Annotated in this window: 39 protein-coding genes (1 of these 39 running past the window's edge); 13 read left to right on the top strand and 26 right to left on the bottom strand. The window is 64.1% G+C overall.

Features of this window, described 5'->3' with window-relative positions:
• Both NCR37_RS21775 and NCR37_RS21780 read left to right on the top strand, forming a co-directional pair.
• Nucleotides 1–1,180: the 3' portion of a circularly permuted type 2 ATP-grasp protein gene (locus NCR37_RS21775; RefSeq protein WP_250474895.1), read on the top strand. The gene continues 293 nt to the left of window position 1, outside the view; 1,180 of the gene's 1,473 nt are visible here — the last part of the coding sequence; its start codon lies beyond the left edge, outside the window; it ends in the stop codon at nt 1,178–1,180.
• 43 nt (nt 1,181–1,223) lie between these two features.
• Complete coding sequence (locus NCR37_RS21780; RefSeq protein WP_250474896.1) at nt 1,224–2,294, top strand: alpha-E domain-containing protein; 1,071 nt, start codon at nt 1,224–1,226, stop codon at nt 2,292–2,294.
• A gap of 9 nt (nt 2,295–2,303) precedes the next feature.
• Here the strand turns inward: NCR37_RS21780 and NCR37_RS21785 are convergent, their stop codons facing one another.
• Nucleotides 2,304–3,365, bottom strand: coding sequence for a zinc-binding metallopeptidase family protein (locus NCR37_RS21785; RefSeq protein ID WP_250474897.1), 1,062 nt, complete (start codon nt 3,363–3,365; stop codon nt 2,304–2,306).
• Between the two features lie 125 nt (nt 3,366–3,490).
• Here NCR37_RS21785 and NCR37_RS21790 point away from each other — a divergent pair, with 125 nt between their 5' ends.
• From NCR37_RS21790 to NCR37_RS21805, 4 genes are all read left to right on the top strand, one after another.
• Nucleotides 3,491–6,952: a transglutaminase family protein gene (locus NCR37_RS21790; protein ID WP_250474898.1), complete on the top strand. Its 3,462-nt coding sequence runs from the start codon at nt 3,491–3,493 to the stop codon at nt 6,950–6,952.
• A gap of 39 nt (nt 6,953–6,991) precedes the next feature.
• Entirely contained in the window at nt 6,992–9,574 is a 2,583-nt protein-coding gene (locus tag NCR37_RS21795) for a circularly permuted type 2 ATP-grasp protein (protein WP_250474899.1), read from the top strand.
• Nucleotides 9,574–10,482 (top strand): transglutaminase family protein, encoded by a 909-nt coding sequence (locus NCR37_RS21800; protein WP_250474900.1) that lies wholly within the window; start codon nt 9,574–9,576, stop codon nt 10,480–10,482. The genes NCR37_RS21795 and NCR37_RS21800 overlap by 1 nt, the downstream gene beginning before the upstream one ends.
• Nucleotides 10,483–10,624: 142 nt before the next feature.
• Nucleotides 10,625–11,503, top strand: a complete 879-nt coding sequence (locus tag NCR37_RS21805) for a DUF7164 domain-containing protein (protein ID WP_250474901.1) — start codon at nt 10,625–10,627, stop codon at nt 11,501–11,503.
• Nucleotides 11,504–11,530: 27 nt separating this feature from the next.
• On the opposite strand, the gene NCR37_RS21810 is transcribed toward NCR37_RS21805, so the two are convergent.
• The 3 genes from NCR37_RS21810 to NCR37_RS21820 all read right to left on the bottom strand — a co-directional run bounded on the left by NCR37_RS21810 (nt 11,531) and on the right by NCR37_RS21820 (nt 14,388).
• Complete coding sequence (locus tag NCR37_RS21810; RefSeq protein ID WP_250474902.1) at nt 11,531–12,211, bottom strand: RibD family protein; 681 nt, start codon at nt 12,209–12,211, stop codon at nt 11,531–11,533.
• A gap of 48 nt (nt 12,212–12,259) precedes the next feature.
• Nucleotides 12,260–12,487 (bottom strand): hypothetical protein, encoded by a 228-nt coding sequence (locus NCR37_RS21815; protein WP_250474903.1) that lies wholly within the window; start codon nt 12,485–12,487, stop codon nt 12,260–12,262.
• A 155-nt stretch (nt 12,488–12,642) separates the two neighbouring features.
• Nucleotides 12,643–14,388 carry a methyl-accepting chemotaxis protein gene (locus NCR37_RS21820; RefSeq protein ID WP_284506966.1) on the bottom strand — a complete coding sequence of 582 codons (1,746 nt, stop codon included), beginning with the start codon at nt 14,386–14,388 and terminating at the stop codon, nt 12,643–12,645.
• Between the two features lie 378 nt (nt 14,389–14,766).
• Between NCR37_RS21820 and NCR37_RS28555 the strand changes: the two genes are divergently transcribed.
• The gene (locus NCR37_RS28555) at nt 14,767–15,564 is read left to right on the top strand and encodes a PilZ domain-containing protein (protein WP_250474904.1); all 798 of its coding nucleotides are present in this window, start codon (nt 14,767–14,769) and stop codon (nt 15,562–15,564) included.
• 534 nt (nt 15,565–16,098) lie between these two features.
• Nucleotides 16,099–17,427: a tyrosinase family protein gene (locus NCR37_RS21830; RefSeq protein ID WP_250474905.1), complete on the top strand. Its 1,329-nt coding sequence runs from the start codon at nt 16,099–16,101 to the stop codon at nt 17,425–17,427.
• Between the two features lie 59 nt (nt 17,428–17,486).
• On the opposite strand, the gene poxB is transcribed toward NCR37_RS21830, so the two are convergent.
• Both poxB and NCR37_RS21840 read right to left on the bottom strand, forming a co-directional pair.
• Nucleotides 17,487–19,208: a ubiquinone-dependent pyruvate dehydrogenase gene (gene poxB, locus NCR37_RS21835; RefSeq protein ID WP_250474906.1), complete on the bottom strand. Its 1,722-nt coding sequence runs from the start codon at nt 19,206–19,208 to the stop codon at nt 17,487–17,489.
• Nucleotides 19,209–19,288: 80 nt separating this feature from the next.
• Complete coding sequence (locus NCR37_RS21840) at nt 19,289–20,359, bottom strand: SDR family oxidoreductase (protein WP_250474907.1); 1,071 nt, start codon at nt 20,357–20,359, stop codon at nt 19,289–19,291.
• 259 nt (nt 20,360–20,618) lie between these two features.
• Between NCR37_RS21840 and NCR37_RS21845 the strand changes: the two genes are divergently transcribed.
• Entirely contained in the window at nt 20,619–23,612 is a 2,994-nt protein-coding gene (locus NCR37_RS21845) for a hybrid sensor histidine kinase/response regulator (protein ID WP_250474908.1), read from the top strand.
• Between the two features lie 17 nt (nt 23,613–23,629).
• Here the strand turns inward: NCR37_RS21845 and otnC are convergent, their stop codons facing one another.
• From otnC to NCR37_RS21865, 4 genes are all read right to left on the bottom strand, one after another.
• The gene (gene otnC, locus NCR37_RS21850; protein WP_250474909.1) at nt 23,630–24,289 is read right to left on the bottom strand and encodes a 3-oxo-tetronate 4-phosphate decarboxylase; all 660 of its coding nucleotides are present in this window, start codon (nt 24,287–24,289) and stop codon (nt 23,630–23,632) included.
• Nucleotides 24,286–25,587, bottom strand: a complete 1,302-nt coding sequence (gene otnK, locus NCR37_RS21855) for a 3-oxo-tetronate kinase (protein WP_250474910.1) — start codon at nt 25,585–25,587, stop codon at nt 24,286–24,288. The genes otnC and otnK overlap by 4 nt, the downstream gene beginning before the upstream one ends.
• A gap of 132 nt (nt 25,588–25,719) precedes the next feature.
• Nucleotides 25,720–26,781, bottom strand: coding sequence for a sugar-transfer associated ATP-grasp domain-containing protein (locus NCR37_RS21860; RefSeq protein ID WP_250474911.1), 1,062 nt, complete (start codon nt 26,779–26,781; stop codon nt 25,720–25,722).
• Nucleotides 26,782–26,971: 190 nt separating this feature from the next.
• Nucleotides 26,972–28,729: a hypothetical protein gene (locus tag NCR37_RS21865; protein ID WP_250474912.1), complete on the bottom strand. Its 1,758-nt coding sequence runs from the start codon at nt 28,727–28,729 to the stop codon at nt 26,972–26,974.
• Nucleotides 28,730–29,395: 666 nt separating this feature from the next.
• Here NCR37_RS21865 and NCR37_RS21870 point away from each other — a divergent pair.
• Nucleotides 29,396–29,587 carry a hypothetical protein gene (locus NCR37_RS21870; RefSeq protein ID WP_250474913.1) on the top strand — a complete coding sequence of 64 codons (192 nt, stop codon included), beginning with the start codon at nt 29,396–29,398 and terminating at the stop codon, nt 29,585–29,587.
• 105 nt (nt 29,588–29,692) lie between these two features.
• On the opposite strand, the gene NCR37_RS21875 is transcribed toward NCR37_RS21870, so the two are convergent.
• The 3 genes from NCR37_RS21875 to NCR37_RS21885 form a co-directional block, all read right to left on the bottom strand.
• The gene (locus NCR37_RS21875; protein ID WP_502800572.1) at nt 29,693–30,979 is read right to left on the bottom strand and encodes a PQQ-dependent sugar dehydrogenase; all 1,287 of its coding nucleotides are present in this window, start codon (nt 30,977–30,979) and stop codon (nt 29,693–29,695) included.
• A gap of 25 nt (nt 30,980–31,004) precedes the next feature.
• Entirely contained in the window at nt 31,005–31,457 is a 453-nt protein-coding gene (locus NCR37_RS21880; protein WP_250474914.1) for a DUF2231 domain-containing protein, read from the bottom strand.
• A gap of 195 nt (nt 31,458–31,652) precedes the next feature.
• The gene (locus NCR37_RS21885; protein WP_250474915.1) at nt 31,653–32,396 is read right to left on the bottom strand and encodes an SDR family oxidoreductase; all 744 of its coding nucleotides are present in this window, start codon (nt 32,394–32,396) and stop codon (nt 31,653–31,655) included.
• 116 nt (nt 32,397–32,512) lie between these two features.
• On the opposite strand from NCR37_RS21885, the gene NCR37_RS21890 reads away from it, so the two are divergent.
• Nucleotides 32,513–33,436 (top strand): LysR family transcriptional regulator, encoded by a 924-nt coding sequence (locus NCR37_RS21890; RefSeq protein ID WP_250474916.1) that lies wholly within the window; start codon nt 32,513–32,515, stop codon nt 33,434–33,436.
• Between the two features lie 6 nt (nt 33,437–33,442).
• Here the strand turns inward: NCR37_RS21890 and pelG are convergent, their stop codons facing one another.
• The 13 genes from pelG to NCR37_RS21955 all read right to left on the bottom strand — a co-directional run bounded on the left by pelG (nt 33,443) and on the right by NCR37_RS21955 (nt 53,456).
• Nucleotides 33,443–34,813, bottom strand: a complete 1,371-nt coding sequence (gene pelG, locus NCR37_RS21895; RefSeq protein ID WP_250474917.1) for an exopolysaccharide Pel transporter PelG — start codon at nt 34,811–34,813, stop codon at nt 33,443–33,445.
• 16 nt (nt 34,814–34,829) lie between these two features.
• Nucleotides 34,830–36,410, bottom strand: coding sequence for a GT4 family glycosyltransferase PelF (pelF, locus tag NCR37_RS21900; protein ID WP_250474918.1), 1,581 nt, complete (start codon nt 36,408–36,410; stop codon nt 34,830–34,832).
• Complete coding sequence (locus tag NCR37_RS21905) at nt 36,407–37,462, bottom strand: tetratricopeptide repeat protein (RefSeq protein WP_250474919.1); 1,056 nt, start codon at nt 37,460–37,462, stop codon at nt 36,407–36,409. The genes pelF and NCR37_RS21905 overlap by 4 nt, the downstream gene beginning before the upstream one ends.
• On the bottom strand, nt 37,449–38,906 hold the full coding sequence (locus tag NCR37_RS21910) for a PelD GGDEF domain-containing protein (RefSeq protein ID WP_250474920.1): 1,458 nt from the start codon (nt 38,904–38,906) through the stop codon (nt 37,449–37,451). The genes NCR37_RS21905 and NCR37_RS21910 overlap by 14 nt, the downstream gene beginning before the upstream one ends.
• 4 nt (nt 38,907–38,910) lie before the next feature.
• Complete coding sequence (locus NCR37_RS21915; protein ID WP_250474921.1) at nt 38,911–39,456, bottom strand: penicillin-binding protein activator LpoB; 546 nt, start codon at nt 39,454–39,456, stop codon at nt 38,911–38,913.
• Nucleotides 39,457–39,505: 49 nt separating this feature from the next.
• Nucleotides 39,506–43,915, bottom strand: coding sequence for a tetratricopeptide repeat protein (locus tag NCR37_RS21920; protein ID WP_250474922.1), 4,410 nt, complete (start codon nt 43,913–43,915; stop codon nt 39,506–39,508).
• Nucleotides 43,890–46,859, bottom strand: coding sequence for a bifunctional glycoside hydrolase/polysaccharide deacetylase family protein (locus tag NCR37_RS21925; protein WP_250474923.1), 2,970 nt, complete (start codon nt 46,857–46,859; stop codon nt 43,890–43,892). The genes NCR37_RS21920 and NCR37_RS21925 overlap by 26 nt, the downstream gene beginning before the upstream one ends.
• A gap of 169 nt (nt 46,860–47,028) precedes the next feature.
• Nucleotides 47,029–47,487, bottom strand: a complete 459-nt coding sequence (locus NCR37_RS21930; RefSeq protein ID WP_250474924.1) for a response regulator — start codon at nt 47,485–47,487, stop codon at nt 47,029–47,031.
• An 83-nt stretch (nt 47,488–47,570) separates the two neighbouring features.
• On the bottom strand, nt 47,571–47,750 hold the full coding sequence (locus NCR37_RS21935; RefSeq protein ID WP_159834173.1) for a CsbD family protein: 180 nt from the start codon (nt 47,748–47,750) through the stop codon (nt 47,571–47,573).
• A 199-nt stretch (nt 47,751–47,949) separates the two neighbouring features.
• Nucleotides 47,950–50,133, bottom strand: a complete 2,184-nt coding sequence (locus NCR37_RS21940) for a chemotaxis protein CheB (RefSeq protein ID WP_250474925.1) — start codon at nt 50,131–50,133, stop codon at nt 47,950–47,952.
• A 495-nt stretch (nt 50,134–50,628) separates the two neighbouring features.
• Complete coding sequence (locus NCR37_RS21945) at nt 50,629–50,913, bottom strand: hypothetical protein (protein WP_250474926.1); 285 nt, start codon at nt 50,911–50,913, stop codon at nt 50,629–50,631.
• Nucleotides 50,914–51,036: 123 nt separating this feature from the next.
• Complete coding sequence (locus tag NCR37_RS21950; protein ID WP_250474927.1) at nt 51,037–51,915, bottom strand: SDR family oxidoreductase; 879 nt, start codon at nt 51,913–51,915, stop codon at nt 51,037–51,039.
• Nucleotides 51,916–52,211: 296 nt separating this feature from the next.
• Nucleotides 52,212–53,456: an SGNH/GDSL hydrolase family protein gene (locus NCR37_RS21955; RefSeq protein ID WP_250474966.1), complete on the bottom strand. Its 1,245-nt coding sequence runs from the start codon at nt 53,454–53,456 to the stop codon at nt 52,212–52,214.
• A gap of 1,176 nt (nt 53,457–54,632) precedes the next feature.
• Here NCR37_RS21955 and NCR37_RS21960 point away from each other — a divergent pair.
• Nucleotides 54,633–56,732, top strand: coding sequence for an alkaline phosphatase family protein (locus tag NCR37_RS21960; RefSeq protein WP_250474928.1), 2,100 nt, complete (start codon nt 54,633–54,635; stop codon nt 56,730–56,732).
• A gap of 16 nt (nt 56,733–56,748) precedes the next feature.
• Nucleotides 56,749–57,402 (top strand): hypothetical protein, encoded by a 654-nt coding sequence (locus NCR37_RS21965; protein ID WP_250474929.1) that lies wholly within the window; start codon nt 56,749–56,751, stop codon nt 57,400–57,402.
• Nucleotides 57,403–57,671: the final 269 nt, after the last annotated feature.

Below are 57,671 nucleotides of genomic sequence, written 5' to 3' on the forward strand. Positions count from 1 at the left end.
ATGGAAGGCGCTGGAGCGCGGTCTCAGGCAACGCGTGAACGCGCTCAACCGCTTCATCCACGACATCTATCACGATCAGGACATCATTCGCGCGGGCATTATTCCGGAAGCGCAGATCGTGGGCAATGCGCAGTATCGGCCGCAAATGCGCGGCGTCGATGTGACGCGCAATATCTACGCGCACATTGCCGGCATCGACATCGTGCGTGCCGGTCAGGGCGAGTTCTACGTCCTCGAAGACAACCTGCGCGTGCCGTCCGGCGTCTCGTACATGCTGGAAAACCGCAAGATGATGATGCGGCTCTTTCCCGATCTCTTCGCGCGCAACCGCGTCGCGCCGGTCGCGCATTATCCCGACTTGCTGCTCGATACGTTGCGCGCGGCTGCGCCCGCCGGCGCGGACAATCCGACCATCGTCGTGATGACGCCCGGCATGTACAACTCCGCCTATTTCGAGCACGCTTTCCTTGCGCAGCAGATGGGCGTGGAACTGGTGGAAGGGCAAGACCTTTTCGTCGACGGCGGCTATGTCTATATGCGCACCACGCAAGGGCCGCAGCGAGTGGATGTCATTTATAGGCGCGTCGACGATGACTTTCTCGACCCGCACGTCTTCCGCCCGGATTCGGCATTGGGTGTAGCCGGGCTGATATCGGCTTATCGCGCGGGGCGCGTTTCATTGTGCAATGCGGTGGGCACGGGTATCGCTGACGACAAGTCCATTTATCCCTATGTGCCGGACATGGTGCGCTTCTATCTCGGTCAGGAGCCGATACTGAATAACGTACCGACATGGATGTGCCGCAAGCCCGATGATCTGAAGTATGTGCTGGATCATTTGCCGGAACTGGTCGTCAAGGAAACGCATGGCGCGGGCGGCTACGGCATGCTGGTCGGGCCGTCGTCCACGGCCGCGCAGATCGCCGAGTTTCGCGCGGTGCTGGAAGCGAATCCCGAGAAATACATCGCGCAGCCGACACTTGCGTTGTCCACCTGTCCGACATACGTGGAAGCGGGCATCGCGCCACGTCATATCGACCTGCGTCCGTTCGTGCTGTCGGGCACGGACGTGCGGATGGTGCCGGGAGGACTGACGCGCGTTGCGCTGCGCGAAGGGTCTCTCGTCGTGAATTCGTCGCAAGGCGGCGGAACCAAGGATACGTGGGTACTGGAACGCTAGAACACGCACTCGAGACCATCACAATACATACGCGAGACTACCCATGCTGAGCCGTACCGCGGATCATCTCTTCTGGATGGCGCGCTATACCGAGCGTGCCGAAAACACCGCGCGGATGCTCGACGCGAACTATCAACTCTCGCTCTTGCCCCAATCCGACGAATACGCAGAACTCGGCTGGCGGGCGATGCTCTCTATCTCCGAGTTAAGCGGCATCTATTCCGCCGCGCATCGCAGCATGAAAAGCCGCGACGTGATCGACTTCATGGCGCGCGATATCTCGAATCCGTCGTCCATCGTCAGCTGTCTGCGTGCGGCGCGCGAGAATGCGCGGGCCGTGCGCAGTTCGACCAACAGCGAGCTATGGGAGACGCTCAATACGACATGGCTCGACTGTCAGCGCATGCTGCACGACGGCATCCTGGAGCGCGAGCCATACACGTTCTTCGAGTGGGTGAAGTTTCGCTCGCACTTGTCGCGCGGCGTTCAGCTCGGCACGCTCGTCAAGGACGACGCGTTTTACTTCATGCGTCTAGGCACTTTCGTTGAGCGTGCCGATAACACGGCGCGCATTCTCGACGTCAAGTTTGAGATGATGGAGCAGCGCGCCGACACGTCCGCGCAGCCGTTCGACTATCACCACTGGACAGCGGTGCTCGGTTCTGTCTCCGGTTTCGAGGTGTATCGCAAGGTCTATCGCGATGTCATCACGCCGGAGCGCGTTGCGGATCTGCTCATTCTCTATCGCGACTGGCCGCGCTCGCTTGCGGCGAGTCTCGCGGAAGTCGAGCAGCTCATCATTCACGTGACGCAAGGGCGCGATACCGAAGCGGTGCGGCTTGCGGCGCAACTCAGCGCGGAGTTGAGGAACGGCAATATCGGCGAGATTCTGGAAGGCGGCTTGCACGCGTACCTCGTCAGTTTTCTTGCACGCGTAAATGAACTTGCGAGCAGCATCAGCCGCGAGTTTCTATTGCCTATCGCGGCTGAGTTACCTCCGCAAGGTCAGAGTCAGAGTCAGATCCAGACACAGACGCAGACGCAGACGAACGGCGGATCGCAAGCTCAGTCACAAGCGGAATCGCCGGTGCAGTCACAGAGTTCGTCGAGCTGAACCGTGCGCTCAACGCTTGGCCGCTGCGGCGACGACACGATGAACGAAGCGCAGCTTGTCGATGACGGGCGGGGCGAGCGTGAACGGATAGCCATCCGGCATGCCGAGACTGCGGTTCAGGCTGTTAAGCGCATACGTGAGCGGAAACCAGCGTTTCATCAGGTCATCGAACGTGCTTTCCTCGATGGGCGTGGTGTCCGTGAGCGTCGGTTCATGCGGGCTGTCGGGCACGAGAACCAGACCGCACGATACAGCCGTATCCATCGTATCGACGATATGCAGGTAGTGCGCCCACGTCTCGGCCCAGTCTTCCCACGGATGCATGGTCGCATACGCGCTGATGTAATTCTCCGCCCAGTTCGGCGGCGGACCTTCCTTGTAATGACGATCGAGCGCGGCTGCATAGTCCTGCTGTTCATCGCCGAACGCGGTTCGGAACGGCGCGACGCGCGGCGTATCCGCAATCAGGCGGTCGAAGAAATAGTGCCCTGTTTCGTGGCGGAAATGGCCGAGCAAGGTGCGGTACGGCTCATGCATCGCGGAGCGCACTTTCTCGCGATGCGCGTCATCGGCTTCAGCGATGTTGAGCGTGATGATCCCGTTGTTGTGTCCGGTCATGACGCCGCGACCTTCCGCGTCCCCTTCGAGGAACTGGAATTCGAGGCCATGTTCAGGGTCTTGCTGACGCGACTGCACGGTAAGACCCAGATCGGCGAGCGTAAAGAGCAGGCGGCGTTTGGCTGTCTCCAGCCGATACCAGTAAAGGCGGTTGCCGGGGGTCTCCAGATTGGGGATCGTGCTCGTCAACTGGCACGACGAACAAAGGGGCTCCTCGGAGTCGGCAGTAACCATCCAGTTACAGACATTCTCGACCGCATAGTTGTGGCAAGGGCGATACAGCTGATCTTTGGCGAGCGGATGAAGACTCTTCCAGGTGCCGTCCTCCGTCTCGTCGAATGCACTGATCTGACTCAGTTCGGGGACATAGCCAAGCTTCGCGCCGCAGTTTTCGCAGTGCGTGTTCTCGAAGAACACAAGCTGATCGCAGCGGTTGCAGTGAAAGGTCTTCATTGTGTGAGCCGGAAGGAGGGATGGGTCCGGGTGCTGCCCGGAAGTCAGCGCCATGCTGCAAACAACGTGCCTCTTGCTAAGGTTCAGGGTCCAGTCGTCAGCTGCAAATCGAAAAAGGAGTCGGTGTGTCCATACGTGTCGCGTTGAACCATGTTACGCATTATCGCTATGACCGGCTCGTCGGTCTCTCGCCGCAAGTCGTTCGCCTGCGGCCCGCTCCGCATTGCCGCACCCCGATCCTGTCTTACTCGATGCGCGTCGAACCCGTGCATCACTTCATCAACTGGCAGCAGGACGCATTCGCCAATTACCAGGCGCGGCTCGTTTTTCCCGAGAAAACGCGCGAATTCAAGGTGACGGTCGATCTGGTGGCCGAGATGGCCGTCTACAACCCGTTCGACTTTTTTCTTGAACCGTCTGCGGAATCGTTTCCCTTCCGCTACGCGCCCGAGCTGCTGCACGACCTCGCGCCGTACATGATCAAGCGCGAACTGACGCCGCGATTCGCCGCATTCGTCGAGAGCATCGACCGTTCGGCGCAACCGACGGTGGATTTTCTCGTGGCATTGAATCAGCGCCTGTCGCGTGAGGTTCGTTATCTGATTCGCATGGAGCCCGGTGTGCAAACGCCGGAAGAAACGCTTGTAAGCGGGGCGGGTTCTTGCCGCGATTCGGGCTGGCTGCTCGTCGAGACGTTGCGGCATCTCGGGCTCGCAGCGCGCTTCGTATCGGGCTACCTGCTGCAGCTCGCACCGGATGTAAAGTCGCTCGAAGGTCCCAGTGGCACCGACGTCGATTTCACCGATCTTCACGCGTGGTGCGAGGTCTTCCTGCCGGGCGCAGGCTGGATCGGTTTCGACCCGACGTCCGGCTTGCTCGCGGGCGAAGGTCACATACCGGTCGCGTGCACGCCCGAGCCGGATAGCGCGGCGCCTGTCTCCGGCGCAGTGGACGAATGCGAAGTCGAGTTCGGGCATTCCATGTCGATCGCGCGCGTGCGTGAAACGCCGCGCGTGACGAAACCCTATAGCGAGGACGACTGGGGGGCCGTGCTGCGCATGGGCGAACAGGTCGATGCGCAACTCGACGCATCGGACGTGCGTCTGACAATGGGCGGCGAGCCGACCTACGTCTGCGTGCGCGATCGCGATGCACCGGAGTGGAACACGGACGCGCTCGGGCCGACGAAGCGCGCTTACGCGGTAGCGCTAATGGACAAGCTGCGCGCGCAATATGGCGCGGGCGGTTTCCTGCATATCGGGCAGGGCAAGTGGTATCCGGGCGAGCAGTTGCCGCGCTGGGCGTTGTCCCTGTTCTGGCGCGCGGACGGCGAGCCTTGCTGGCACGATCCCGCGCTTTTCGCCGACGAACGGCGGCCCGCGAACTACACCGCCGACGACGCCGCCCGCTTTATTCGTCACCTCGCGGGCAAGCTGTCTTTGAATGCAGAATACATTCAGCCCGGTTACGAGGACACGTGGTACTACTTGTGGCGCGAACGCCGTCTGCCTGTCAATGTCGACCCGTTCGACTCCCGCCTCGACGACGAACTCGAGCGCGTGCGCTTGCGCCGGGTATTCGATGCGGGGCTGCCGTCGGTCACGGGTTATGCGTTGCCGATCGCGCGCGAGGAAAGCGCGGCGGGCCGGCCGGGCCGCTGGACGACCGGCCCGTGGTTTTTCCGCGATGAGCGGATGTACCTCGTTCCGGGCGATTCGCCGATGGGCTATCGCTTGCCGTTAAATTCCCTGCCTTGGGTTGCGGAAGCGGACTATCCGTGGCAGCACGAACACGATCCGTTCGCGCCTTCCGTCCCGCTGCGTCGCGCAGCCGAACTGCGCATGCAGTACGCCGACCGTGATGATGCATTTGGCATGCAGCATGCAGAACGCAAAATTCCAAGCGACGCGACTGAGGACGCCGGCGAAGTAACGCAAGCCGCCACTGCCGCCAGCAAGAGCCGAATGCCCCAGCGCGGCGAGTCTGCCGGCTGGATCGCGCGTACCGCGATTTGCGTCGAAGCACGCGACCCGGCGCGCGCGGCCGGTCCGAAGGTGGAAGCCGCAACGCTCGAAAAGTCGGGCCAAGGCAACAAGCTGATGCATGTGTTCATGCCGCCGCTCGTTGCGCTCGACGACTATCTCGACATGCTCGCGGCCGTGGAAGCGACCGCCGCCGAGCTCGGCATTCCGGTCATCATCGAGGGCTATCCGCCGCCGCGCGACGCGCGCCTGAAGGTGCTTCAGGTGACGCCCGACCCTGGCGTGATCGAAGTGAACATTCATCCGGCGTCGAACTGGGCCGAACTGGTCGAGCACACCGAATACCTCTACAACGCCGCGCATGAGTCGTATCTGACTCCGGAGAAGTTCATGCTCGATGGCCGGCATACCGGCACCGGCGGCGGCAACCACTTCGTGCTCGGCGGGGCGACGCCGCCCGATAGCCCGTTTCTGCGGCGACCCGATCTGCTGGCGAGCCTGATCGCGTACTGGCACAACCATCCGTCGCTGTCGATGCTGTTCTCGGGGTTGTTCATCGGCCCGACGAGCCAGGCGCCGCGCATCGACGAAGCGCGCAACGATCAGGTGTACGAGCTCGAGATCGCGTTCGCGGAACTGCAGCGGCAAGTCGACCTCCTTGGCGGACGCGGCAGTGCGAAAGTGCCGCCCTGGCTTATCGACCGCATTTTGCGCAACATTCTGATCGACGTGACCGGCAATACGCATCGGGCGGAATTCTGCATCGACAAATTGTATTCACCCGACGGTCCGACCGGCCGGCTTGGCCTGCTCGAACTGCGCGGATTCGAAATGCCGCCGCACGCGCGCATGAGTCTCGTGCAGCAATTGCTGCTGCGCGCGCTCGTCGCCCGCTTCTGGGAGAAGCCTTATACGGCGCGGCTCACGCGCTGGGGCACGGAGTTGCATGATCGCTTCATGCTCGGCACTTTCGTGCAGATGGACTTCGACGATGTGATCGCCGAACTGCGTGACGCGGGCTTCGCCTTCGACAAGCGTTGGTTCGCTCCGCATTTTGAATTCCGTTTCCCGGTCGTCGGTGCGTACGAAACAGGCGGCATCGCGATGACGATTCGCCACGCGCTGGAACCGTGGCACGTGATGGGCGAGGAGGGCATGATCGGCGGCACCGTGCGCTATGTCGATTCGTCGGTCGAAAGACTCGAGGTACGCGTGCTCGGTCTCAACGGGAGTCGACATGTCGTGACTGTCAACGGCGAGCCTGTGCCGCTGCAACCGACCGGGCGCGTCAGCGAGTACGTCGCGGGCGTGCGGTTTCGCGCGTGGTCGCATGCAACTTCGTTGCATCCGACCATCGGAGTGCATGCGCCGCTGACTTTCGATATCGTGGATACATGGACCGGTCGCGCCATCGGCGGCTGTCAGTATCACGTCGCGCATCCGGGTGGCCGCAACTATCAGACGTTCCCCGTGAACGCGTATGAAGCGGAGAGTCGCCGGCGTGCGCGCTTTTTCGCGAGCGGTCATACGCCGGGCGCGATGCATGTGGAAACGCGCGAGCCCAGCCTCGAATTTCCGTTCACGCTCGACTTGCGCCGCTCATGAAAATGGGTGTCACGCGCAAGCATGACAAGTGAGGCCATCTTGGCGTTCCAATCGACATTGCCTTTCGAAACCACGGCCGCGCGTACCGACGCTTTGGCGCTCCTGCGCGCGTTGCCTGTACCCGAAGGGCATTGGGACGAGTTGCGCGACGCTTCGGGGCACTTGCGCGAGCCGTGGCGACGGTTCTTCGACTTACTCGGCGAGCAGGGCATCGCGCGTCTCGACGACGGCGTGGCGGCCGTCGCGCGACAGGTGCGCGATAACGACATTACCTACAACGTCTATGCCGATAACGGCGAGCCGCGCGCATGGTCGCTCGATCTCTTGCCGCTATTGATCGACGAGCGCGAATGGGCCGTCATCGAACGCGGCGTTGCGCAGCGCGCCCGCTTGATGGAGGCAATCGTCGCGGATGTCTACGGCGCCCAAACGCTTCTGCAACGAGGGCTGTTGCCTGCTGCGCTCGTGTTCGGGCATCCAGGCTATTTGCGCTCGGTGAAAGGCTTCGTGCCTGCGAACGGGGGCTATTTGCAGATCGTCGCGATCGATCTCGCGCGTGCGCCGTCGGGCGAATGGACCGTCATCGCGCATCGTACGGAGGCACCGTCGGGGTTGGGTTACGCGCTCGAAAACCGCATGATCGTGGCGAGTCTCTTTAGTGATGCGTTCCGGACGCTGCGCATCAACGGGCTTGCATCGACGTATTCGCAACTCGTCGCGACGCTTGCGCAGGCGGCCCGAGGCATCATGCGCAATGATGAAAGCGGCGGTGGCGACGCGCCTCATATTGCGCTGTTGAGCCCGGGTCCCTTTAGCGAGACTTACTTCGAGCACATCTTTCTTGCGCGTTATCTGGGCGTGACGCTCGTGGAAGGAAAGGATCTGACAGTACGTCACGACAAGCTGTACCTGAAAACGCTGGCGGGCCTCTCACGCGTGCATGCCGTGCTGCGCCGTCTGGACGATGCGTTCTGCGATCCGGTCGAGTTGCGCGCGGATTCGACCATCGGCGTACCGGGAATGTTGCAGGTCATGCGCGCGGGCAACGTGGCGGTCTCCAATGTGCCCGGCGCGGGCTTCACGGAATCGCCTGCGCTTCATGCGTTTTTGCCCGGCATTGCTCGTGCGATGCTGGACGAGGAATTGCATCTCCCGACCGTGCCGACGTGGTGGTGCGGCGAAGACGCCGCGCGACGCGAAGCCTTCGAGAAGCTCGATCGCGCTTTCGTGGTTCCCACCTGGCCCGGCACGCACGAGGATGGCGCGCCCGGCATCGAAGCGGGATCGCAGGCGCTTGCGGGCTGGCGTGAGCGCATCGAGCGCGCGCCCGACATGTTCACCGTGCACGAAGACGTGCCGTTCTCGAGCGCGCCGCGTTTTCACGATGGCGCACTCGGCTCTCGCTCGTGTGTCTTGCGTGCCTATGCGATAGCGCGTCCGGACGGAAGCTGGAGCGTGATGCCCGGCGGCTTCACGCGCCTTGCAGCGGACAAGCGCGCCACGGTGTCGATGCAATTCGGCGGCAGCAGCGTGGATACGTGGGTGCTAGCCACTCATCCTGGTCCTGCAGTGCCGCTGCGTCCATCGCCGATGCAGCCCAGTGATCTGCGCAAGCATCGCGTGGTATCGAGCCGCGCGGCGGAAAATCTGTTCTGGGCCGGACGCTACGGCGAGCGCGCCGAGAACAACGTGCGTCTCTGCCGCCTGTTGCTCGGCACGCTCGAAGCCAGTGATGCCGATGAGATGTTCCCCACGCTCGTCGAACTTGCCGCGCAATGCGGACTCATTCCGTCCATCGACACGCTTGCGCGAAGCTCGCCACATGCATTCGAGCGCGTGCTCGTCGCGGGACTGGCGGAGACGGCATCGGCCACGAGCATCGGCGGCAATCTCGCGAATCAGGCGCATGCTTGCGGCGAGATTCGCGACCGGCTTTCCACCGATCACTGGCGCACGATTCTCGCGGCGCGCAACGACTTTCGCGATGCGCTCGCGCGCCTCGGACTCATCACGCCCGACGTGCCGAGGGATTATGACCGCGTGATGTTGAGCGGCGCGCTCGAACATCTTGCGACTCAACTGCTCGCGATCAGCGGCGCGCAAGGCGATCGCATGACACGCGATGAAGCGTGGCGCATGATTTTCATCGGCAGGATGATCGAGCGCGTGTCGACGATGGCTACGTTTCTGCGAGTGTTCGCGGCGCAAGGCACGTTGACGCATCCGGCCGGCTTCGACTTGCTGTTGCAGCTTTTCGATACCACGCTCACGTATCGCTCGCTCTATCCTGGCCGGCTCGAAGCGGCCGCGTTGATCGACCTGATCGTCGTGGACCCGACGAATCCGCGCGGACTCTATGGCGTGCTGGTCCGCTTGCGCGCAAAGCTCGATGAGATGGTGAAGACCGCGGGCGCAGCGCGGCGCGCGCAATACATCGGTATTTCGCTCGACCTCGATAGCTTGCCGCCCCTCGATGCCCTGTGCAAAGCCGACGGAAGCGGGCGGTTCGGCACGCTCGTCCTGCTTTGCGATCGGCTGCTTGCATCGGTGAGCGCGGCATCGAATGAAGTCAGCGCGCACTACTTCAGTCATGCCAATCCCATTGCTGCACAGGTGTCCTAATGAATGCGACGATCGACAAAGCGCCCCGATCGACGACGCTCGCAGTCACGCACCGCACGACATATCGCTATTCAACGCCCGTCGAAATCGCTCAGCACCTCGCGACCATCCGTCCGCTGCATACCCCGTGGCAGCAGGTCATCGCTCATTCGGAGCGCATCGATCCGGCTCCATCGTATGTACATAGCCGCGTCGATGCATTCGGCAACGACCTGCTTTATTTCTCGCTGGACGCGCCGCATGAGCGTCTCTCGATGACGAGTGAAACGACGGTGCGTCTCAGTCCACGCTGGACGACGCTTGATCCTCGGGCGACGCCGCCGTGGGAAGAGGTCGCACGACGGCTGCGCTACACAGCCGGTTCGCCGTTCGTGCGTGAATCGGAGTATTGCTATGCGTCGCCCAACATTCAGTTGACTCAGGCGTTTCGCGAATACGCGTTGCCGAGCTTTGCGCCGGCCACGGCGGTCATCGCGGGCGCGATCGACCTCATGCACCGCATCCATGCCGACTTCACGTACCGGCCTTCATCGACCGCGTTCGATACGCCCGCTACACGCGCGTTCGAACTGCGCCAGGGCGTCTGTCAGGACTTCGCGCAAGTGATGATCGGCTGTCTTCGCACGTTGGGCTTGCCGGCGCGTTACGTGAGCGGCTATCTGCGTAATGACCCGCCGCCGGGTCAACCGCGACTCATCGGCGCCGATGCCTCGCATGCGTGGGTGTCGGTGCATTGCCCGCAAAGCGGATGGATCGACCTCGATCCGACCAACGACGTGCTCGCCGATCTCGACCACGTGACGCTTGCAACCGGCCGCGACTACAGCGACGTATCGTTATTGCGCGGCATGATCCTCGGCGGCGGATCGCATCATGTCGACGTTGCCGTGAACGTCCTCGCGCTATAAAAGCCGGCATAGTTGTGCATTTATGCGTTACGGCGGCGGCACTTCAACGTTTTTCTATAGCATGGCGTGCTGCTGTCGCCGTTTCGCATAGTCGACTCTTTACCTTCGGCCGCGGCGCAGCAAGCCTGAGAAAGAGGACGTCATGCAACTTGGAATACTCGTCTATATCGACAACAGCGGGCAGATGCTCGAGGAATTCGGCTGGCTCTATAAGAGCCTTATTTATTCGGGCGTAATCGAGAGTGGGGGGATCGTTGCGGTATGTCACCCGGCAATTGCAAACCGGTTGCCCGAGGACGCTCGTATCGAGATCATCCCGAGCGTGCCTTATGCCGAACGCAATCCGCAATGGCACGGTTACGGCTACATCAATTCCGTCGCGAATCTCGCGGAGCCTGCGGTGAGCGAGGCGTGCGCCCGCTTCGACTACATTCTGAAGACGGATTGCGATACGTTCGTCACTCCGGCGTTGAAAGACTTCCGTCCTTCTGGCCTTTGTGCAGGATTCGGCGCCTACGCCTACGATGCTTCGGTGCGCGCACGGCTTTCTGAAATCTCGGCGCGCTGGGGTTATCCGCACACCGGGCTTCACAACGTCGGCGCTTCGTTGCTCGGGCCTTCGGAATGGCTGCGAATCTATCTCGCCGCGCAGACCGAAGCCTGCAACAGGCTGCTCGAAGAAGAGTTCCGCGATTTCGAAGGCGCGTGGCCCGGCTGGTGCAAGCAGGTTTTGACCATGTATGCGGGCGAACTCGCTCTGCGATTGACGTACCCGCAAGCCTGCTCGCTCGGTTTGCTCGACCACTTCTCCTTCGCGGATCGCACGCTGGGTAGCGACGTCTTGCACATCCATGCGTGGCATACGGACACGTATTGGTCGAAGCATCGCTATCGCAAAGGCGAGTACGCGCATATGGCCCTCGAAGATATCGATAGCGGCAAGGTCGGCGGCTATTGTCACTGGCTTGCCGAGGCGCCGCTCGAAGAAGTGAGGCGTCGCGCGTCAGAGCGTGTCTCTTAGAGGTCGTTCATGAGGCGGACTCGACTCTCACGTCTTGCGCTTGTAGCGGACCCAAACGACATCGTTATCCAGCTTCTCGACTGACTCCAGCTTCAGATATGCGGGCTTTTGCCACTTATCCATTGCCACTTCAAATGATGACGGGTGCGCGTCACGGCCATCGACCAGCGGCATCAGTAACACGCTGACTTCGTCCGCCAGTTGCGCGTTGACGAATGCCCCGGACACGTGACCGCCTCCCTCGACGATGAGCTTGTCGATCTTCAGTTCGCGGCCAAGCGTTTCCACGACGCGGTGAAGATCGATGTCGTCCTTTCCGCCGAAAAGATACGACGCGCCGATCGATTGAAGGTGCGCGAGATAATCGTCCTCCACGCTTTCCGCCACGACTTCGACGATATGCGAGTCGAGCGCGGTGCTGGTTTTCCAGCCTACGCGGCCTTTGGGGTCGATCGATACAGCGTACTGGCTCGCGTCGCGCTTGGCGAAATGATCCGTGCGTGGCAACGGGCTCTTGGCGAGACCGCGTGGGTACTCACGATCTTTGGCGTGCGAGATCTCCTGCATCGTGACGCGGCCGCATACCCAGGCATCCGCGTTGAAGCTGGCGGCCGTCTCCTCATAGCAGGGGCTGGCGAAGTCGAGATGCCAGCCGTCCGTGAGGCTTCGGCCATCTACTGAAGACATCATGTGGCAGACAATGTACATCGGTTCCTCCCTGTCGGTCTTGCGCTGAACTCGCGTGGCGTCGGCGTCTCAAGCGCCGGGCTTTTCATCCGGCGGCACAGGACCTTCCTCGTCGATCGTGCTGCCCTGACGCCAGACATCCTTTCCCGCTTCCGAGAGTTTGCCGCTGCTCGAGTCCTTGCCCGCTTCAGTGCCTTCAACGGCCATCTTGCCTCCTGCCTGTTCCTGCGCGGGCAGTTTCTCCCCTTTCTCCGCCTGAATGCGGTCTTCCTGCGATCGTCCGGCATGCGTCGTCATCGTATCCTCCGATTGGTTCAATTGGACACGTCAGACTCGTAGCAAGCGGCAAGCCAACCCTCCGGCGCGGCTCGACGACGCAGACACGCGTGGTATCGGGTCCGGATCACATGCGCGTGGCCGGCCTAACTGTATAGGATGGCTAACTAGCAGTTCTAGAACGTCTCCCAGTCGCCGCCATCCGTCGCCGTTGCCACGGACTTCTGCACCGGGGCTTCGACGCGTTTTCCCGTCGGCGTCGGCTTTGCTCGCTGCAGTGCCTGAGCACCAGGGCGTTGCACTCTCGGAGCCGTCGCCAGGATCGGGCGGCCTTCGCCCGACGTGGACGTCACCGCGTGAGCGGCAACCACGGCTGCGCTCGGGCTCGTGCGGAAGACGCTGACTGCTTTGCGAAGCGCTTCGGCCTGGTCTTCCAGCGATCCGGCCGCTGCGGCCGCTTCTTCGACGAGCGCGGCGTTCTGCTGCGTGACTTCGTCCATCTGCGAGATAGCCAGATTGACCTGCTCGATGCCGCGGCTCTGCTCGTGCGATGCGGACGCAATCTCGCCCATGATGTCGGTCACGCGCTGAATCGCGGACTGCACGCTGCGCATGGTTTCGCCTGCTTTCGCGACCAGTTCGGTGCCTGCGCCGACGCGGCTGCCCGAGGTCTCGATCAGCGCCTTGATTTCCCTCGCCGCGCTGGACGAACGCTGCGCGAGGCTGCGCACTTCACCTGCCACGACCGCGAAGCCACGGCCTTGTTCGCCGGCGCGCGCAGCTTCCACTGCGGCATTGAGCGCGAGAATGTTCGTCTGGAACGCGATGCCCTCGATCATGCCGATGATCTCCGCGATCTTTCCCGAGCTTTCTTCGATGCCGGCCATCGTCTCGACGACCTGTCCGACGATCGCAGTGCCTTGGTTCGCGACGGCGCTCGCGTTCTCGGCGAGACCGCTGGCTTGACGCGCGTTGTCGGCGTTCTGCTTCACCGTCGAGGTCAGTTCTTCCATGCTGGCCGCCGTCTCCTGCAGCGATGCAGCCTGCTCCTCCGTGCGCGACGAAAGATCCGTGTTGCCGGCGGCGATCTCCTTCGTTGCGCCCGCGATCGCGTTGGCGGACGACGTCACCGCCCCCATCGTTTGCAACAGCCGGTCCTGCATAGCCCGCACCGATGCCATCAGACTTGCATGGTCGCCCGCCGCGACAGGCACGGCCTCCGTGAGATTGCCCGCCGCGATGCGTTTGCACGCGTCTGCGACGTCCTTGGGATCGCCGCCGAGCTTGCGCAGCACATTGCGGATGATCCAGCCCATTGCCACGGTCAACGCAAGGCCGACCATGCCGACGATCGCAAGCATCGCAAGGAGGCGCTGGCCGAATTCACGATTGATGTCGTCGACGTAAGCGCCCGTATAGACGTGCCAGTCCCACGCGCGAACATACTCGCCGTAAGCGATCTTCGGCAGCGCCTCCGTTTGCCCCGGCTTCGGATAGAGGTAACCGGTCACGTGCGTGCCGTCGAGTCCGTGTTTGACGATCGCCGCGGTGAAGTGCTTGCCGGTCTTGTCGACGAGATCGTTGATCTTGTTCTCGGTCTCGGGGCGCACCGGGTTGAGCAATTGCAACATCGTCGAGTCGACGACGAGTAGATAGCCGCTCTGCCCATAACGCACCGGCCGCAAGTGCGCGATGGCCGCGCGCTTGGCCTCTTCTGCCGGCATCGCGCCACTTTGCGCCTGCTGCACATAGAAGTTCACCACGCTCACCGCAGACTGGACCTGCTCGGCCAGCGCCTCCTGGCGGTCCTTCATCATCAACGTGCGCGTCATGGTCGCGCTCAACAGCGAGAGCACGATCAGACTTAGCCACACGAATCCCACGGTGCTCCACAGCGTCGCCTTAAAGCTCATTCTCTGCATTTGTCTCGCCCTTGCGTTCAACGTTGAATTATTTGCCGACAGGGTAGATATCGGCTCGTTTGTCGGAAAGTTGAACGTTTGCTTTCGTGCCGGCCAAACGCAACGACTTCGGCCTGTTTCGTCGATCAACACAAAGCGGCACGACGTGCCTCATATCGTCTGATGAATGCGCGTTACCGTACTTAAATGGGATCGCCTGCGCGCTAACGTATGCCGGCAGATACGAATCATCCCCGCGTAGAGGGATGGCATTGGCCCCATCAAGGTACGAACATGGTATTGGTCAAACTGAGCGCACAGGAACTCCAAGTCGGCACGCCTCTTCCTTTCGCCGTCTACTCGGCGAGCGGAAAACTTCTTTTGACGAGGGGTTACTGCGTGCGATCCGAAGGCCAGCGCGACAGAATTCTCGCAGCAGGCGGGTTCCGCGACGAAGACGCGCCGATCGAACGGCCGCACGGGCAAGGCGTCATGTCGAGCGAGCTGCTGATATCGACCGCGAAGCACGGCGCGCCCATCAACCGTCCCAAGCTCGATCGCGCGGCCGCCGTCACTGGCACCCTGCCGAAAACGCTGGAAAGCATGCAGCTTACGCTTATCGGCTGCGATCACCCGCCGGTGCAGGCCGAATTCGTCGGTTCCGTGGCGGGCAGCGCGCTGGTCGTGACCGCAGGCTGCGTGCATGAGTTGCTGGACGCGGGCATGTCCGTCGAATGCAAGGGGCTGCTCGGGCGCAAGATCTATCGTTTCTCCAGCACGGTGATCGGACGAAGCGAGTCGCCTGTGAAAGTCGCTTATCTCGCCTATCCGCAAACCGTACAGACGCAGGTCGTGCGCAAAGACGTTCGAGTGTCGACCGAGCTGGCGGGTCGCCTTATCAGGAACGATTGTGTCGCGGCGGGCTTCGATGTCGCCGTGGTCAACGTTAGCCTGGGCGGTGTGGCGTTGCGTCTGGCGGACGCGCTCGTCGATGTGGGCGAGCACTTCAAGCTCGCGTTGCGCCTGCGCGCCGACGGCAAGGTTCATGCGGTGGTGTTCAACTGCGTCGTGCGCAATCTGCGTCGAGCGGCGGGCGCCGTGCTTGTCGGCGCGGAGTTCAGTAACCGGTCCGTCGATACGACTGCACTGCTCAGGATTCACATGTTCGAGACGGCGACGGGCAGCGCGTTGGAATGATTTGCCGCGACGAGACCCGAGGCATCGGGGATCGACAAGAAACCGAACTCATTTGCATTACTAAGGAAAGACCGCATCGCCAGTGGGCCGACTAGAAGACCGCGCTAGGTCCTACTTCCAGGTAAACATGCGCCTTACTTAAATGCTACAGGCAAATACCCGCTCACATTCGAACGATCGAGCTTATACGCCGCGCGTCTCAATCGCCGAACCCATGCACACATGCGTAGCCGGCTCTGTGGCCTACCGCACACTCTATAGTTCGGAATGCAAATAACGCATTGAACGTTGCTTGCAGTGGTCCATACTCTAAGCGCCGGTGCAGCTAGAAAACCGGCCGTCCGTTCTTGCTGCAACGCACCCGCTCCGGCCCGCGTTGCAGGTCCTCTTTGTGCGCTCCCTGGGGGGTGTATGGTCTCCAATTCCACTAAGCGACGCGCGTTTCTGAAGGGAACGGCGTCCGCACTCGCTGTTGCATCGCTTCCACGGTGGGGCATTGCAGCCACTGCTCCGTTCATCAGACTCGAATGGCAAGTGTTCAAGACCACGCCGCACTACGCGTCGTATCTCAACGCAGTGCGCACGATGAAAGCCGCCACCGACAGAACCAGTCCCGCATCGTGGCAGTACTGGGTCGATGTTCACAACAATTATTGCCCGCACAGCACGGCGTACTTCCTGACGTGGCATCGCGGTTACCTGTACTACCTCGAACAGCAGTTGCGCACCGTATCCGGCGATGCAACCCTCACGTTGCCTTACTGGGATTACTACACGTATCCGGTGATTCCGGCGGAATTCACCGACACTGCGCGTAGCAATCCGCTCTATGTCTCGCGAATCAACACCAACGTCTATCAGGCGCTCGATCTCGGTCCGTTCGGGTCGAGCGTGTACAACTTCCAGCGCGGCACGAGCAACGCATTCGAGCCCAAGCTCGAGAACGCGCCGCACAATCCGGTTCATGACATCATCGGTAATAACATGGCCGATATCGCCACGGCGCCGATCGATCCGATCTTCTACCTGCATCACTGCAACATCGACCGTCTCTGGAACGCATGGTCGCTGCGCTCGACGAGCCGCGTGCCGACGGCCACCAGCAGCTACTGGAACGGCAGCTTCACCTACGCGAGAGGCTTGACGATCTCGAAGTCGAAAACGCGCACGACCACGGGGCTGAGTTATGACTACGCCAACGACACCATGCCCGCTGTGCTGCCGCCCCAGGCGCAACAAGGGAGGATTATTCGCGTGCAAGCACAGATCGGCGCCATTCAGGCGCGGCCGAAGACCGGCGCATTCACGCCGAGTCCCGGGCGCACGGTGTCATCGACTCGGCGTTCCCTGGGAGGCGTGAAGGGCGTCGAACTGAACGAGTTCTCGATCAGCGCGAGCATCCCGCTTCAGGCCGCGAACGCCACTGCATTGAAGGATGTGCTGGCGACTTCGCCGGCTGTCGCACTGAGCCAATCCTCGGATGCAACGCAGGCCACGCCGCAGGCAAAGAGCGGCTTCCAATACGTGAAGGTCGTGCTCGACGGCGTCACGATGCCCGCGGCAGCCCGAAAAGGCGGCTTCTTCTATAACGTCTATCTGAATCTGCCTGCGAGCGGCGATGTCGACGCCGTGAAGTCGCAGCACTTCATCGGTACATTGGGCGCGTTCCAGATTGGCACCGCTGCGCATCACGGCATGAACGCCGTCGACTATGACGTCACCGACGTGCTCGCGCGTCTCGGCATTTCAAATGTGAGCGACGTCGTGCTTTCATTCGTGCGCGTGAGCGGGGCGAACTCGCCGAAGGGAATCGCCGTTTCGATCAACGAAGCGCGCATCGAACTCGGCACGGACGGGCCGTAGTCGGAGATGATCGCAACGCGGCGAACCGCTCGCCGCGTCGTGATCCATTCCTCGGCATGTCAGCGCAGATTGGTTCGCGCCAGTTCGATCAGTTCATCGCCGCGACCGCTGAACACCGCGCGCAGCATGTAGAGGCTGAAGCCTTTCATCTGCGCATAGTTGATGGTCGGCGGAATCGCGAGTTCGTGCTTCGCCGTCACGACGTCCACGACCGCCGGACCCGGATGCGCCAACGCATCCTTGAGCGCGCCTTCCAGTTGCTCCGACTGCTCCACGCGCACCGACCAGATGCCCGCGCCTTTCGCGATCTGCGAGAAGTCCGTCCTGGATAGATCGACGTTGGTGTCGAGATACCCCGCGGCCTTCAACTCCATCGAGACGAAGCCCAGCAGGCTGTTGTTGTAGACGATGACCTTGATCGGCAACTCATGCTGCACGGCGGTGAGCAGATCGCCGAGCAGCATGGAAAGTCCGCCGTCCCCTGACAGCGACACCACCTGGCGTCCCGGATTCGCCGCCTGCGCGCCGAGCGCCTGCGGCATGGCGTTCGCCATCGACCCATGATTGAACGATCCGTGCAACTGACGCTTGCCGTTCATCGACAGATATCGCGCGGCCCATAGCGTGGGCGTGCCGACATCGACGGTGAAGATGGCGTCGTCCGCTGCGGCCTCGTCGACGAGTTTGGTCAGATATTGCGGATGGATGGGACGGCCAGGCGCGGACGGCGTGGCGAGATGGTCGAGCTCCTTGCGCGCATCGGCATAGTGTTTCAGCGCGTTTTCGAGGAAGCGCCGCTCTGTCTTGCGTTGCAGCCGCGGCATGAGCGCCGTGACCGTTTCCTTCACCGTGCCGATGAGGCCCAGCGCGAGCGGCGCGCGCCGGCCCAATTGCGAACCGCGGTTGTCGACCTGCACGACCTGCGCATTCGGCGGATAGAACGGCCGATATGGGAAGTCGCAGCCGAGCAACAGTAGCATGTCGCACGACATCATGGCGTGATAGCCCGAGCTGAAGCCGATGAGTCCCGTCATGCCGACATCGAAAGGATTGTCGTATTCGATGAACGGTTTGCCGCGCAACGCATGAACAATCGGCGCGCCCAGCGTATCCGCGAGCGCGACCACTTCGTCATGCGCGCCCGCGACGCCGCTGCCGCACATGATGGTCACCGCGTCGCAGCCATTCAGCATGTGCGCAAGCTTGTCGAGCTCGGCGTCGGCGGGCACCATGGTATGCGGGGCCGTCGGTGTCCAGCGAGCGGGGGCATCGGGGCCTTCGGACAGGGCGACATCGCCCGGCAGCACGATCACGGCGACCCCGCGCTCTTCCAGCGCGGTGCGCATGGCGCGCTCCAGCACGCGCGGAAACTGCGAAGCGTTCGATACCAGTTCGACGAAGTGACTGCATTCGCTGAAGTATGTCTGCGGATGCGTTTCCTGAAAGTACCCGAGCCCGATCTCTGTCGACGGTATATGCGCCGCGATGGCAAGCACGGGCTGACGATTGCGATGACAGTCGTAAAGCCCGTTGATGAGATGCAGATTGCCCGGTCCGCAGCTGCCGGCGCATACGGCAAGCCGGCCGGTGGTCGCCGCATCCGCGCCTGCGGCGAATGCAGCCGCTTCCTCATGCCGCGTATGCATCCAGCGAATGGTGCCCAGTTCGTCCAGACTGTGCGCGAGCCCGTTGAGGCTATCGCCCGTCACGCCCCAGATGCGCTCGACGCCCGCCGCCGCGAGCGTCTTTGCCAGATAGTCCGCGATTGATTGCTTGGCCATGCTTTCCTCGGGAGAAAAACGCGCACCATGCGCGATGTGATCGACTCAGAAGGCGTCGCTAGAAAGCCAACATGACAAACTCACTCGGGGATGATGCGCTCGCGCTTCAGGCGGTCGAACAGCGCGAAAAACGCATCAGGCGTGCTCTGATAATCGAGGAAGCCGGCCTTGCGGCTCTTCGTCATGTCCGTGAGTACTTCCATCGGGCGTCCGAGGTCCGCATCCGTGTGCCACCAGGAGACGAGCTTGTCTACCTCCGGCTCCGCCAGTGCGTGCCGTGCCGCGATCTCGGCCCACGTCTTGCCCGCATGCTGCATGCGGCCTTCCAGCGGTCTCGTTTCGCCATCGAAAGGCGCGGGCTCGATACCGAAGTAATTGGCGATGCGCTCCCACATCCACTTCCAGCGGAACACGTCGCCATTCACGACGTTGAAGTCTTCGTTGCGCGCTTCGGGCCACGTGGCGGCCCATTCCAGATGGCGCGCGAGAAGACGCGCGTCCGTCATGTCGGTCAGGCCGTTCCATTGCGCCGCCGAACCGGGAAACACGAACGGTTCGCCGGTCGCCTTGCACAAGTTCGCATAGACGGCGAGGGTGACGCCCATGTTCATTGCATTGCCGATGGCGAAACCGATGATGCTATGCGGCCGATGCACGCTCCATCCGAAGCCGAACTGCCGCGCTGCATCGAACAAGCGGTCTTCCTGCTCGTAGTAGAAGTTGTCGACGGGCTGCCGGCCTTGTTCCTCGCGGAAGGGCGTCGCCGGAATCTCGCCTTTGGCGTAGGCCTCGAAGGGCCCGAGATAGTGCTTGAGGCCCGTCACGAGCGCCGCATGTTCGAGCGCGCCCGACGGTCCCAATGCCGCGAGGACATTGGCGACCATTGCGCCGTTGACGCGGATGTTCTCGGCTTCGGTTGCTTGCCGCGACCATGCGGTGAAGAAGACGTGAGTGAAGTCGCGTCCGCTCAATGCCTGCGCGACCGACGACGCCGACGTAAGATCCGCAATGATCGATTCGACGCCGGCGGGCGCAGGCGTGCGGCCGCGCGAGACGCCGGTGATAGACCAGTCCCCATGCGTCTGAAGATGCTCGGCGAGATTACGTCCGATGACGCCGGTCGCGCCGATGATGAGTGCTTGTTTGTTCATTGCAGCCTTGCAAGTCGATTGATCGATGTGCCAGTGTGACGGAATGCGATGATCCTTGCTGAACGCTGCGCTTTTCGCCGGGGATACGACACGCGGGCGGCAAAACCGCCCTCTTGCTGCATCGGCGATGTAAGAACTACCCGGCGCGCGGCGCCGGAACGCCATCGTCTCGCGCAACGCCGTCAGCCATGCGCGATCGCTCCCCAGGCGCAGTAAAATGCTGCACTCGAAAAACGCCGAAGTGCCAGGGTATCGCCAAATGGATGTCAAGGATCAAGGTCTCGTCGGTTCTGCCGGTTCGGGCAGTGGACATTTCGAGCGCATGATCGCGGGGGTCAGGGACTACGCGATCTATCTTCTTTCTCCGACCGGTCTGGTCACGAGCTGGAACGTCGGTGCCGAGCGCATCAAAGGCTATGCACCCGAGGAAATCATTGGTCAGCACTTCTCACGGTTTTATACCGAGGAAGACCGCGCGACCGACTTGCCCTTACGTGCGCTGGACATTGCGGTCCGCGAAGGCAAGTTCGAATCGGAAGGCTGGCGCGTGCGCAAGGACGGTTCGCGTTTCTGGGCGCACGTCGTGCTCGATTCCCTGTTCGACGATTCGGGGCACCACGTCGGCTACGCCAAGATCACGCGCGACATTACTGCACAGCACGAAGCGAGACAGATCGCCGAGCGTCAGAAAGCCTTGGCGCTCGATGCCCGCACGCGCGAATATCACGAGTTGCTGCGGCTCTTCGAGCAGGCGCCGGGCTTCGTGTGCTTCTTTCGGGGTACGAATCATGTGTATCAGCTACAGAACGGCGCGCATCACCGGCTCGCGGGATTCAGGCCGATCATCGGCAAGCCTGTGAGAGAGGCGCTGCCCGAGCTTGCCGGGCAAGGTTTCTTCGAACTGCTCGACGAGGTGTATCAAACAGGCCGCCCGTATGTCGGCCGGGCCGTGCCGTTGCGTGTGGACCCTCTCGCGGGCGGCGATAGCGAAGTGCGCTTCATCGACTTCGTGTACCAGCCTATCGTCGATGACGCGGGCGTGGTCGTCGGTATCTTCTCGCAAGGCAACGACGTTACCGATCAGGTCGCGGCGCAAGAGGCGCTCAGGCGCAAGCAAGGGGAACTGGAACAGGTCATCGTTGAGCGCACCGAGGCGCTGGAAAGCACGAGCCGGGCGCTGGAGCTGGCGAAGGAACTGCACGTCGACAACGCCCGCCTTCTGCGGCTTTTCGAGCAGGCGCCGGGTTTCGTCTGCGTATTGCGCACGCGCGAGCACATATTCGAACTGGCGAACGCGGCGTATCGCAGCTTGACGGGCGATCGCGATCTCGTCGGAAAGCGCGTGCGGGATGCGTTGCCTGAAGTGGTCGAACAAGGCTTCATCGAAGTGCTGTCGCGCGTCTTCGACACGGGCGAGCCTTTCGTCGGCAAGGCCGTGCCCGTCATGATCCGGCCGCGCGACGGGGCGCCGCTCGAAACGCGCTTCCTCGACTTCGTGTATCAGCCCATTGCGGGCAACGACGGCGAAGTGGCCGGCATCTTCGTTCAGGGTCAGGACGTCACGGTGCAAAAGCTCGCGCAGGACGAAGTGGAGCGCTATCAAACGAGCCTCGAAGCGCTGGTCGAAGAGCGCACGCGAGAACTCGAACAGACTCAAGCCGCGTTGCAGCGTTCGCAAAAGCTGGAGGCGATCGGCAAGCTCACCGGCGGCATCGCGCATGACTTCAACAACATCCTGCAAGTGATCGGCGGCAATCTGCAACTGCTGTCGGCTTCCGTTGCCGGCAACGAGACGGCGATCAAGCGCGTGGACACTGCGGCGAGCGCCGTGGAGCGCGGCGCGAAACTGTCGTCGCAACTGCTGGCGTTCGCGCGGCGTCAGCCGTTGCAGCCGGTCGTCACGAACCTCGCGCCCGTGGTCGCGGGCATGGACGACATGCTCCGGCGCGCGCTGGGCGAGTCGGTCGTCATGGAGACGGTGCTCGCGGGAGGGTTATGGAACGTGCAGGTCGACCCGCATCAGCTCGAAAACGTCGTGCTGAATCTGGCGATCAACGCCCGCGACGCCATGCCCGACGGCGGCAAGCTCACCATCGAACTGAGCAATTCGATGCTGGACGACGACTACGTCGCATTGGACGCCGATCTCGAACCGGGCCAGTACGTGATGCTCGCCATCTCCGATACCGGCACAGGCATGACGCGCGAAGTGATGGAACGCGCATGCGATCCGTTCTTCACGACGAAACCGGAAGGCGTCGGCACGGGGCTCGGTCTCTCGATGGCGTATGGCTTCGTCAAGCAAAGCGGCGGACACTTCAAGATTTACAGCGAGATAGGGCACGGCACCACGATCAAGGTCTATCTGCCGCGCTCGCATGAAGCCGTGGTGCAGACCGCGTCGTTCGCAGCGGCGCCGGTCGTCGGCGGCACGGAGACGATTCTCGTCGTGGAAGACGATCGGGCCGTGCAGACCACCGTCGTCGAGATGCTGCGCGAGCTCGGGTACCAGGTGCTCAAGGCCGACAACGCCGAGAGCGCGCTCGGCATTTTGCAGAGCGGCTTGGCCATTGACTTGTTGTTCACCGATGTCGTGATGCCCGGCAAGCTGCGCAGTCCCGAGCTCGCCAGAGGCGCGAAGGCGATCTTGCCGAACATCGAGGTGCTGTTCACCTCGGGTTACACGCAGAACGCCATCCTGCATGGCGGACGGCTGGACGCAGGCGTGCAACTGCTCACGAAGCCTTATCGGCGCGAACAGCTTGCGCGCAAGATCCGGCACATGTTGTCGAACCGGAAGCAGGTCGCGCTCGCGCGTTCGCATCCGGCGAAGCAGACGGTGGCTCCGGTCGCGCCGTTGCCGCAGCGCTTCGGCGTGCTCGTCGTCGAGGATCACCCCGAGTTGCGAGAGATGGCGCTCGAACTCATTCGGGCGCTGGGGCATCGCGTGACGGCCGTGGCGAGCGCGGAGGAAGCGCTCGCGTCGTTCGCCAAGGAAGACTTCGGCATTCTCTTCACCGATGTCGGGTTGCCCGGCATGGACGGCGTCGCGCTGTCGCGAAGGCTCAAGGCAGTTCGGCCCGGCCTGCGCGTCATCTATGCGACGGGCTACGGCGAGGCGATTGAAGCGGACGCCGACAGCATCGGCACGGTGTTGGCGAAGCCTTATACGCTCGCGAGCCTGAACGCGGTGCTCGCGCAGTTTTCCGAAGCGGCGTCGGACGGACACGCCGCCTCGGACGGCCCGGTATAGGCTCTCTGAGTTGCGGCCTACCAGCGCGCGCCGAAGCTCTGCCGCAGTTCGTCGATGGCGGCATCGTCGAGCGGCGCGGGCCGCGGCGTAGTCATCAGCCAGAGGCGGGCGGTTTCTTCGAGTTCCTCGAGCGCATACGACGCATGCGAGACGCTGCGCTCCCACACCACGGGCCCGAGCCGCTCCAGCAGCACGGCACGCACGTCGGCCGCGCGCGCGGCGATCTCGGCTGCCGCCTGCGGGTCGCCGGGGCGGCGGTATCGCACGAGCGGTACGTGGCCAACCTTCATCACGTAGTACGGCGTGATCGGCGGCAGCACGTCGTCGTCGCGCCAGACGCCCGCGAGCGTCAGCGCAACCAGCGACGTCGAATGCGTATGCACGATGCCGCGCGTGTCCACGCTGCCCTCGTAGATGCGCCGATGCAACTCCAGCGTCTTCGAGGGCCGCGCGCCGGAAACGTGCCGTCCCTGCGCATCCACTTTTGCAATTTGCGCGGGATCGAGCCGTCCGAGACAGGCATCCGTCGGCGTGATGAGCCAGCCGTCGTCGCAGCGCGCGCTGATGTTGCCCGCCGTGCCCACGGTGTAGCCGCGCGCGTAGAGACTTTCGCCGACCGTGCAGATTTCCTCGCGCAGCTTCGCGTCGCTGGCCGATGCGATGACGGTGTCGCTCACGCGCGCTCTCCTTCTATGTAACGCAGCGCCTTGTCGAAGAAATCGCGCGCGCCGAAGTTGCCGGACTTCAACGCCAGCGCAAGCGGCGTGTCGCCGACGCTGACGGTCACGGGCACGCCCGGATCGATGGGCGGCCCGATCTGCAACATCTGAACGCCGAGCGCCTGCACCACCGCGCCCGATGTCTCGCCGCCCGCGACCACGAACTTGCGCACGCCGCGCTCGCGGGCTTGGCGGGCGATGGCGGCGAGCGCATCTTCGACGAGCTGGCCTGCCGCCGCGCTGCCGACTTCTTGCTGCACCGCTTTTACTTCGTCGGGCGAAGCCGTGGCGTAGATCAGCACCGGCTGCGGCGCGTGCGCGTCGATGAAGGCGAGCGCCTCGTCGACGACCGGCTCGCTTCGTGCGAGCGCGCGGGGATCGACGCGAAACGCCGGCCGCGTCGCGGTCCACTCGGCGACTTGCGCGTTGGTCGCCTTCGATGCGCTGCCCGCCAGCACCAGCGCCGCGCCTTCCACGGCGGGCAGGTCCGCTGCCTTGTCGTTCGGCTCGATGAGCCCGGCGCGCCGGATGTTGTCCGGCAAGCCGATGGCGACGCCCGAGCCGCCCGTGATGAGCGCGAGATCGGCGCAGGCCGCGCCGAGCGTGCGCAGGTCGGCGTCGGTGAGCGCGTCGGCAATGGCAAGACGCACGCCGTCGGCACGCAGGCTGGCAATCGCGCCGCGCACGGCATCGGCGCCCGCGGCGACCGTATCGCTCGCGATCAGGCCGACTTTCGCTTTGCTCTGCCGTTGCAGGACGCGAACGAGGTTAGGGTCGCGCATCGGCGTGAGCGGATGGTGTTCCATGCCCGATTCGCTAAGAAGCGCGTCACCGACGAAAAGGTGGCCGCGATAGACCGTGCGCTTGTTCTCGGGGAACGCAGGGCAGGCTATCGTGAAGTCCGCGCCGCTTTGCCCGGCGAGCGCATCGAGCAGCGCCTCGGCGACCGGGCCGATGTTGCCCGCATCGGTGGAATCGAACGTCGAACAGTATTTGAAGAAGAACTGGCGGCAACCCTGCGCGCGCAGCCAGTCGAGCGCCGCGAGCGATTGGTTGACGGCATCGGCCGCTTCGATCGTGCGCGATTTCAGCGCGACGACCACGGCGTCCGCGTCGAGCGGCGTATTCGAGGCGGGCACGCCGATCGTCTGAACCGTGCGCATGCCGCCGCGCACCAGCATGCTCGCGAGATCGGTGGCGCCGGTGAAGTCGTCGGCGATGCATCCCAGGACGGGATGCCGGGTGGATGTGTGCATGTGCGACCTCCGTTGCGACGATTGTACGGGCGATCGGTGCGAAAGCGGTGTGAATCAGTCGGCTAGAGAGAGAAGCAGTCGTGCAAGCGGTGAGAAGCCACGCGTTCGCTCAGACCATTACGCAAAAGACGCTTACGCCATCGGCCGCAACGTTTCCCACTTCAGATCGGTGAAGCACGGTCCTTGCGTGGCCTCGCTGAACTTCACGTCGTTATGCTCGGCGTTCCACTCCATCACGAGCACGTTTTCGTCGATATCGACGGTGAGGTCCCAGCCGACGCAGCGCGCGAACGGCGCCTTCGCGTGCAGCGCGATGACTTTCTCCACGCACTTCGAAAACGCAGGCAAGGTCACGCCGTCGAAGCGGATCTTCGAATCGGGATGCGCGTCGACGCGGGTCCAGTCGCTCAGATAGCCCGTGCTGAAAAGCCGCCCGCTCTCCAGATGCACCGGCACGCACACTTCGCTGTCGGGGCGAATGTACGTGTCCGCGGACCGGCCGAGGCGCAGAAAACAGGCGCGCAGCGAGATAGTGCCGGCGTCGTCGACGACCGTCGTCAGGCGCACCGTCGCGACCGCCTTCGACGCGAACTGGTCGAACAACGCGTGCTGGACGATGAAGCGTTGCAGCACGCCGTTGCCGAGCTGGCTGATGCGCTCGGCATCGAAGCCCTTGCGGTCCATCAGAAAGACGCCTTTGCCCTGCATCGAGTGATCGAGCTTGAAGGCAATCCTGTCCGTCGTGCTGAAAACGAAGTCCGCGACCTGAGACTTGTGGATCGCGGTGTGATCCGCCGTGTAGAAGATGCCGTTCACGTAGTAGCCGAGATCGGGGAACGCGTCGTCCTGAAAGAGCAGCCGCGACACGGGCTTCAGATGCGACATCTGCCCGTACAGGCCTTTCATCTTCGGAACGACGATCCAGCCGTAGTAGTTGTCCGGAATCCAGCCTTCCTTGAACTGGCCGTTCAACGCCGTGTAGACGTGGAGCCACGGCGCATAGCACGCGTCGCCGAGCACGTCGCGCGCGTACGTATCCGCGAGCCGCAGTTGCGCGGCATTCGTCCTGCCCTGCCTGCTCTCGATGCTGCGCAGCACCTCGCGCGCCTCCCGCGCATGCTTCCGATGAAAGCGATGCTGCGAAAGGTTCTTCCACGAGATCTTGACGAGGCTTTCGACGTACGGTGCGGGCATGGTGGTTCCGCTCTGATTGAGCTTTGTTGTTTGACTTTATCGAGCAACAGAGCCTACCGGCCGTAACTGACGAAACCCTTAAGGAAAGGGATCGTGGCGATAAACGGCTGAGTTTTGGCGGGCGGCGTGAGCAGACAATACGGCGGCTTTCGGCATACGAATACAGTAGTGGCGATGCGCCGCGCACGCGTCATTGCGGCCAGGGGCAAACGCCGGCAGAACCGCGCGCGATCACGAGCGCCGTTGCCGCCGCAAGCACGTAGCGCCCGTCAGGCACCACGGTGCAGTATTGGTCGTACCAGGCGCTTCCGGATGTTGCAGGCGGTATCGTGACTGCCGTCGATGCAATCCGGCATGCCGTGCCGTCGTACTGACACACCGGATTGACGTAGACCCATCCGTTCGAATATTGCCGGGCGCAGACGCCCGCATTGGCGCCGTTCACCCAGCCGCATGCGCCCGCAGGCGGCGACGCGTACGGATCGATTGAAGGCGGCGGCGCAACCGGCCGCCCAACCGGCAGCGGCGCGAAACCGCTGAACGCGAGGCTCTCGCTCGTGGCGCTTGCGGTCGCCGCGGTGTCGAGCGTGACGCTCGTCGATGAGTCCACGGTTGAGATGGTCGAACCCGGCGCGATGCCCGCACCGTTGACGTGGAGCCCCGCCGCGAGGCCGCGCGTGCTGGCGAGGCCGGTGACGGTCGCGCTGCCGCGCGTCACTGTTCCGGTCAGCGTAAGGTCGACGTAGCCGCCCATCGACGGCGGATACGTTTGCGCCGCGCGCGAAGAGATTTGCCCGGCAGAGAGGTAATTCTGCGTGCCCTGCGTGATGAGCAGCAGCCATGCGGTCGCCCACGTCTCTTCGGCGCGCGTCATGCCGCCGGTGTCGTGTCCGTCGAGATAGCTGATCGCGCCGTAGAACTTCTGGCTCGCGCGTTCGGCGTTGTAGAGATGCGCGGCGAAGAGATCGTCGATGATGAAGCCGTTGTACCACCTGTTCGCCGAAGTCGTGCCTTGATGCTGAGGAACGTTTTCTTCGACTACGCCGCTTACTGCATCGGCAATCTCAGTCCACTTGACGCCGCCTTGATAGCTCACGTTAGCCACGGTCGCAAGGCCCATTGTTTTCGCTTGCGCGCTGAGATACTTGATGTAGTCGAGGTTCGCTGCGCTCCAGCTCGCGTCGTCGGCGGATGTGTACTGCGTGACGAACGTTCCGCCACATGCCGGACGCAACGAAGCCGGACACGGCGCAACGGTGCCGCTAAAGTGCCCGGCTTGAAAGACGGCTCCGTTTCTGATGTTCGCAGTGCTGACGTTGTCGAGGGAAAGCGCCTGATAGCCGCCCGCGTGCTCTGCCATCGACTGGAACAGGTGCTGCCGGACGGCGGGATTCACGATATCGACGACCGGATAGCGCGTGTCGCCGAATTCGTAGAGCACGTTGCTGTCCGAGCCGTATTCGATCCAGTCCGGATGGTGGTAGTACAGCCAGCCGAGGTGCGTCGCGGGATAGTCGGCGCCGGCGCCCGTCCATCCGCCGGGCATGAAATAGAGGCGGTACGCGGGCGCGTAGGACATCGAGTAGATGCCGGGTTGCGCGCTGTACCCCGACGACCACATCGCGCCCACCTGGCCGACGAGACGCTCTTGCGCCGCTTGCGTCGTCGGGCCGAAGGCTTGCAGGAAGTTGATCGGATAGCTGGGGCTTTCGATCGAAACGGGAAAGTAGCCGGTATCAGCGGCGGTGGCCTGCGATGCGGGCGCGGACGATGCAACGGGCGCTGCCGTCGTTGCCGGAACGTTCGCATCGCTGCCGTTATTGCTTCCGCTGCATCCGGGCAGGAGACTGCACCAAACGATGGCGCATACGCAGCTTCCTAGCGGGTAGATCAGCTTGGAAAAGGGTGTGGCAGATGCGGGTGTGGCAGATGCAGCGTTAATGTTCATTCTTCCCCTCGTATTCTTATGCATCTGTGAAGCCGGGCTGCAAGGTCTCCTGCGGATAGCGGCAACGACGAGCTTTTGACATCGGGCGGGGTTGCAAGCGAATTGTCTCGGGCGTCTTTCCTGCTCATCGGCAATCAATCCGAAGTGTCGATGTTTCTAGCGATACAGTTGCCTAAAAGCAAGCAATAGCCCGACGCGAAATATCGGATTTATCTTAACGTGAATTCGGAATGCAGTAGGACAATTCGCATCTTCGTCTCATCGTCATCGTTCGGCGTGCGAAGGAAATGTGAGGATTCGATCGCGTTAGAAGCGGCCGCTCCTGGAAAGCCGAAGTCAGGTGCTCGAAGTGGTCGGGGAGAAACGAAGTGACAAATGTCGATAGACGAAGAAGGCGCGCGCTTCATCAAGCCGCGCGAATGCACTAGCACGGGTTTTCCAACATATGCGTGTGCTAACGCTCGTTCGACACGCAGATGCGCGCCGGTTCCCGCGCCCGACGCCGAATCGTTCGCGACCCCTCACAACTTGACAAAGAGATAACGGCGAACTTCACAACCGGGCTAGACTCGTCAGCACAAACGCACAGCCGCGCGATACATGCCATACAAAAACGAAGCACGCCGGCAAAGATGCGAAAGACCGCACGTTTCTCGGGGATCGTGAATGAAAAGGACGACGCTGATACGCCTGTTCGATGCGCTCGCATCGGGCTTCATCTGGCTGGTCGCAATGAGCACCTTGCGCATCGTGCTCGCGCGCGACTGGCTTCAGCACCGCATGGCCGCTCGGCGCGAGCGAGGTCATCCGGGCGCGGTGTCGCCTGATCGCGATATCGCGTACCCGAACAGAACCTGACGCAATAGCGGGCGATAACGGGCGAAAACGGCCGATAACGACCGCAAAACGCAGCGGGCCCTCGAAACGAAGGCCCGCCATGCTCGTTCTCGCACGAAGGACGCGCTAGCCGCCTGCCTTGGTCACGCGCCAGACGGCGTTCCCGGCGTCGTCGGCGATGAGGAGCGCGCCGTCCTTGTCCTCGGCCAGCCCGACCGGGGCGCCGCGCAACTGCTTCTCGTCGGGCGACACGAATCCGGTGACGACGGGCTTCGGCGCCCCGACCGGCTGGCCGTCCTGAAACGCGACGTACGCGACCGCATAGCCCGCGAGCGGCGAACGGTCCCAGCTGCCGTGCTCGCCGATGAACGCGCCGCCGCGATACTGTCCGGGCAAGTTGTTGCCGGTGTAGAAAAGCAGCCCGAGCGGCGCGACGTGCGAGCCGATGGCGTAGTCGGGCTTGATCGCTTTCTGGACGAGATCGGGTCTTTGCTGATGCACGCGCTCGTCCACGTGCTGTCCATAGTAGCTATATGGCCATCCGTAGAAAGCATGCTCCTTCACGGAGGTCAGATAGTCAGGAACGAGATCCGCGCCGATCTCGTCGCGTTCGTTCGCCACCGCCCAGAGCTTGCCCGTCTTCGGCTCCCATTGCAGCGAGGTCGGATTGCGGATGCCCGAGGCGAACACGCGGCTGCCGCCCGTCGCAATGTCGACTTCGAGCACGGCCGCGCGGCGGTATTCCACTTCGAGTCCGTTCTCGCCGACATTGCTGTTCGAGCCGACGCCCACATACAGCTTCTTGCCATCGGTGCTCGCGAGCAGCGCCTTCGTCCAGTGATGGTTAATGGTGCTCGGCAAATCGGTGAGCTCGACGCCCGTGCCGTCGATATGCGTCGCGCCGGTCTGATACGGGAACGCGAGAATCGCGTCGGTATCGGCGACGAAGAGCGTATTGCCGACCAGTTGCATGCCGAACGGCGAATGCAGATGGTCGATGAAGACGTGCTTCTCCCATTCGCCGTTGCCGTTCGCGGGCTTTCGCAGCAGCGTAATGCGGTTGCCGCCTTTCGCTTCCTTGCCCGAGCGTGTCTGAACCGTGCCCGCGATGAGCTGCTTCGGCGTCGTGACCGGCTCTTCGTCAGGACTGCTGGATTCCGCGACGAGGATGTCGCCGTTTGGCAGCGCGTACACCTGACGCGGATGCTCCAAGCCCGACGCGATGCCTTCGATCTTCAGGCCGTCCGCAACCTTGGGCGTCTCGCCGCTTTTCCAGCCGACGTGCTTCGGCACCTGCATCGGCGGGGCCAGGAAGTTGCGCGCGCTCGGCAGCGGCGGATTCGCGCCGGCCTGCTGCTGCGATTCGTAGGACGCGTGCTCGTCGCATCCGGCGAGGCAGGCCGCAACGGCCATCGAAACGAGGCTTGTACGCATGATGTTATTCACGGACGGCCTCCGGCAGGTTGAAGCGGTTGAACTTGTCGAAGGCCAGCATCACTTGCCCGGCGCTCAGGAGCACGACCGTGACGATCGAGAGGATGACGCTGAGCGGGACCATCGCGTAGGCATCGCGCGAGTGAACGAACGCGTTGACCACGGCCGCGATGATGCCGAGCAGATTCAGCCAGAAGTCGGTGCGTTCGAGGCTCGTGACCGTGCCTCGCCCGCCGAACCAGACATGACCGAGATTGATGAACCGCGGAATGATCGCGAAGAGGAGGCCCACGGTGACGAGCCACGCCGCGCCCTTTGCCCAGAAGATGACGGCGTTGATCGCATAGATGATGTCGAAGATCAGCGTGCCGACGAAGAGACCATACGGAATCGGATTGAGCCACTCGAAAAGCGCCGTGGCCAGGCGCGAGCGGTAGCGCGGGCGAATCGGTTTCATGAACGAGCCTCTTTGTGGTTGAACGGAACGGGCTAAAAGCGCCATGCGGCGACGCACGGCGCGTGCCCGTAAGCTGCCACTCTTGTTCCGTCCAGCCACTGCTTCGCGTGCCTTACGCAAAGATTCCGTCCGCCCGACGCAATGCCGACGATTCGCTACGTAGCCCTTACGTAACGGTGCCGGCAAAGCTCACGGTCACGCGCTGAAGCCTCCGTCGATCATCAAACTCGCGCCCGTCACGAATGACGCTTCCGGCCCCGCGACGTACGCCACCATCGCGGCGATTTCGTCGGCCTTGGCGTGCCGTTGCACGGCCATCAGCGCGTGCAGCGCGGAGCCGAACTCGCCTTGCTCCGGGTTCATGTCGGTGTCGACCGGGCCGGGCTGCACGTTGTTGACCGTGATGCCTTTCGGGCCGAGATCGCGCGCGAGACCCTTGACGAGACCTTGCAGCGCCGCCTTGCTCATCGCGTAGGCCGCTCCGCCCGGAAACGGCATGCGATCCGCGTTCGTGCTGCCGATGTTCACGATCCGTCCGCCAGCCGGCATGTACGGCAGCACTGCCTTTGTCGCGACGAACACGGCGCGCACATTTACGGCCACCGTCTTGTCGAAGTCGTCGAGCGAGAAGGCATCGACCGGGCCGAGATACAGCACGCCCGCGTTGTTGACCAGAACGTCGATCTTGCCGAAGTGGCGCGCGGCCTGATCGATCGCGCGAGTCAGCGCGTCCGCGTCGGCTGCGTCGGACTGGATCGCGAGCACGCGGCCACCGGTTTCTTCGATCTTGGCGGCGAGCGCCGATGCCTGCGCCGCCGATCCGCGATACGTGAACGCGACCGCCGCGCCTTCGGCCGCGAGCCGGCTGACGACCGCCGCGCCGATGCCGCGCGCGCCGCCCGTGACGAAAGCAATCTTGCCGCTGAGACTGTTTGCCATGATCTGCTCCTGCTGGTTGAGTGAAAGTGATGCCAGTATGGCCGTCGGATTCATCGTCCGGTAGCGCATAATGCGACCAAGCAGTTTCAACCGGCAGTATCAAGCGAGGACGCGCCGTGGAGTCGTTCAACTTTCTGGAGTCGTTCGTCGTCACGGCGCAGACCGGCAGTTTCTCGGCGGCGGCTCGCCGGCTCGGAATGACACCGGCCGGCGTCAGCAAGAACGTCGCGCGGCTGGAGCAGCAACTCGGGCTGCGGCTCTTTCATCGAAGCACGCGCAGGCTGACGCTGACCGACAGCGGCGAGAGCTTCTATCAGGAAGTGCGCGCGCCGTTCGACGCGCTGCGCGATGCCGTCTCGCACGCGGCGGAGCAAAACGGCGCGCCGTCCGGCACGCTGAAAGTGAGCGTGGGCGTCGGTTTCGGGCGCGAATATCTGGTGCCTGTCCTCGGCGAATTTCTCGACCGTTACCCGGCCATCGTCCCGGACGTGCATTTTGACAACCGGCCTGTCGATCTCATCGGCGAGGGCTACGACGCCGCGATTGGCGGCGGCATCGAACTGAACGAAGGCGTCGTGGCGCGCGAACTCGCGCCGGCGCATGTGATCGTGGTGGCATCGCCCGCCTACATGGCGGACAAGCCGATGCCCGCGCATCCGTCCGAACTCGAAACGTTCGACGGCATCGCGCGCCGTTCGGTGTCGTCAGGGCGCGTCTTCGCGTGGAAACTGCGCAACGCCGTGGGAGAACAGTGTCTCGTCCGGCATCGCACGCGCCTGATCTTCGACGACCCCGAAGCCATGGCCGCGGCCGCCATGCAGGGGCTCGGCATCGCGCTGATTCCCATGCCGCACGCCGCGCGCTGGCTCCAGCAAGGCAGCCTCATGCGTCTCTTGCCGGGCTGGTTCGCCGAACTCGGCGCGATCAGTCTGTACTATCCGAGCAAGAAGCTCTTGCCGCCGAAAACGCGCGTGTTCGTCGATTTCGTGGTGGACGCGTTTCGCTCCGGGCGGATCAACGCGCGCCCCGACTCCCGCTAGCCACGCTCATTGAATCATGAAGGTCTCGTATTCCAGCGAATCGAGCTTTCGATCCAGCCAGAAGAGACTTGCGAGCACCACGAAAAGCAACGACCCCGCGAAACCGAAGCCGTACCAGCCGGGGTTCGCCATGAGCGTCAGTCCCGTCAGCACCACATTCGACGCGACGAACAATGCGACGAGCGCCAGCACCACGCGCCGCTTGTCCAGATAGAAGAACACGTTGATGACGCCCATGAAGAGCACTTGCAGGCTCGCGGCGATCACATCGACATAGAGCAGCGGCGAGTAGAGCGTCGAAATGCGCAGCCAGCTGAGTAGCGTCGCGCTGATCGCGAAGAGCAGCAGAGCGGCCGTCGCCTGCACTTTGACGATCTCATAGAGCCCGTTGCGCAGCGCCTCGACCATTGCGTTGCGCATGCGTTCAATGTGTTGCAACGACGCGCCTTCGCGCACCGCGCCATAGAACGCGTCGTAGTACTCGACGAAGTCCGTCTCGATGCGCATCAGAAACACGGCCATGCCGGGAATGATCGCAAGGTAGGCGAGGAACACGGGAATGTCGTAGATGATCGACGCGCGCAGCGGCCCGATGACCGTCTGCCCCGTGCCCGGCGCGTACCAGAACATGTACTTGTCGACCCAGATGCCGAGGTTGTAGAGAAAGCCCGTCGCCATCAGCGTCGGATAGCGGTAACGTCGCGAGAAGAAGTCATACGCGATGAAGCGGTCGCTCGTGTAGTCGCGATAAATGAGCGTGAGCAAGCCCGCGAGCAGCACCGTCTGCCCGAACACGAAGCCGCCGAGCAGCCCTGTCAGCCCGAACACGTTCAGCGTGATCGCCGCGCCCGCCGTCAGCGTGTAGCCGATGAAAAACACCCACAGAATCGACATGTACTGCTTCATGCCGGACAGGAAGATGGTCGCGAGCCAGATGTTGCTCATCACGACGAAGCCGGCGAGCATGAGCAGCCGGTACGCCGCTGTCTGCTCACGAAACAGGAAGACGACCGCGATGCTACCGAGCAGCGTCGCGGCGACGGTCGAAACGAGCGCCGCGCCGTGATAGTTCGGCAGCACCATGTCGGCGCGTTTCTCGAAGAGGCGGTCGGAGGTAAAGCGCGTGAAGCCGAGTTGCAGCGGCCCGGTCAGCACCAATGACAGCGAAATGAGATACGTCACAGACACCTGGAACTGCGTGATGAGTCCAGTCGGCAGCACGAACGGCAGGCTCAGAATGCCGATCAGCAGCATGCCGATGATCGACAGAATCCACGGTCCAGCGCTGATGAGGCCCGCGTAGGCATAGGCCTGCATCAGCCCGACGAGCGTGTCGCGCCGAAGCATCTTGCGCAGTTCGAAGCCGATTCCCGCCATGACGTTGAGCTTTCCTTTATTGTTGTGCGCGCGCTTCGCCGCCGATGAGCCGCTCGTACAGCACGCGATACGCGCCGACCATCCGCTCCTGCGTGTAGAAGCGTTCCACTCGCGCGATGCCTGCCGCCTGCGCCGCGTGCCAGTTGTTCTCGTCGAGCAGATCGAGCGCGGCGTCGGCGAGCGCGCGCGGATCGGCGATCTGCACGACGCGGCCCGCTGCGCCGAGCACGGCGTCTTCGCCGGGCAGGCCGTAGATCAGCTGACGGCAAGAGCCGACGTCCGTCGTCACCGAAGGCACGCCCGCCGCGAAGCCTTCGAGCACCACGAGCGGCAGCGCCTCGGAAATGGAACTGAGCACCAGCACGCCGCATTTCGGCAGCAGTTCCTCGATCTTCTGGAAGCCGAGAAACTTCACCTTGCCTTCGAGCCCGAGACTTTCGACGAGGCTGCGGCATTCCTTCGCGTATTCGACGTCTTCGTCCTCCGGTCCCGCAATCCACGCCTCCGCGAGCGGTTCCTTGCGCACCACGGTCAGCATCGCGCGAATGAAGGTCTTGATGTCCTTGATCGGCACCACGCGCCCGATCAGGCACAGCGTCTTCGGCACGCCGGGCGCGCGCTTCTCGCGCAGCGGCGCGAGTCGCGGGAGGTTGACGCCGTTCGGGATGCTCGCCGTCCTTTGCGCGGGCGCGCCGTCGGCCACTTGCCGCTGGCGATTGCCTTCGTAGAGCGCGATGATGTCGTCGGCGGCGTCGTAGCACACGCGCCCGAGCGTTTCGAAGAAGCGCACCCACAGATCGCGGAAGTAGCCGACTTGCGACACGTCGCGCTCGAAGATGCTGCGGTTGTCGCGTATCCACTGGCTCTGGAACAGGTCGATCTTGCGTTCCTTCGTATAGATGCCGTGCTCCGACACGAGCAGCGGCCGGCCCGTGCGATAGTGCGCGAGCGCGCCGAGAAAGCCCGCATAGCCGGTGGATACCGTGTGATAGACGCCCGCATCCGGCAGACTCTCGGCAATGCGCGCGAGCAGCCAGAGCGGCTTGTGCATCACGCGCACGGTCCAGAAATAATCGACGAACGAAGGGTCGGTGCATCGCTCTCGATACTGCTCCGTCACGTAGTTCCACGCCTCGCGCGAGTAGAGAAATTCGCTCTCGGAAAGACGGCCGTCCGGCGCGAGGTCTTCGAGCATGTCGCGCAGCATGGAGCCGGCCGCGGCGCGCATCGCGGGATTGCGCATCGCTTCGTGCAGATCCGCCGATTGCGCGAACGCCGCGCGATCGCCGCGACGCTTCGCCACTTCGGGGTTCGCGGCGAAGTCGTAGAGAAAGTGATTCTCCTGATGCACGACGTTCTCCGGCAGCGCGTACGAAGCCTTCGGATAATCCTGCGGACGGCTGCCGAGAAAGCATAGCGCGAAGCTCAGGTCCGGAAACGCGCGGATCATCTGATTCACCCAGCTCGACACGCCGCCGCTCACATACGGGAACGTGCCTTCGAGCAGCAGCACGACGTCGGCGCGCTGCGCCTTCGGCAGCGTCGTCGTCAGCGCGGGCCACGATGTGTGCGGGATATCGGCAAGGTTTGCGTTCATGAGACGCCTTTGCGCAGCGTGGCAAGCGAGCCGCGCCAGTAATCGAGTACGGGCTTCATGACGGGCAGAACCGCGGACGGGCTCATCTGTCCGAGAAGCGTCTTGACGCGGGCGAAGTCGCCGCGCAGATACGCGGCTTCGGCCAGATAAGGCAGCATGCGGTCGCGCGCGAAGCCGTGTTGAATCGCGCGTTCGAGCAGCATGTCGGCGGCGTCGAGATCGCCGCGATCGAGCGCGAGCCGTCCGCGCATGCGCCACAGCGCCGCGTCCGCCGGTTCGATATCGAGCGCGGCGGCGGCGTAGGCATCGGCCTGTTCCGCCGCGTTGCGGTACACGTCGCCCTGCACGAGATGCGCGTAGATCAATTCGCCATAAAGCTCCGCGAGCGTCTTGTTCACTTCGTAACGCTCGCGCGGCGTGAGCGGGTCAGACAGGCGAGGGCGTTGGGCGAGGATGCGCTGCGTGAGGCGCTTCTCCTGGCTGTCGAGCATGCCGTAGGCGAGCAGGCGAATATCGTCGAGCGGATCGGCGAGCATGCCGCGCAACAGCGGACTGATGGTGTGCGCCGGCATCGACTGCATGGCGAGCAGCGCCGTCATGCGCAGCGACGTCGCCGCTTCGGCGTTCTGCAACTCGGCCTTGAGGCGCGCGCCGCGTCCGTACGACACATGCGGAATCAGATGCGTCGCGAACTCCGGCTCTTCGATATAGGCGATGCCTTTCGCCGTCACGCGGCGCGGCAACGCGAGCGCGAGCACCATCGCGCCGACGGAGACCAGCGCGCCGCCCACCGGCACCGCGAACACGAAGAGCCACAGATAGCACCACGCGCCCTTCGAACGATAGCGCGCGGGCAGCGTTCGCCAGCACGCGAACGCGAGAAGCGTGGCCGCCACGGCCTGCGCGGCGAAGCAGGCGAGCAGCACGCCGGTCGGCGGCCCGGCGCGGGAGGCGAGCACGAACATGCCGATTTGCACGGCGACGCCGAGCAGCGCGGCCAGCCACGCCAGCCACGCTGTCGCGCGATGGATCGGGCGCTCACGCGTCGGCATGACAAAGCCGCAGGAACTGATGCAGCGCGTCGATCGGCGAATCGGCGGAAAGACGCATCGAATGCGTCGCGACGCCCGCCGATTCGAAGTCCGTGCCGAACTGCGCGCGCAGGTTCTCTTCGATGCGCAACAGATAGCCCGCGACCGCGCTTTCGCCGGAGAGCGGCATCAGCGTGAGCACGACGCGCTGTGTCGGCGTGACGATGGGCCACTGCGCATCCAGCGAGCGCCGCAGCCGCAGCACGTGTTCGTGCAGCGACACGCCGAATTCGCTCGCATCGAAGACGAGCGCGACGAGCGACGACTCCACGCCCGTATCGCGCAACAGGCGCACGAGGCGCGCGTAGTCGAGCGCGAAGTCGTACGGGCAGCGCGGGAACGCCTGCAACACCGAACGGCTGATCTCGGCGTGGCGCACGCTGTCCGCGTAATAGCCGCCGAGCACGAGCAGGAACTGAAGGTTGTCGCGCGTCATCGCGAGAAACGGCATGCGCTCGACGACGAGCAACGCAACGTGCCGGCCGCCTGCATCGACGAGCGGCGCGACGGCGCGGTATCGCGTGTTGGTTTCCGCGCCCGCGGCGCCCGATGCCGTGCTCGATTCCGGATGCGTGAGCGCGAGCGTTTCGCGCGCCTCGGCGACGAGCGGATCGGCGAGATCGAGCGTGAAAGGGTCGCCGACGCTCGCGACGGGCGTCGTCTGCACCGTGTTGCCGTTCCACACGAAGAGGCTCGCGGTTTCCAGCTGACACGCCTGCGCGGCCGTCTTCAGGAAGCGCGCCGCGCCGATAAGCGGGCCCTCGTCCTCGTCGTTGAGCGCGAGCGTGCGCAGGCGGGCGAGCGAATCGCGCAGCGTGGCGGGGCGCGCGAGCACGTCCTGTTCGAGCCGTTCATGCGACAGGCGCAGCAGGAACTGGTTCTTCGTGAGAATGGAAAGACGCTCGGCGAGATAGTCGTTGGCGATGCGCGCCTGCCGCTGACGGCCGATCCAGATGTCGCCGAACTGGCCGCATAGAAGCGTCAGCACGAATCCGCCGAAGAAGAAGCTGCCGGGAAAGACAGCGTGCGCGCGCGACGGACCGGCCGCGTCCGAGACATACCACGCAAGCAGCAGCATGAGCGCGCTCGCCATGCCGGCGAGCGTGCCGTAGCGCAGCGCGAAGACGACCGGCAGGAGCCACACCCAGCCGAAGCCCGTGCGCAACAGCAGCGGATCGGCGGGATCGACGAACCAGCAGACGCCTGCCATGAGAACAGTCGCGACGGCGACTTCCATCGCGATGAACGCCGCCCGCCTGCCCGAAATGCCCGAAGGCGCGATGACCCGCGCCCACGGCATGTCGCGCGAGACCGACTGCCCGCTTTGCGCCGCGCGTTGCCGTCGCGGGCGCGCCGCGCCGCCCGGCTTGGGCGATGCCTGCGGTTTGCCGTCCACGGTACCCATGGCGTTACTTCGTCAACGCGCCGAGCAGCTCTTTTTCGAGCTTCTGCGCGACGCCCGAGAGCGCGTCGCGGCTCCAGCCGGTGCGGCTGCCCGCCGCGCTCCAGACGACCTTGCCGCTTGCGACATCGACGACATCGAAGGTCAGGCCCACGGCGGGCTCGCCATCGACGCCGACCTTATAGCGCCATTCCGTCACCGTGCCGGTCAGCGCATAGCGCACGTTCTGCGAGCGCGCCCACGCGAGCGCTTTCGTGTCGATGCCGGGCTTGGCGGTATCGAAGAGCGTCTCCTCGTCGCCGGTATCCGGATAACGCGTGAGCGCGACGCCGCCCGACGTCAGCAGACTCTGCGCGATGGCCGACGCGCGCAGTCCCGCCTGCGGCGTTTCCGTGCGATTGGTGATCGGCAGCACGGTCCAGCTCGCGTTCTTGTCGAGCGCGGCGCTTGCGTTGTCGCTGCGATCCACCACCGCGCAGGCGTTCAACGCGAGCGCGACCCACAAGCTGCTCAATAGGCCCGCCCATCGTTCGAATTGTCGTGTCGTTTTCATATGTGCTCCGCTTGCCTCGTTTTTTCGATGCCGTGACGCGACCGCGCGGCTAATACAGCCAGCGATAGCGCACGCCGTACTCCGTGAAAGCCTGCGTGCGGCCGGACGTGACCCCGGCGTGCTCGTAATACATGGTCGCCTGATCGTTGCCGAAGACGCTGCCCGCCAGTCCCACGCGCACCTGCGCCGTCCAGCCCTGATTCGAATCGTGAATCGGCCCGGCGGCGAAGAACGGCCGCCACGCGCGCGTGTAGCCTTCTTCGAGATCGTCGCCGAACGAAAACAGCAGGCCTTCCTGCGTGAAGGTCTGCGGCATGAACTGCTGCGCGGTAAGCGGCGCGCCCGCCGGCAACAGACGCGCGAGTTGTCCGCCCGGATTGCCCGACGCGCTGTACTGCCCGTGCGTGAGCACAGCGCGAACGGTGTAGTCCGGATAATCGACGCGCAGCTTGTAGCCCGCGTTGAAATCCGCGACGGCGCCCGTGCCGAGGAACGACTTGTCCTGTCCGTAGAAGCGCGCATATTCCACGCGCCCGCCCGCGAACACATGCGGGTCCGGCCGATAATTCACGCCCACGCTCGCCAGATGCTTCACGCCGCCGACGATCAGCTGGCTCGTTTCAGTCGCCATCTGATTGAAGCCGAGCGCGTAGTTGAAGCTCAGGTTCTGCTGCTCGAAAAGCGTGCCGTCGAGGCGGAAGGTGGTGAAGTCGTCGAGCGCGTTGCGCCGGCCGATTCTCACGCGCTCGGTGTCGTCGAGGCCGAGATGCCGCCACGCGAGCGACAACTGGCGGTCGTGGCGCGGCACGTTCGGCAATGACGCGTCGCCGTGCTGATTGCGGTCTGCGTAATCGAGCGCGAGCGATTGCGTCGGAGACAGCCGCAAGCCCGCGCCGATGCCCGCCTCCGTGTACGACAGCCCGCCTTGCTCCACTACGCGAAAACGCGGCGCAATAGCCTGCGCGTTGCGCAGCAACTGTTCGCGCAGAATCTGATTGACGATTTCGTCGTCGGGCAGCGCGAACTGCTGCTCGTAGGCATGCGTCTGCACGTCGCCGAAACGTCCGGTCGTCGCTTCGGCGTCGAGGCGATTCTGGCGCGGAATCCAGTCGGCTTCGGTATCGAGCAGGCGATTCAGCGTCGCGCGGTCGTGCTCGGCCAGCGCGATGGTCACTTCCGCATACACGGGACGCGTCGCGCTGTCGATGTACTGGCGCAGGAGCCAGAGGCTTTCGGCATCGTAGGCGTCGTGCGATTGCAGCCAGCCGAGCGCGGCCTCGCGCGCCACCGCCGAGTACACGCGACGCCGCTTTTCTTCGCGATGCGCGACGCTTTGCATCGCGTCGTCAGTGAAGGCGAACGGCGGTTGCGCAGGTTCGTCGTCCGCACTGTCGCCAACATCAGCGCGCAGCAGTTCGATCAGCACTTGCCGCGACGCGTCGCCGCCCGCGAACTGGTCCGTGAGCCCGACCATGCGCGCGCGCAGGTCTTCGCGCTGCTCGTCGTCGAGCGTCACAGGCTGCTTGCCCTCCGCGCGCTGCGCCATCTGCTTCTTCCACACGGCGTTGCGCACGCGCCAGGCATCGTCGATGCGGCCGTTCAATTCCAGCGCGTCCGCATAGCCCAGCGCCCACAGCGGGTCGTCGCGGCGCGAGGCGGCTTCCTTGTGCATCATGTGCAGCGCGCCGCGCGCGTCGCCGAGGCGCAGATACGACGCCGCATACGGCGCCCAGAGCGTGCTGTCGCGCTCGGCATCGCGGGCGTGGCGGGCGAGCATCGCGCGCAGTTCCGCATTGCTTCCGCGTTCGTTGAGCGCCCAGATGAGCGCGGCGCGGGCCTCGTCGTCGCCCGGAGCAAGCGCGGCGGCAGCGCGCGTGTCGGCGAGCGCGCCGTCTGGATCGCCCGCGCGACGCAGGTATTGGGCGCGAGCGAGCAAAAAGCGCGGCGAGCGCTCGGCTGCGGCGAGCGAGGCCGGATCGAGCGAGGCGAGCAACGCGCGGATGCGGCCCGTCGCGCGCGCCCGCAGATAGTCGTAGACGGCGAGTTCGAGCAGGCGTTCGTTGCCCGTCTTGCGATACGCGAACTCCGCGATGCGGCCCGCTTCGAGCGGCTGATTGTCGTAGAGCGAAACCATGGCGGAGAGATCGTCGGGCGTCGCCACGCCCGCTTGCACGAGCTTGCCGTAGCCTTCGCGCGCCTTGCCGTCCTGCTGATCGACGGTGGCGAGCATCGCGTAAAAGCGCCAGAAGTCGGCATCCGGTGCGGGGGCGCGGCTCTTTGCCGAATCGAGGACGGCGAGGGAGCGGTCGAACTGCGTGCGCGTGTAGTACATCAGGCTCAGTTTCAGCGCGTACGCCGAATCGGGTCCGAACTCGCGCATCAGGCGCTCGTAGGTCGCGATGGCGAGGTCGTCGTCGCCCTTGCGTTCGGCGAGTCGGGCATAGCGTTCCAGCACTGGCCGGCGATAGGCGCCGTTCGCGCGGGTTTGCAGGAAGCGCAGGGCGGCGTCCGGATCGGCCTGCGCTTCGTACGCGCTCACCACGCGGTCGAGCCGCTTCATGTCGCCCGGCGCGCGGTCCGATTCGTGGATCGCGGCGGCGAGCATCGCGTCGTTGTCGCCGAGCGCGGGCGCGAGGCGCTGGACCTGCTTCCAGTCGCGCTCGCCGTTGCGCGCGCGGGCGAGCGCGAGATAGTTGGCGAGCGCGACATCGGGCGCGTGATTCCACTCGGCGACCTGCGCGAGCCGCTCCCGCCATTCGGTCGATGCCGGGTCGCGTTTCACTGCGTCCTGCGCGACGCGCTGGGCGCTCGCGAGATCGCCGTTGGCAAGGAACACTTTGAAGCCGAGTTCGTAGTCCGATGCTTCGATGGGCGCGGACGGTTCCTGATTCGCTACGCGGAGAATCGAGAAGGCGTCGCGGGCGCGGAGGACGGCGGGGATCGCGTGGGCGCGGCCGTTCATGCAGGCGCGTGTGCACAGAAACGGCGCTTGCGATACGGCAGTCTTGGGCTTCGTTGCGTTCGTCGTGTTTTTTGCTGCGCTTATCGCAGGCGCTGCGGTCGACACGTAGCTCGCGCGCAAGGCGCTCGCCTCGTTGGCCGCGTTCCCCACAGTTCCCACATTCAGCACGCTTGCCGCGTGCGCTACGCTCACTGCGGGCGAAGCGTTCGCCGCAAAGACTGCATTTTGCATGCTCTTCGCGTTCGCTGCGTTCGCTGCGTTCGCAGCGCTCATCGCGCTTTTCGCACTTCTTGCCTCCGCCGCGCTGACCACGCTCGCCTCGTTGGCCGCGTTCCCCACGGTTCCCGCGTTCAGCACGCTTCCCGCGTGCGCTGCGCTCACTGCGGGCGAAGCGTTCACCGCAAAGACTGCATTTTGCATGCTCTTCGCGTTCGCTGCGCTCGCTGCGTTTCTCGCGCTCGTCGCATCGGCCGCGTTGAGCCCGCTTCCCGCGTCTCCCGGACCTACCACGAGCAGAGCGTTCCCTGCATTTCCCACGCTCGTCCCGCTCCGCACGTTCCGCACGCCCTCGGCCAACCGCACCGCCTCGCGCCCCCGACCCCACCCCGCGAGCCTCGACACACCGTCGCGCCGCTCGCGCGACGACATGTCCAGCAGGCGTCGCGCGTAGCGGTCCGCGATATCGGGCCGGCCCGCCGAGAGCGCGAGCCGCGTCAGATAACGCAGCGTCTCGCGGTCGCGCGAGAGCGAACCGAGATGCGCGTCGGCAGCGGCCAACGCATCGGCGGGACGGTTGGCCGACTGCAACGCCTGCAACGCGGACAGGAATAGGCGTCGCTCGTCGTCGCGCGTTGCGGCGTGAGCCTGCGCCGCGAAGAACGCATCGGCGGCGCCCGCGTAGTCGCCCGCAGCGAGTTTCAGTTGCGCGCCTTGTGCGAGCCAGCGCGGCGCCTGCGCCGGCTCCATCCGCGCGAGCCGCTCGTAGTAGCGCCCGGCAAGCGCGCTGTCGTTCAACGCACGCGCCTTCTTCGCGAAGGTTTCCATCTGCGCGGCATCCCACGGCTTGTCGAGCGCATCGGCGAGCAGGGCGTCGAGTTCCGCAAGCCGCGCCGCCCGGTGCGGATCGCCCGGCTTGAGCGCATAAGCCTGCGTCTCGGCGAGGTCGATGCGCGTGCGCAACGCGCTCGACTGCGCCTGCGGATCGGACGAAACGGACAGACGGCGCAGCATTCTCTGCGCGTCCGCGATGCGCTGCGCTTTCAGATACTCCTGCGTCAGCTCGGTCAGGACTTCGGCATTGTCCGGCTCGATGCGCAGCCACGCTTCAAGATAAGCGACGGTCAGCGTGTCGACCTGACGGCCTTCGAGCAGCCGCTCTTCCAGCCGCTCGCGAGGAAACGCGAGCACGAGCATGAGCCCGACCAGCAGCCCGAAAGCCGCGACGACGAACGGCGAAAAAAGCCGCTGGCGGTCAGGTTGCGCAGACGACATCGACATGAACGGGATTCGTTGCGTGAGCAGAGCCGGACGGCGAATACACGCGCCGTCCCTGCGCCGTGCCGGGCGCGAGCGGGCGGCCATCCGCCTTCACGATGCAAGCGTTCGCGCGCGCCTCGCCGCCGATGGCGAAGCGCGGCGCGGCGTGCGACGCGAGATCGAACGAGAAGCCTCGCTCCGTGCGCGAGAAGTGATCGATCACGCCGTTGGCTTCCGCGAGATAGGGCAGCTTCGCGGCGCGCGCGGCATCGATTACGCGAAAGCGGGCGTCGGCGCCCGTCAGATGCACATACACGCCGCCCGGCCCCGGCAGATAGCCCGCCACGCCCTCGGCGCTCGCGAGATCGGGCGCGCGTCCTTCGGGCAGCCGCACGGTGCGCAGCGCGCCGCTGCCGTGAATGCGCCAGAAGTCGCCGTCGCGCGAAATGTTCATGCGCTCGAAGTCGAGCACCTTTTGCGCGTATTCGGATACGTAGACAGGCATCAGCGGTTGCGCGGACAGCGTGCGATACACGTCCGACAACGCCTTCACCGATGCGTACTTGGTGCCCGAGAACATGTGGTAATAGACATCGACCGGCTTGAAGCGGATAGGGTGCTCGGTCATGTCGAACGTTTCCAGCACGCGTTCGTAACCGTAGTACGGACCCTGCCAGAGCGCGGTGTACGCCTCCTCGTTTTGATTCGGCGCGAACACCTGAAAAAAGCCATTCTTGTCCACCCCGAGCGGCGCAATGGCGGCCCAGCTCGGATAGCGTTTCGTGATGAGCGTGTCGCCGCCGTTCATGTTGTAGACGCCCGCGTTGTCCGCCGCCTCGATGACCGGCGCGGGCACCTGACAGTCGCCGCTCCACAGCAGCACTTTCACGCGCTTGCCGGCGGGCGCGAGCCGGTCGATATAGCGGATCGACCCGCCGATCTCGCGGTCGGTGTCGTACCGGTAGCCGGGAATGTCGATGGACAGGCCGTTGTAGTTCGCGCGGCTGCCGCCCTCGGCCGTGTCGGTATCGCCGCCGGACTTGCCGAGGCCGGTCACGCGCATCCACTGCAACGGATGCGTGTACGTGTGGCTCGCCATCTCCACGTTCGGCAACGCGAAAATTTCCCGCGCGATCGCGCGCAGGCGCAGCGCATCTTTGGGGTACGGGCCATCGTCGGAGATCTCGCCTTCGATGACGGAGACGGTCGTTGGCAGGCCGAACTGACGGATGACATTGTAGAGCGCATCGCCGGAATACTGCGGCGGGGCGGATGTCGAGACTTTCATCGGCCCGCCGTTCACGGCGAATTCGGCGCGCGAGGCGAGGCCGTCGCCGTCGATATGCGTCATCAGAAGACGCCGGCCGTTCTCCGTCGTAGGATCGGGCGCGGGCATGTCGTCGGGCAGGCGCAGCGCCGCGCGAAAAAAGCGTATGGGTTGCAGCACCCAGCGCGCTTCGTTCGCCATCGGCATGTCGAACACGGCGAACGGGCGCATCGCGTAGCCGCCCCACGGCGTGATGGCGGCGGCGTCGATGGCGAAGTCGTTGCCCGCATCCGCCGACGCGAGCCTGAGCAGCGAATGGCTGCGCGGGCCGGCGCGCACATTCGTCGTGTCGTGCGGATCGGGCTGCGGCTTCATCTCGAAGCCCATCATCGACGCGTCCATCGATTCGACGCGCAAACGATTGCCCGGGCGGCCTGCGACGGGCACCAGATCGAGCTTCTGCGCGAGCGCGCCCTGAATGTCGATGCCGAATGTCGTCAGCATCGCGACCGGCACGTGATGATCGACCTGCGTTTCGAGCCAGTCGTGAAACGCCGCGGGATCCGGCGCGGGCGAGTCCAGCCACATGACGATGCCGGCGTACCGGCTCGACAAGTCGCCCTCGGGCAGCGGCTTCGCGATATCCGCGAACTCGACGCGGTAGCCGAGCCAGTTGAGCGGCATCGAAACGTAACGCACGCCGGCGGTCACGTTGAGGCTCGCACCAGGCTGCACGTTCTGCACGACGAGGATCGTGCGCGGCACGTCGCGCCGGGCGGCGGTATCGGATGCGGACAGCGAGGCGGAGAGCGGCGCGGCGCTTTCATTTGTCGCCGATGGCGCGCGCGCCGGGCCGGTGCCGACGGTCTGCAAAGCGCCGTCGGTGACATACGGAATGATGCCCTGCGCGCTGATGTTGCGGATCGCGTCGTTCGTGCAGGCGCGGTCCGCGGGCGGGCAGTAGTCGATGGAGAGCACCGGCAGGCCGTATCGCTCGCGCAGTGTCCGGGCTTGCGCCAGCAGCCAGTCGCGGTCCGCTTCGGGCACCGCGACGTAACGCTTTCTCGCCTGATTCCATCCGCGATACAGCGATTCGAAGGCGACCGCATAGGCCAGATCGTGCACGTCGGGCATCAGTTCGAAGCCGCGATTGAAGATGAGCCGCGCATCGGGATAACGCGTCTTCAGCGCGCGAATGACGGCGACGAGTCCCGCTTGCTGGCGGGAACGCTCGGCGTCGGTCGTGGCGATCGTCTGGTACGAGTCCAGAGTGTCGAGAAAAAACCCGCGATAGCCCTTGCCCCACAACGGCGCGATGACGTGCTGAACGAAGAACTGCGGCCATCCGGGCGCGGTCTGGTCGATGACGCGCGACGCCCACGCCGCATTGCTGCCCTTGAGCCACGCCGGCGGCATGTCCTTGAAGTACGCGCGCGAGGGCGTCACTTCGCCCACGCTCACGTAGGCGAGCCACTTCGACGAGCCGGAAGCCGGCGCATGCGCAACGGGATCGAAGCCGGTGTCCGGTTCGACGACGACGTGATCGAACGAAGCGAGCTGCCCGACCGGCACCGGCGCGCCATAAAACAGCGCGATCGACGGCTGCGGGGAAGGCGGGGAAGGCAGGGAAGGCAGGGCAATAGCGTCATCCGCGCGCGCGCAGGCGAACGTCAACGAGGCGGCTACGAGTGCCGCCATCTTGCGCCAGAGGCCGCGTCGCACACCAATGCTTGCCTCGCGCATTATGCAGGGCAGACGCCGGCCCGGTCGGCGGCGGCGCCTTCTATTGCAACGGGCTCGGAGTGAATGTGCGTTGGTTTCATATCGCTCGGGCCTTCACGGTCTGCATGGAGTCCTGTTCAATGTGTCACGTGGGCGGCGCACTGTAAGCACGGTCGGCGTCGCACAGATATCGCAGTAACGGGGCGAGTTTTTCCGCGTCCGTCGGCTTGGCGCAGTAGGCATCGAAACCGGCTTGCCTTGCTGCCTGGAGATCGCCGGGTGTCGAAAGCGCCGAATGGCCCACGAGTACCGGTTGCGTGAGCGTGGTCGATGCGCGCAGGCAGGCGGCGACCTGCAACCCCGACCAATCCGGCATCCAGATATCCAGCAGCACGATATCGGGCCGCCAGCGTTCCGACGCCTCGATGGCCTGCCGGCCACTATAAACGACTTGGGTCGGAAAGCCATCGACGGCGAGCACCATCCCGATGGCGTCGGCCGTATCGACATAGTCGTCGACCACAAGCACGCGCGGCATCCCGCCGTGGCATCGGCGGCGTGTCCAGATCGCACACTTGGGAGAAACTTCAAAATCATCGCGCATTACGCCGCGCCCCATATGTGCGAAAGCCGCGTCTGTCGGGCACGCGGCTCGTTGTTCAAACCCGCATGGCTGCGGGGCTGCGGCTAGCGCTGGTCCTTCTTGACGTCTTCCTTCACGTCGCCGTACTGCTTGCGGGCTTCGCCTACGCCCTGCTGCACCTGACCCTTCACTTCCTGGCTGGTGTCGCCTGTCATGTTGCCGACGGCTTCGTTGACGTTCCCCTTCACCTTCTCGGCAGTACCCTTGACCTGGTCCTTGTTCATGGTGTTTCTCCTATCGGTTACGTGGGGGTGACCACGCTTTTGTATGAGCAAGGATCGGGCCTGTTATTCGTGATGCGCAAAAGCCCGAGTATTACGGGGTTACGGACCGTCGAAGCCGGTGGACCCAGCGCTTTTCATGGCGAATCCGGGCAATTCTTGCAAGCAAGCGCCTGGCGCTCGCGCGCGCGGAGCGTTGGACTTATCGCCCCGGCCGGAGCCGGTGGACGACATCCGCGAGGGCCTGCAAATTGAACGGCTTCGCAAGACATGTGTCGCATCCGGCCTCTTGCGCGAGCGCTTCTTCCTGCGTGATGGGACGGCCGGTCAGCGCCGCAATGGGGATCGCCGCGCACAAGGGCAGCTTCCTGAGCGCGCTGACGAGCCGATAGCCGTCCATGTCCGGCAGGCCGACATCGGTAACGACGAGATCGAACTGCATCTCCGACGCCTTCTGTAGCGCATCCGCCGCGTTCGCCGACGAAACGACGTGCGCGTCGTAGAGCGCCAGAAGGTCGACCATGGCGGTCAGCGACTCTTCCGAGTCCTCGATAAGCAGAATGCGCAAGTTCTTGAACACGGAGAGATCGGCGGGCATGTCGCCGGCCTGCCGCACGCGCTCCTCGGCATCGCGGCGCACGATGTCGAACAGGTTCGTCACGCGCGTGTTCCGGACGCTTTCGGTGAACGTGTCGGCGCGCGCTGAGCGATGCACGATGGTGCCGTCGGCGCGGATCACGACGACGGCGGGGCCGAACATGTCGAGCGCGCGCGCCTGGCTGGACAGGCGCGGATCGACGCGGCGCGCGTCCGTCGCATCGTGGAAGAAGGTCTGATCGCGGAAAGCGTGGCCCTCGCTTTCATCCTTCTCGGCGAGTAGTCCGCTCGTGGCCGTGGCGACCGGCTCGGCCGCGGTGGGCCGCGCGCGGTAGATTCGCCTTTGCTTGTCGACGGGGCGGAACAGTTCCTGAGCGAAGTCGGCCGATTCGGCGGTGCCGAGAAAGAGGACGCCTTCATGCGGACGCAACGCGTAGAAGAAGGTGTCGAGCACCTGCTTTTGCGCGCGGCGTTCCATATAGATGAGCACGTTGCGGCACGAGATCAGATCGATGCGCGAGAACGGCGGATCGCGCAACGGGTTGTGAACGGCGAAGATCACCGTATCGCGTAGCGACTTCGCGAGCCGGTAGCGGTTGCCGTCTCGCGTGAAATACTGACTGAGGCGGGCAGGGCCGACGTCGTTCTCGATGGCGAGCGGGTAGCTTGCCGAACGGGCGACCGCAATGGCGCGCTCGTCGATGTCGCTTGCATAGACGGTCACCTGAACGCGATGCGGCAAACGGCGGACGGCTTCGTCGAGGAGAATCGCGATCGAGAAAGCCTCTTCGCCGGTCGCGCACGCCGGAACCCACGCGCGCACCTTGTCGCGGCCGTGAAGCGTGTGCATCAGGTCGGGAATGATCGTGTTTTCGAGCGAGGCGAAGGCGTCCGCGTCGCGAAAGAAATTCGTGACGCCGATGAGGAGGTCGGCAAGCAGCTTGGGCGTTTCTTCGCTATGCCGCGCAAGATAGTCGCGATACGCGGCCGCGGTCGCGAGTCCGTTCACCTGCATGCGGCGCTCGATGCGTCGCACGATGGTGCCGCGCTTGTAGCTCGCGAAATCATGCCGGGTCCGCGCGCGCAGCAGGTCGAGCACGTCGTTGAAGGCGTCGAACCGCGCGTCCGGCATGAGGTCGTCGTGCGCGGACTCGTCGTCGGACGGCGCGGGCAGCTCGATCTTCTTCGCGTTCAGCGAAAGCGCGAGCACCTTCGGGATGATTTCATCGAGCGGCAGGACGAGGTCGACATCGCCTGTGCCGATCGCGCTGCGAGGCATTTCGCCGTACTCCGCCTCATCCGGTTGCTGCGCGATGGTGACGCCGCCCCGCTCGCGCACGCGCGAGATGCCGACCGAGCCGTCCGCGCCCGATCCGGAGAGCACGACCGCGAACGCGCGCGAGCCGTGTGCGTCGGCCAGGCTGCGGAAGAAGACGTCGATGGACGTCGGCGGCGTGCGGGGCAGGTCCGGCTCGCTGAGGCGCAGGTGGCCGTCGATCATCGAAAGAAACTTGCCGGGCGGGATGACATAGACCGTGTCCGGCTCCAGAAGAACCGGTTGGTTCACCTGGCGCACGCGCAAGGGCGTCACGCGCTGAATGACTTCGTGCGCATGGCTCGCATGATTCGGCGACAGATGCAGCACGACCACGAAGGCCACGCCGGGCGACGCGGGCGCTGCCTCGAATAGCCGCAAAAGCGCCTGAACGCCACCGGCCGACGCGCCGATTCCCACAACCGAGAAGTCGGGGCCCGAGCCTTTCGGGTGGTCTCTTGCCTTTGCTTCCATGGTCTGGCCTCCGCGCTGACCGGGGACCGGCGGGCTTCGTTACTGTGCTATGTATGAGGCGGATACGCAACGACATTGCGTGAAGCGGACGTGGGACGGCGTGCGAATTCAGTGCTTCGCGCTCAGTTGCAGCCGGTGAGGGGCGAAGTGATCAGGCGATGGGCGTGGAAGGGGCGGTCATGCATCGCATGGCGATGACACGTTCTGTGCTGTCGAGGGAGCGTCGACCATGTTGTCATTGTGGGCATGTTCCGCGCAGTCTGCGCTGCGCTGAAATGGATCTCGATGCGCCCGTATGGCCGCCTGGCGGCCTCGGCACGGCGCGTGGAGTCGGGCGGTTTGTGAGCGCCCCTGTAGGCCCGTGCCGGTCGCTAGTCGCAGGTCTTTACGACTCTGCATGCCGCTGGCCTGCGCGCGTCGATGCTGCGCTCCCGCCCGATACAGCGAACCGCTGCGCCGCGGATATCGCCAGCGCAGGCGGCTCGCGGCTTCCGGTTATTGCGTCGTCGTGGCCGAGCCGGTCGAGCCGCTCGACCCCGTGGAGCCATCGCCCGAGACGTTCGCTTTCTTGCTCTTCGAGTGCTTGCGCGTAGCATGCTTGCCCGTCGGGCCGGCCGGCGAGCCGGTTTCGCCGTTGCCGTTCGGGGTGCCGACGCCGACGCCGCCCTGGCCCGCGCCGTTGCCGCCCGGCAGGCCGCCGCCCGAACCTTGCGCGAACGCGCCGCTCGATACGGCCAGCACCAGTGCGGAAACGAGAATGCTCATCTTTGCCGTCTTCATAGGTCCTCTCGGAAATAGGATGGTCACCCGCAAGAAGTCATGCAGGCCGGTGCCGTGTAACGCAATCTTCATGCCGCAGCGCGGCGGCCTGCGCGTCGCGCCGCGCCGGTCGGCGAAGACGCGCTATCGGCTTGCCCATTCGCTCGCGGTCTCGGCCGCGAAGTCGCGATACGACCGCGGCGCACGCCCGAGAAGCGACGTCATGCGCTCGATCTGTGGCGGCGTCGCGACCGCGCCGTCCTCCAGATAACGCTGCATCATGAGACGCATGTCGAGGGCGAGCCACGCGGGCGCTGCGCCCTTGAGCCGGGCTTCGAGCGCGTCGATGTCGTCGCCGCCGTAGCGAATGGGCCGCGCGAGCGCGTCGCCCCAGGCGGCCGTGACGAAGTCCGCGTTCACCGAGTCCGGGCCGACGAGTTCGTATAGCTCGCGCGGCAGCGGCTCGCTCGCCGCTTCGCGACGCAATAACTCGCGCGCCGCGGCATCGCCGATGTCGCGCACATCGACCATCGAAATGCCTTTCGCGCCGATGGGCATGGCGTAGACGCCTTGCGTCAAGAGCGGCTCTTTCTGCCGAACGTCGTTCTGCATGAAGTACGCGGGCCGCAGAATGGTCGCAGGCAGGCCGGACTGCTCGATCATCCTTTCCGCCGCGAACTTGCTGGTGAAGTGGGGCACGTCCGCGTACTCCATCGCCTTGAATACCGACAAATAGACGATGCCCTTCACGCCCGTATCGCGCGCGATGCACAGCGCCTGAATGGCTTGCGTCAATTCGTCGGGCGCGTTCGGCGCAAGCAGAAACAGCGTGCTCACGTCTTTCAGCGCGTCGCGCAAGCCGTCGATGTCGGACAGCTCGCCACGCACAGCCACGACGCCTTCGGGCAACTGCGCCTTCTCGGGCGTACGCGTCAATGCGCGCACTTGCGCGCCGCTCGCCTTGAGATGATCGAGTATCTGACTGCCGACGACGCCGGTGCTGCCTGTGACGAGAATGGTCATGTTCGGTTTCCGTGAAGGGGTCGAGGAACGCCCATGTGTTGTCCGGCGGGCGCAGGCCATGATCGTCGCCGATCAGAAGGACGATGGTATGACAAGCAGCATGCGCGATGTCAGGCTCGATAGTATGTCGGGCCGCGTGAGTTCGTGCTGGACGCGCAGGGGAGGGCGGGGCAGGAGAGCGTGATTGCGGGGAATCGGGAAGGGCAATGCTGGCGGCAGATTCCGCGCCTGGGCGGATAACGCGCGATAGTCGCAGCAGCGCGCACGCTACCGCGACCATCGCCCTTTCATGCGCGTCAATCGCCTCGGTCACCGTTGCGGTCGCCGTTGCCGCGCAACAGCAAGGACAGGTCGATGGCGTTGGCCATCGCGACATAGCCGGCGTCGTTCGGATGCAGATGGTCACCGCTGTCGTACACGGCCTGCATGTCGTTGGGATGCGCCGGATCGCGCAGCACCGCATCGAAATCGACCACTGCGTCGAAGGCCCCGCTCGTGCGAATCCAGTGGTTCACCGCATGACGGATGGCTTCTTTTTGCGGCGTCCAGTAGCCTTCGTTGGCGGTGCCCTGAAGCGCATTGCGAAAGGGCGTCAGCGTGCCGCCGATGATCTTGATGCCGCGCAGATGCGTACGCGCGATGATCTGCCGGTAGCCGTCGATAATCTCTTCCGCCGACACGACGCGCCCGGACGGGTCCAGCGCGGTGTTCGGCCAGCCGATGTCGTTGATGCCTTCGAGGAACACGACCCATTTGACGTCCGACTGACTCAGCACGTCGCGGTCGTACCGCGCGAGCGCGCTCACGCCCGCGCCGTCGCTCACCACGCGATTGCCGCTGATGCCCTGGTTCAGCACCGCGTAGCCGCGCCGCGGCCCCGCGCTGTTGAGGCGCGCGGAGAGATTGTCGGGCCAGCGGCGGTTCGCATCGACCGTCGACGCATAGCCGTCCGTGATCGAATCGCCGAAGGTGACGACCGCGCGCGTCGGGCGATCCGTATCGGTTAGGATCGCAGATAAAAAGAAGCGATTGGTGTACTTGTGAGGAGACGGCTGGTCGGGCGCGGCGGTGTTGTCGCCGCTCGACACATAAGCGTTTTGCACCGCGAGCTGATGCACGGTATAGGCGGGCGTGGCGTCGGGAAGGAAGAAGCTGATCGCGACATCCGACAAGGGCGCGAGTCGCATCTCGATGGGATCGCTCAGAATCGGCGCGCCCGCATACAGCGTCACCGTGGTCTTGCCGCCGAACGTCAGCGTGCGGTCGGTGTTGGGCGCGATCTTCGCGCCGCCCGCCGCTAGCGCGATATGAACCGGTCCCACGGTCACGGGCGCGGTCCCGAACTCGTTGGTGAGCCTCACGCGCACGTGATCGCCGCCGACGCTCACATGCTCGATCTGACGAATGGTCGTCGCGGCGGGGAAGTTCTGCGGCGTCGTGATGTTGTTGTTGCGATCGGGACTGGCGGTCCAGGTAGCGACCCATCCATCTCGTGCTTCGGCATCCGGTCTGTCCGCCGACGCCAGTGGCGCGACGAGCATCAACAAGGTCGCACTGCATGCAGCCAGCGCACGGCTAGAGGCCCGTGTAAAGAATCTGTCTACCATGTGTCCCTCCAAGTTCGCTTATGTTAATTACATCAGGAAAACGAAATAAATATGGACGACACATCGGCCGATGTCACTATCGTTTACCCGCGAAGGCTGTGGGCTTGAGCGCGGACGCGAGAGATGAACAGCCAGTTCGTGGGGCTGCTTTTTTCGGGCTCGGTTTTTGACGCGGCCATGCGCATTGGGGAGCCGATGAAGACCGCTAGCGGGAAGGGGCTTTCGGTTGCGAGTCGCATGCTTAAGCGATGCGCTCGCCGCTAATCATTCTTGGCGCGTAACGTTGCCGCCACTTGCGACCGTGCCTGAACTGAGCACGCTGGCCGGAAAAACGCTGCTACTATCGGCGTGGTCGATCAACGTGTTGAAGTGCCGTCGACTCAGCGTGCCTCCGAACGCGGGTTCGGTGTTCTTCCAAGGGCAGTCGCAGCATTCAGTTGTAGTCTGCGTTCGCGTTCGAGGTCGGGAACGCCTTGAACGTGGAGCTTGAGTAGAAGATGCCGGCCTGGTGCGGGCATCGTCATTGAGATGTCCGAGTCGTATTCAAGGTCTGCGTTCCTAGACACCCTCGTCTGACGATGAACTTATGCCAGAACGCGACACTTTGATCTAGGGCCTACAGCCAGTGCGACGTTAATAAACCTTATGTCAACTAGCTATGCCGATGGCGGAACGTGGTTCGGGCCTCGGCTGGTTGTCCCTTCTCGCGGCTTCGCACTGGCTGACCGGTGTTTGTATCGCTCACGCAGCAAATGCAAGGCTTACATTACCAATCGCATACGACCGCATTCAGCGAGAGCACATTGCGCACGGAAGCTACGCCGAACGCCACGCCCTCTACGACATCCATCATCGCTCCAGGCGCACTCGCACAGGCTGACCACCGACCCATCCCTCGCTCGGCCGAAGTAACGCCCCTCTGTCCACGCGACGTCCAGCCAAACGTATGGCTTCCGTAATCCATTCAACGCCGAAATCCCACAATCGCAAGCTTTGTCACTTCCTTGTAATCCGGCGTCTTTAGCCTCGCTCCTCTAAACGATGTCTAAGACTAACGGAGCGAATCGAATGGCGAGCCTGCGTTTCTGGTCAATGGCCCTGGTGGGCAGTGTGTCTCTACTCGGTTGCGGCGGTCACGACGCGTCGCATCCGAACCCTCAGCAGGCAACGCGCACCGTCATCATGGTGTGGGATGGACTGCGCCCCGACTCGGTCACCCAGGCCGATACGCCGAATCTCTATGCGCTCCGTCAGGCCGGCGTCAACTTCACCGACAATCACTCGACGTATCCGACCTTCACGATGATGAACGGCTCGTCGTTTGCGACGGGCTCGTTTCCGAAGACGAGCGGCTTCTACGGCAACACGTTCTGGACGCCGCCGCAAGGCGCGACGAACACCATTCCCGTCGGCAAGTCGGCTACGGGCGGGGCTCAGGATTATGTCGATCCGGTGTTCACCGAGGACTATCAAGTCCTGACCACGCTCAATAACTATTACGGCGGCCAGCTGTTGCTCGTCAAAAGCCTGTTCGCCACCGCGCAAGCTGCCGGCATGGTGACGGCCGCCATCGGCAAATCCGGCGCGGCATACATCCAGAATTTGAATCAGGGCGGCTACTTCCTCGACGAAAACACCGTGCAGCCGCGCAGCCTCGTGTCCGAACTCCAGGCCGCGAACATCGCCGTGCCGAAGAACACCGTGTTCGGCTATTCCGGCAACGACGCGGTCACGCTCGCTTCCACCAACGGCGATCCGACCGCGCGCGCCGGCTACGTCACGTTCAACACGACGGCCTACGATCCTGCGGCCAAGCTCACGGTCGCCGCGCGCGACAGCGCCGACACGACGCAGGGCGCGCCGGAAGACGCGGCCAACAAGTACATGATGTCCGTCTTCACGCAATACATCCTGCCGAAGAAGCAGCCCATGCTGTCGCTCATCTGGTTCCGCACGCCGGATAACGTCGAGCACGGCTATGGTCCCGGCACGTCGAACATGAAGGCCGGCCTGCGTTCGCAAGACGCGCGACTCGGCGAGCTGATCGCAGGCCTGAAAGCCAACAATCTCTACGAGACCACCAATATCGTCGTCGTGTCGGACCACGGGCATTCGACCGTGTCGGGTCCGCTCGCGCTATATCCGCTGCGCGCGATCACGCCGTCCGCGACGCCGCCTTCGGGCAGCCCCGTCAACGGCTCGACGAGCGGCAGCGACGCCGCCGCGCTCGGCGCCGTCAACGCCAACGGCTACTCGTTCTCCGGCGACGTGCGCTCGGCCGACCTTCTCACCTTCCGCGGCTTCAACGCCTACGACGGTTCCGCCTGCGTCACCTCGGCCATGTACGGTCTGACGGCGAACGGCACGGCCACCGTGCCCGTGAAGAACGACACGACCGGCACGCTGTGCGGCGCGGCCAACACGAAATATCAGGCGATCAGCGCGAGCCTGCCCGCGCCCGTCGCCAGCTTCAAGGTCCCGGCGGTCGGCAGCTTGCCGGCGAACGGCATCGTCATTGCGGCGAACGGCGGCTCCGACTACTTCTACGTGCCGGGCCACGATCCCGCCACCATCCGCAAGCTCGTGCAAGTGCTGCAACAGCGCGAAGAGTTCGGCGCGATCTTCGTCGATAGCCGCTACGGCAACCTGCCGGGCACCCTGCCGATGTCGATGGTGAACCTGGAGAACGCCCAGCGCCAGAACAACGGCCAGCCGGACGTGGTCGCGAGCTTCACATGGGACGACCAGACGAGCGTCCAGGGCATGCCGGGCATCGAGTTCGAAAGCGTGGGCGGACAGCGCGGCATGCACGGCAGCTTCGGCATCAACGACGTGCACAACACGCTGATCGCGAACGGTCCGTCGTTCAAGCCGTCGACGGTCGTCAGCACGCCGACCGGCAACGTCGATGTCGCGCCGACGGTCGCGTATCTGCTCGGCCTTTCGATGCCGCAGGCGGACGGGCGCATCATCAACGAATCGCTCAAGAATGCCGCGAGCAGCGCGACGCCGAGCGTGGCGGCGTCGGTGGTCGCGCCGCCTTCGGTCGCCACGGGCTTGCGCTTCGAGCTGCCCACGGACCCGACCGGCGCCACCGCCGACACGTCTCTTGCACAGGGCACCTACACGATCAACCTCGCGGTCAAGGACCTGACCGTGGACAACAAGACTTATCGCTACTTCGACTATGCCAAGGCCATTCGCCATTAAGCGCGGCCGCGCGGCGATGCTCGCATCGCTGTGCGGCGCGTTTCTGATCTGTTTTCCCGCGCACGGCTCGCCGAAAAAGGCGCATGCGCCGACGTTCGAGTCCGCGTTTTCCGCGCAAGGCGAGCCGCCGACGCTCCACTTCACGGCGAAGTATTCGGCGCGCGATGGGCTTCACACGATGCAGGTGTGGCGCGATGGCGAGTCGCGCCTGCGCCGCCGCACCGACGATGCCGTCGACACGTACGTCATTCGCGACGCGTCGGATCCGAACGATTATCAGATGATCGTCGTCGACTACGACAAGCGCATCACGACGCGCATCGACCGGAACAACCTCGTGCGTCTGGGGCGCTTTTCGGACTGGTTCGATCTCTCGCACGGATTGCGGCATCCGGTCGGCGCGTACCGCATCGTGCCGGCCGAGGCGCCGCCGGACACCGACGCGCCCTTGTCGAGCTGCCGGTGGTATGGGATCGAGCAGGCGGGCGAGACGCATCGCGTCTGCTGGAGCGAAAAGGACCGCTTGCCGCTCGTGATCTGGTCCCCATCGCAAGGCGTCGTGTGGCGCGTGACGGCGGTCGACCGTGAACGCCTGCCGCACGATACCTTCCAATTACACGATGCCGGCTTCGTGCGCAATGATGCGAACGCCGAGCTTGACAACGACTGAACGCGCCTAAGGCCCGCCGCTCAATAGAACCAATACAAGCGCAGAGCGGGCCGGCGCGCTTCTCACCTCCCAGTCAGCGTGGGATTTCTTGAAGCGCACACGGACAAAGTGTTGCGCGAGAGCCGCGGCGCACTGCCGCGACCGCAGCGGTCCGATTGCGCCCTCCTCCGGCTCTTTCCTACAAATGCCCTTCACGGGCGGCTTCGCAGAACTGCATAGTGTGCGCCGTGCCACATTCGGGCGGCAACTGCGGCGCACCGCGCGCGCGA

The organism is Caballeronia sp. GAFFF1, from assembly GCF_023630705.1.
Taxonomy (GTDB): Bacteria; Pseudomonadota; Gammaproteobacteria; order Burkholderiales; family Burkholderiaceae; genus Caballeronia.

Coding starts and splice junctions, on each gene's coding strand:
- NCR37_RS21780 (WP_250474896.1), top strand. CDS start 1,224: ATGCTGAGCCGTACCGCGGATCATCTCTTCTGGATGGCGCGCTATACC.
- NCR37_RS21785 (WP_250474897.1), bottom strand. CDS start 3,365: ATGAAGACCTTTCACTGCAACCGCTGCGATCAGCTTGTGTTCTTCGAG.
- NCR37_RS21800 (WP_250474900.1), top strand. CDS start 9,574: ATGAATGCGACGATCGACAAAGCGCCCCGATCGACGACGCTCGCAGTC.
- NCR37_RS21805 (WP_250474901.1), top strand. CDS start 10,625: ATGCAACTTGGAATACTCGTCTATATCGACAACAGCGGGCAGATGCTC.
- NCR37_RS21810 (WP_250474902.1), bottom strand. CDS start 12,211: ATGTACATTGTCTGCCACATGATGTCTTCAGTAGATGGCCGAAGCCTC.
- NCR37_RS21815 (WP_250474903.1), bottom strand. CDS start 12,487: ATGACGACGCATGCCGGACGATCGCAGGAAGACCGCATTCAGGCGGAG.
- NCR37_RS21820 (WP_284506966.1), bottom strand. CDS start 14,388: ATGCAGAGAATGAGCTTTAAGGCGACGCTGTGGAGCACCGTGGGATTC.
- poxB (WP_250474906.1), bottom strand. CDS start 19,208: ATGGCCAAGCAATCAATCGCGGACTATCTGGCAAAGACGCTCGCGGCG.
- NCR37_RS21840 (WP_250474907.1), bottom strand. CDS start 20,359: ATGAACAAACAAGCACTCATCATCGGCGCGACCGGCGTCATCGGACGT.
- NCR37_RS21845 (WP_250474908.1), top strand. CDS start 20,619: ATGGATGTCAAGGATCAAGGTCTCGTCGGTTCTGCCGGTTCGGGCAGT.
- otnK (WP_250474910.1), bottom strand. CDS start 25,587: ATGCACACATCCACCCGGCATCCCGTCCTGGGATGCATCGCCGACGAC.
- NCR37_RS21860 (WP_250474911.1), bottom strand. CDS start 26,781: ATGCCCGCACCGTACGTCGAAAGCCTCGTCAAGATCTCGTGGAAGAAC.
- NCR37_RS21865 (WP_250474912.1), bottom strand. CDS start 28,729: ATGAACATTAACGCTGCATCTGCCACACCCGCATCTGCCACACCCTTT.
- NCR37_RS21870 (WP_250474913.1), top strand. CDS start 29,396: ATGAAAAGGACGACGCTGATACGCCTGTTCGATGCGCTCGCATCGGGC.
- NCR37_RS21875 (WP_502800572.1), bottom strand. CDS start 30,979: ATGGCCGTTGCGGCCTGCCTCGCCGGATGCGACGAGCACGCGTCCTAC.
- NCR37_RS21880 (WP_250474914.1), bottom strand. CDS start 31,457: ATGAAACCGATTCGCCCGCGCTACCGCTCGCGCCTGGCCACGGCGCTT.
- NCR37_RS21885 (WP_250474915.1), bottom strand. CDS start 32,396: ATGGCAAACAGTCTCAGCGGCAAGATTGCTTTCGTCACGGGCGGCGCG.
- pelG (WP_250474917.1), bottom strand. CDS start 34,813: ATGGCGGGAATCGGCTTCGAACTGCGCAAGATGCTTCGGCGCGACACG.
- pelF (WP_250474918.1), bottom strand. CDS start 36,410: ATGAACGCAAACCTTGCCGATATCCCGCACACATCGTGGCCCGCGCTG.
- NCR37_RS21905 (WP_250474919.1), bottom strand. CDS start 37,462: ATGCCGACGCGTGAGCGCCCGATCCATCGCGCGACAGCGTGGCTGGCG.
- NCR37_RS21910 (WP_250474920.1), bottom strand. CDS start 38,906: ATGGGTACCGTGGACGGCAAACCGCAGGCATCGCCCAAGCCGGGCGGC.
- NCR37_RS21915 (WP_250474921.1), bottom strand. CDS start 39,456: ATGAAAACGACACGACAATTCGAACGATGGGCGGGCCTATTGAGCAGC.
- NCR37_RS21920 (WP_250474922.1), bottom strand. CDS start 43,915: ATGTCGATGTCGTCTGCGCAACCTGACCGCCAGCGGCTTTTTTCGCCG.
- NCR37_RS21925 (WP_250474923.1), bottom strand. CDS start 46,859: ATGGCGGCACTCGTAGCCGCCTCGTTGACGTTCGCCTGCGCGCGCGCG.
- NCR37_RS21930 (WP_250474924.1), bottom strand. CDS start 47,487: ATGCGCGATGATTTTGAAGTTTCTCCCAAGTGTGCGATCTGGACACGC.
- NCR37_RS21935 (WP_159834173.1), bottom strand. CDS start 47,750: ATGAACAAGGACCAGGTCAAGGGTACTGCCGAGAAGGTGAAGGGGAAC.
- NCR37_RS21940 (WP_250474925.1), bottom strand. CDS start 50,133: ATGGAAGCAAAGGCAAGAGACCACCCGAAAGGCTCGGGCCCCGACTTC.
- NCR37_RS21945 (WP_250474926.1), bottom strand. CDS start 50,913: ATGAAGACGGCAAAGATGAGCATTCTCGTTTCCGCACTGGTGCTGGCC.
- NCR37_RS21950 (WP_250474927.1), bottom strand. CDS start 51,915: ATGACCATTCTCGTCACAGGCAGCACCGGCGTCGTCGGCAGTCAGATA.
- NCR37_RS21955 (WP_250474966.1), bottom strand. CDS start 53,456: ATGCTCGTCGCGCCACTGGCGTCGGCGGACAGACCGGATGCCGAAGCA.
- NCR37_RS21965 (WP_250474929.1), top strand. CDS start 56,749: ATGCTCGCATCGCTGTGCGGCGCGTTTCTGATCTGTTTTCCCGCGCAC.